The organism is Stenotrophomonas sp. Sm10, assembly GCF_030985515.1.
Lineage (GTDB): Bacteria > Pseudomonadota > Gammaproteobacteria > Xanthomonadales > Xanthomonadaceae > Stenotrophomonas > Stenotrophomonas hibiscicola.
The window spans coordinates 1-41,070 of sequence record NZ_JAPTFO010000039.1; the positions used below are offsets into that span (position 1 = coordinate 1).

Here is a 41,070-nt window from a genome sequence, read left to right on the forward strand (position 1 = left end):
CACCAAGCGTCAGCGCCTGTACTGATCGGACGCATCTTCATTGCGGCGGGCCTGCCCGTTGCGATGGAGCCGAAGCCCGCCCGCGCGCGCGTCGCCGGCGGTTTGCGGTTCCGGGGTCGGGCCTGCGCCCCCCCCCCCCAACCCCTTTACGTCAATGCGCCGCGACCGGGAGGTCTCAGCGGCTTTGCCGTGGCCGAATCTTTTTTTGAAGGAGCTGAACTTGTTTGAGAACCTCCCAGGTGCCGACGAAAACACCGTCAGGCCCGCACCCCAGCAGCCCATCGTGCAAGCCGTGCGCGAGCGCAAGGAGCAGCGAGAGGCCGCGCAGCGCCGGAAGGATCAGACGACCGTATGGGACGGATGGGGCGCTGCCCAGGCAAAGGGCGGCATCGGCTTCATCGACCGCTTCATCACCGAGCTGGGCTACGAGCCGCAGCAGGGCTATCGCATTCCCGCAGACGCGCGCAAGCGCTGGGAGTCGATGGGCCTGCGCCCGGAGCAGTGGGAGCTGTTCGGCCGGGCCACGTCCGACGAGCACCTCTCCTATCTGGAATCCGTGGCCTTTATGAATCAGATGGCGGACGACGACCTGGCGCAGTTTGGCCTGGGCGGACAGATCGCCCTCGGCTTCACCGACCCGGTGGCAACCGGCCTCGATCTCGCCACGGGCGGCCTGGGGTACGCAGCCAAGGCCGGACGCCTCGCCAACGCGGTGCGCTCCGGTCTACAGGCTGCGGGCACCTCCGCGCTGATGTCGGCCGCAACCTCCACCTACCACCCCGAGCAAACGCTCGCAGACGGCGTACAGAGCGCAGCCCTGTCCTTCGCCTTCGCTGGTGCCCTCGGCGCTCGTCGAGGCGCGTTCTACGACGGCGAGGTAAACCCTGACGTGGTGAAGCGGCTGGCCGGTGACGACTCGCTGTCCGCCGCCCGCGTAGCAGGCACCGCCGCCAACGACCCCACGCCCGGCGTCCTCCCGCTGCGCAACGAGAGCGCATTCGAGCAGGAGTTCGCCGACAAGGCGCTGTCAACGCGCACATCACGCCCCACTTCGCCACCGTCCGCCGCGACCTTGCTGCCCGCATGGGTAGCGCCAAGTCGCCGCTGGTGCGCGAGGCGGGCCGTCTGCTGTTCCGCGATGGTGTCGGGTACACCGATCGCTCCGTCGCGGTCCAGGAGTCCACCAGCGAGTTCGCCAAGCGCCACCTGGCCGTCATGGAGACGGAATGGCGGAGCGGAGTGAACGCCGCATGGGACGCCTACAAGCAACGGACGGGCACGCATTGGTGGAACTTCTCCGAGCGCGCCAAGTTCAACGAGGAGGTCGGCCGCGCCGTGCGCGGTGCGCCTGACGTGTCACCGGAAGCCGCCAAAGCTGCCGGAAGCGTCGCCAAGGCGATGCGGGATGCGCTCAAGCTCGCGCAGGACAGCAACCTCGACGGCTTCACCAACGTGGCGCAGAACGGCAACTACCTGCCGCGCTACTGGAGCGGCAAGGGCTTCAAGCGCCTGTTCGGCGAAATGCAGCTCCACCAGGACGACGTGATCGACCAGCTCATCAAGCCCGCCATGCGTCGCGCATGGGAGGCCGCCGCCGACGAAGGCGACGAGATCGACGACGAGCTGCTCGGCGCGGTTGCACGCTCCTATCTCAAGCGCGCCCAAGCGAACTTCGAGGGCGACGGGATGGACCTGCTGGTCCGCCCGCTGGACAGCGATTCGGTCGAGGAGATCGGCGACATGCTGACCGAGGCGGGCGTCTCGCCCGTGCGGTCGCAAGAGCTGCTGTCCAAGCTGGAGCGCAAGACCCACGAGTCGGGCAAGCTCGACCGCGCGAAGAAGCGCATCGACCTCGACGAGACCTACTCCACCACCATCCGCAACGAAGCTGGAGAGGACGTGCAGGTCTCGATGGCTGACCTGTTCGACAACGACGTGGACTCGGTGATGACCCGCTACATGCGCGAGATCACCGGCTGGTCGGCACTGTCATCGAAGGCTGGCGTCAAGAACCGAGCACAGCTGGACCGCTTCGTGTCGCAGCTCACCATGGATGCCCGCAAGTCCGGGGACGACGTGAAGGGCATCGAGCGAATCATCGACATCGGCATCAAGTCCACCTTCGGCCGCAGCACGGAGCTTGACCCTACCAGCAGTGGAGCTAGATATGCCAGGTTCCTGCGCAACTACAACTTCGCCCGCGTAATGAACCAGGTGGGATTCTCGCTCTTTGCAGAGCTAGGCCCGGCTGTAGCTCATGGCGGCGTCCGCAACTTTGTCCGGTCTGGGTTTGCCGTGAAGTCCTTCCTAAAGCGCGGCGCTGACGGCAAGCTGTCCTCGCAGGAGGCGCGCGTGATGGAGCGGCTGTTCGCACCTGGCACCGACTGGCTGCGCAACCCACCGTTCCTGCGCCTGGACGAGGACGCGCTCGTGCCGCAGACGTTCAACGTCAAGCACGGCGAGAAGATCGACAACGCGATGAACATGGCGACGCACGTCACCTCGGTCGCATCCGGCATGGCCCCGATCAACACGATGCTCCAACGCATCGCCGGTCGCGCCACGCTGCTGCGGCTGCTGGACATGGCGAACGCCAAGAAGCTGTCGGACGCCGAAGTGGCCCGCCTGCGCACCTGGGGCCTCGACGAGAAGGCCCAGGACGATGTGTTCGGCTACCTCAAAGGCAAGCGGCAGATCGAGCAGATCGACCCGGACAAGTTGCCGTTCCAGACGCGCGAGCGCATGGCGGCATTCCTGTTCCGCGTGACGCGACACCAGGTTCTCGAAGGCGACGCCTCGGACAGCATCGAGCTGATGCACTCCACCACCGGCCGCATCGTCACGCAGTTCCGCAGCTTCATGGTCAACAGCTACACCCGCCACTTCCTGAACTCCGTCCACCACTACGACGACTGGCGCACCTACGCGATGGTCACCCTGTCCGCCGCCGCTGCTGGCATGGGATGGGCAGCGCGGACGTACATCAACACCATAGGCAACGAGAAGCAGAGGAAGAAGCAGCTCACCCCTGAGAACTTTGCCCGGAACGCCGTTGCGCAATCCAGTTGGTCGAACATCGTACCGGCCGTGACGGATATGGTATGGGCCGACACGCTGGGCAACGCCCCCGTGTTCAGCGGTAACCGCTCGACCGGCCTGGAGAACGGCGTCATGGGCATCCCGTCCATCGACCTCCTGAACAAGGTCTACGGGGGCGGTCGGATCGCTGGGGCGCTCCTCGACCCTGACCAACACGTCACCGAACGGCAGGCGCGGGACCTCTGGCGCATCTGGTGGTTCAACAACATGACCGGTGTACGCAACATCGCCGATGCGGCACTCCGGGAGCTACCGGACCGACCGGACGGGACCGATGCAGACGAGAGCGGTCCGTAGGGCTAGACCGCCCCTGGGTCGAGTCGAAACGTTTGCCGCAAATTTTCGAGACGGTATCTAACTACTCGGAACCTCGCTATCACCCCCCGGCGGCCCCTCCGCCTATTAGCGGCACGCTGAGGCCAGCAGCCACCCCCACCCCACGGTGCTTGCAAGCCTGCCCCTCCGTACCGCCAAGGCGCGGGAGAAGCGCGCGCCACCTCCACCATCAACCACCACCACAGCCCGCCAGCGGTCGCCCCGCTGCGCGGGCTTTGTCGTTTGGAGAAGCCATGCACGACCAAAACACCAACGCCGCCACTCCCGTTCGCCTCTTGCCCATTGCCGAGGTCTGCCAGATCGTCGGACTAGGCGAGAGCACCGTATGGGAACGTACCCGCGCAGGCACGTTCCCAAAGCCGGTCAAGCTGTCGGAGCGGACAACCCGCTGGGTGTCCACCGAGGTTGAGCAATGGGTGGCCGAGGTCATCGCCAGGCGCGCCTAGCCGGCATTCGTTGGCGGTAACTTTGGCGGTAACAACCGAAGCCTTCCCTTCAAAGTTCTGCGCAAATCAGCCACTTGCGCCCCATTTTCTGTAGAGCCCACCTCCATCTGTATGGCCTGTCGAGGCCGCAAGAAGCCGGATCTCCCGTCAACCGGGGTTCCGGCTTTTTTGTGCCTGCACGTCGCGGAGGATGTGTGGCGCATAATCGGGATGACACCTCCAACAGCCCCTCACCCCGCGATCGCCAGAAGGATCTGCCATGAAAGCCCCCCTCGCGATGTCCCTGCTCCTCACCGCCCTGGCCGCAGCCCCAGCCACGCACGCCTCCACACCCACCATCGCGCCGCCAGGCACCGCAACGTTGGAAGCCCTGCTGTCCTGCAGACCTGGCTCCAACTTCAGCGAGGCCGAAGCCATCGATGCCCTGCAGGCAGCCGGCCTGGCCAAGAAGCCGGGCGGTACATTCGAACCGGAGGACAGGCCGGTCGCGCTGTTTGGCGGCACGGTCACCAGTGCCGATGTGAACGTGGCCGAAGGCGAGAGGAGCCTCTTCGTGTACTTGAACGGTGTCGATGCCAAGCGCCTGGCCAAGGCCTGGTCGGTGACCGAAGTCAACGAGCACGCCAATACCGAAGAACCGTCGTACGCGAAGCGCATCGACAAGCGCCATACCCTGCACGTGATCGCGGGCGACGATTACGAGGGCTATTCGGCCGCAGTGAAATGCCAGATCAGCCGCTGATGGCGTAGCCAACGCTACAGCCAGCGCGGCACGCGACGACGGTACTGCGCGTACGCCGCGGGAAAGCGCGCCATCAGTGCCCGCTCCTCCGGCAGGATCTGCAACCGCGTGATGTACGCCAGGAACAGCGGGACCACGATCAGCGCGATCAGATGCTGCAGGTACACCATGGCTCCCAGCAGAACCAGCGCCTGGCCCAGATACATCGGATTCCGTGTGCGGCGGTAGACCCCGCTGGTAACCAGCACGCTCGAGGCCGAAGGTCGCAGAGGATTGACGGTGGTGCCTGCCCGCCGGAAGGAGACCTTGGGCAGCAGGTTGAGCACCACACCGAGCGCCATCGTCAGACCCGCCAGTAGCGCCGGCACCGGTGCCCGAAAGGCAGAACCCGGCCACAGCCTGCACGCTGCATAGCCGACAGCTGCACACAGCAGCATCACCACGGGCGGGGGAACACGTGTTTCCAGCCAGGTCATCACGATCACCAAGCACGTTCCACCACAGTGTCACACGGGAATGCCCGGATCGCACGGCGGACGCATCGCCAGGCCCAATCCGGCCAGTGGATTCCACTTTGACAGACCGACCGCTAGAGTGGCGCCTCCGCGCAGGAGGATCGCATGGCTACCACGGGCTTGGGCTTGATCGGCCGCACGACCCTCATCATCACCGCGCTGCTCAGCCTGGGAGGTTGCGCGACGCTGCGGCAGTTCGGGCCTTCGGTGCAGGTCGCCTCGGTCACGCCCGGCCAGTACATCGCGCTCAAGCGCGGTGACATCCTCACCTCCGGCAAGCTCAGTGCGGCGACCACGGAGACGCTGCGCGTGGCCGGCCTTGATGAAGGTGTCTGCGCCAAGCCCGGCCTGCCCTGCATCGAAGCGATGGAAGCCAGCATCGTCGTGCGCGAGGAGGACAAGCGCTCCAGCCTGGCCGAGCTGTGGCTGCAGTATGCGATGACCCTGCCGGCGCCGAAGCGCGAGTACTCCGCCTCGGGTCGCGCCAAGACCGCAATCAACGAGTTGGATGCCGACTTCCAGCCGCGCCTGGACGCATGGATGCAGGTCGCGCGCCAGGCCTACGCCTACCTGTTCTTCACCGAGCGCACCGCCAACCAGCGCGGCTTCGAAGACCGCCAGACCCAGGTGCGCGACTATTACAACCTGGCCGTGCAGGAGGCGTCGGTGCAGCTGTACGACGCCTACGCCACCGGGCGCGTGCACAACGATGCCAACCATCTCCAGCTGGGCCGCTGGACGTTCGTGCTGGCCCCTCCAGGGGAAGCATCGGCGTTGGACGAGCGTACACCGACCGAACTGGTACCCGCCGCCTCGCTGTCGTTCACCGGCACGCTGCGCAGCGTGCACCGCCGCGATGGCTTCGGTGCCGAACTGGTGGCCGTGATGGATGACCCGGCCGCAACCACGCCCAGCACTACGCCGGCAGCGGTGCAGGCAAGCCCTTCCGCCACGCAGAGCTGGAGCGAGATGCCTTCGCCATCGATGACGGTGCTGCTGCGCTTCTCGGGAAAGAACCTGTGGGAAGTGCTGCACGATGACGAGCCGGAGCTGGAGATTCACGATCCCTACCAGGTTTCGGAAGTAACCCTGCACGGCCAGCACGTGCCATTGGCGGCCAACTTCACCGCCGGCTATGCGTTGTGGCTGGCCCGTTCCAATTTCAGCCGGCAGTCGCTGCGCTCGCTGTTCGGGGGCAAGGGCGGCATCGACACGCCGCATCTGTACATGATGCAGCCCTACGATCCCAACCGTCGCGTACTGCTGATGATCCATGGCCTGGCCAGCAGTCCGGAAGCCTGGGTCAACGTGGCCAACGAACTGCTGCGCGACGACGAGATCCGCCAGGACTTCCAGGTCTGGCAGTTCTACTACCCCACCAACATGCCCATCGCGATGAGCCACGATGCGATGCGCCACACGCTGGATGAGGTGTTCAAGCATTTCGACCCCAGCGGCAAGGCGCAGGCTTCGCATGACATGGTCCTGGTCGGGCACAGCATGGGTGGGGTGATCGCGCGGTTGATGGTTTCCTCTTCCGGCGATCATCTGGTCGATACCCTGCTGGCAACCGCGCAGATGACGCCGGCACAGCGTGAACTGCTGCGCACCAAGGGCGCACCGGTGCTGACCTTCCTGCCGGAACCGGCAGTGTCGCGGGTGGTGTTCATCGCCACGCCACACCGCGGCACCGATGTGGCGGGCACCCGCCTGGGCCGCTGGATCGGTCGCCTGGTGCGGTTGCCGCTGACCGTGCTGGAAGACGTTGCCACCATCGCCAACGACGGCCAGATCGACCGCTCCGACGGCAAGCACGGCTACCAGATGAACAGCATCCAGAATCTGGACAAGGACGATCCCTTCGTCCGCGCCGTGGCAGACCTGCCGATGTCGCCGAAGGTGCACTACCACTCGATCATCGCGCGGGCAAAGGCCGATGGTCCGCTGGGAAAGACCAGCGACGGGCTGGTGCCCTACTGGAGCTCGCACCTGCCGCATGCGGACTCGGAGAAGGTGATCGTCTCCGGGCACAGCGTGCAGGAAGCCACGCCGGCCATCGTCGAACTGCGGCGGATCCTGCATGAGGACATGCAGCAACACGGAAACCAGGCCAATTAGCCGTGGGCAGCTGAGGGAAATCCCTCATCGCGCGTGCGCACCCACCCTCCTATGCTGGCCTCACATTTCCCGCAGGAGATCTGCATGAACACGCAAGAGCCCAGCCGCCAGCCCAGTCCCGACCCGGCCGAGCGCGATGCCTTCTTCCCGTCGCCCTACTCGCTGTCACAGTTCACATCGCCCAAGAGCAACCTTTCCGGTGCCGACTACCCGGATGCGCGCCGCGATGGCCGCTGGAAGGTGCTGATGATCGCTGCCGACGAACGCTATCTGCCAACTGCCAATGGCCACCTGTTCTCCACCGGCAACCATCCGGTGGAGACCCTGCTGCCGATGTACCACCTCGACAAGGCCGGCTTCGGCATCGATGTAGCCACGCTGTCGGGCAACCCCGCCAAGTTCGAATGGTGGGCATTTCCGAACGAGGACAAGGAAATCGGCGGGCTGTACGAGCGTTACGCCTCGTGCTTCCGCCAGCCGCTGCCACTGGACGAGGTGGTTGCCGGGCTCGATGCGGATTCGGACTATGCTGCAGTGTTCATCCCCGGTGGCCATGGCGCCCTGATCGGACTGCCGCAGAGCCGCGCGGTGAAGTCCGTCCTGCATTGGGCGATGGCCCAGCAACGCCACATCATCACCCTTTGCCACGGTCCGGCCGCACTGCTGGCTGCGGGCGTGGACGAGGCCGATGGCGGTTCGCTGTTCCGCGGCTACCGCATCTGCGCCTTCCCCGATGCGATGGACCGGCAGACGCCGGAGATCGGCTACATGCCTGGACAGTTGCCGTGGTTCTTCGGTGAGCGCCTGGCACAGCGGGGCGTGCAGATCGTCAATGACGGCATCGATGGCAGCGTGCTGCAGGACCGCCTGCTGCTGACCGGCGACAGCCCGTTGGCTGGCAATGCGCTGGGCAAACTGGCTGCACGCGCCCTGCTCGACGCCTTGGCCGGGCGCTGAGCCGGATGACCGAGCTGGTGCAGGCGCTGCTGGAGCTGGAACGCGCCAGTTCGCTGAGCGCGGTGGGTGCAGTCCTGCGAGGCATCGCGGCACCGCTCGGCTTCGACCGCGTGCTGGTGTTTGCCACCGGCACCGGGCTGGAGCGGGGTAGGCAACGCGTGTACTGGATCGAGGGCGACTGGTTCGGCGATGGCAGCGATACCGACCTTGCGCGCTACCTCCACGCCTGCCCCGTCAATCGCCACGTGCTGGACAGCAACGCGCCGTTCTTCTGGAGCAAGCGCCTGGGCGTTCGCGGCGAGCGCTACCAGGTGGTGAAGCAGCCTCGCGGCGAAGGCCTGCATGGGCTGCAGGTGCCGGTGTTCGGCATCACCGGCCTGGAAGGCGCGGTCAGCGTTGCCGGTACGTCAATCGACGCGTCGGCCAACGCGCGCCTGCGGCTGGAAGCTGCTGCAACCGCAGCATTCCGGGCCGCGCGCCGTCTGGCCGAATCACCTGCCGAGCGTTCGGGAAGCGCACTGAGCAACCGCGAGCGCGAAGTGCTGCGCTGGGTCGCCGCCGGGCGCCGGCAAGCTGAGATCGCGGCCACGCTTGGGCTTTCCACGCGCACGGTGGAGAACCACCTGCGCCACGCGCGGAAACGGCTGGGTGTGGCGACCACCGCGCAGGCAGTGCGTGCCGCCAGTCGTCGCGGCGAGATCGAAGACTGATCGCGGCGAGGCACTTCCGGAGCTCTGGTTCGCGTGTTACACACGCCATGCGCATGTGCGCGATTGCAGAAAGCAAGGATGATGCTTATGAAACTGCAACTGGCCGCGATGGCCGCATTGATGTTGGCATTGGGTAGTGGGATACCGGCGACTGGCCACGCGGCCGGGTCCCCCGGATCGACGACCGATTGCGTGCCCGTAAGACTTGGGCCCAACCTCGTGCATCAGCGCTGCACCGTCACCCGCACTCTGGCAGACGGCACCGTTTTCACGTCGGTGTACTGGATAGACGAGAACGGTCAGTGGTACCTCCCGGCAGACTGATCTGCATCGGACACCGACTACGGCTACAAGGAGTGTGATCAATGACGCTGCACAATCGAATGACCGCTTTTTCTTTCGCTGCAGTAGTTGCACTTGCGGCCCTGGTGCCCTCGCCGCCGGCGAATGCAGCCGAAGAGGTCGGCCTGCAGGAGGAGTGCGTGCCCTTCCGCATCAGCGGCAACGTGTTCCACCAGCGTTGCACGCTGTACGTGGTCCATGACGACGGCACCCGCGTGGCCAGCGACCACTACAACCGCGACGAGAACGGGATGATCTACGACCCCTGATCGGGCAAGGGGCATCTGCCGGGCGGAGCGTCCAGCGCCCGCCCGGCGTCTCCAAGTCGCCCGTCCCGGCATACCACTGCCCCCGCCTTCCATGGCATGCTCCATGAAACCGTTTTCATGGAATGGAGGGATTCCACGATGTTGTCGCGTTTCCGTCGCCCGGCGCTGAGTGCGCTGCTGGCGCTTGCTCTGCCTGCCGTTGCCTGGGCCGTCACGCCGGCGCCGTTGAAGGTGATGTCATTCAACGTCCGTACCCCGGCTGACACCGAGCCGGGCAAGCGCTGGCCCGACCGCCGTGATGCGATGGTCAAGGTGATCCTCGACACGCACCCGGCAGTGATCGGCACCCAGGAACTGGTGAAGGAACAGGCCGACTACCTGTCAGGGCACCTGCCCGGCTACCGCTGGTTCGGTGAAGGCCGCCGCGGTGGCAGCGGCGATGAGCACATGGGCGTGTTCTACGACAGCAAGGTGCTGGCCATCGAGGAATCCGGCAACTTCTGGCTTTCGGATACGCCGGACGTCCCTGGCAGCATCAGCTGGGGCAACCTGTACCCGCGTATGGTCACCTGGGCCCTGTTCCGCCGCCTGGACGATGGCCGTCGCTTCTACTTCCTCAATACCCACCTGCCCTACCGCGACGAGGACGAACCGCGCCGGGTGAAGGGTGCCGAGCTCATCGGCAAGCGCCTGCAGGCCATGCCGGACGACCTGCCGGTGGTGTTGACCGGTGACTTCAACAGCGAGCCCGGCGGTGACACCTACAGGGCGTTCACCCGCCTGCTGCAGGACACCCGTACCCAGGTGAAAACACCGCAGGGTCCGCGCCCGACCTTCCACGACTTCACCGGCAAGGCCACCGTGCAGCTGGACTGGGTGCTGGTGCGTGGCTTCCGTGCGCGCAGCTTCCTTACCGATGATCGTCGCATCGACGGCGTGCTGCCGTCGGATCATTTCCCGCTGGTGGTCGAGCTGGACTGGCCGAAGCCCTGAATTCCCGCGGCAGCCGTGGCTACGGCGGCGGCTGCCGCGACAACAGCCGGTACAACGCCTGGTGCTGGTTGCGCGCCTGGCAGATGCGGGCGCCGACGGCAAGGAACACGGCGACACCGATCAGCCCGAGCCCCAGCATCGGATCGGGCAGTCGCAGGAAACCGATCGCAGCGGCCATCGTCGCCAGCACCAGCAGCACAACGACCGCCACCGAAAGGCCCGCACCGGGTGGCCCCGGGTCGCCAAACAGCATGCGCTGGGTATCCCGCCTGTCATCGCTCATCGTGTGTACTCCCTGGAATCTGCCCCACTAGTTACACGGCGGACACGGCTTCCGGCAGAGTCAGAAACGTCACGACTGTGACAACGTCCACAGCAGACGCCGCGCTACCCTGCCCCTGTTCCCGAACTGTGGAGAAAGGCATGGCACACCAGAGTCGCCTGGCCGGTTTCATCATCGATTGCGAGGGCATTCCCGCCGACGAAGGCGCCCGCTTCTGGGCCGCCGCGCTTGGCCTGAAGGCGCAGCCCGCCCGTGCCGAAGACGCCGCCGAGTACGCCGACCTGCTCGGTGCTCCGGCGGGCCTGGACGTTGAAGTCCAGCGCGTCGATCACCCGTCACGGGTGCATCTGGACATCGAGAGCGACGACATCGATGCCGAAGCCGACCGCCTGGAGAAGCTCGGCGCGCGACGGATAGGCTTCGTCAAGCGCTGGTGGGTGATGGAAGCACCAACCGGCCATCGCTTCTGCATCGTGCGCATGCGCGAGCGTGAGGTACCGGCCAACCACTGGCCCTGAAAGAACAAGGGGACGGAAGTCCCTGCTTCCGTCCCCTGCGGTTACTGCGCCTGCGCCACGCTTGGCGGCTGCGGTGATTGACCCCAACCACCCAGCGCCTTGTACACGCCCACCACGCTGACGTTGACGTCGGCCTCGGCCGCCGCCAGCGCATCATCGGCTGCCAGCTGGGTCCGCTGCGCGTCCAGCAGGGTCAGGAAGTCCTCCGATCCCTCGCGATAGCGGATCTGCGCCAGCGATTCGGCACGCCGAGCCGCCTGCGCCTGCTCCACCACGATTGCCAACCGTGCCTGCTGCTTGGAATAGCGGGTCAGCGCGTTCTCGGTGTCCTCCAGGGCGAGCAGTACCGCCTGTTCGTACTGCGCGGCCACGCCTTCGGCTTCAGCCTTGCTGGCACGCAGGCGCGCACGCACGGTGCCGAAGTCGAACGCGGCCCAGCTCAGCGAGGGCGTCAGCGACCAGGCCTTGTTGCTGCCATTGACCAGGCCACTGGCATCGCCGCCGAGGAAGCCGACGAAGCCTGATAGCGACAACCGCGGGAACAGGTCCGCTGTGGCCACGCCCACGCGTGCGGTCGCGGCAGCCAGGCGACGCTCGGCCATACGCACGTCTGCACGCTGGCGCAGCAGTTCGCGGGTATCACCCAGCGGCAAGGCCTTGGCGAACGCCGGGACTTCCTGCGGCGCCAGCATCGCCGTCAGCACTTCCGGGCGCTGGCCCAGCAGCACGGCCAGCCGGTTGCGCGACTGCGTCTCGGCTACTTCCAGCAGCGGGATATCGGCCTCGATCGCCTTCAGGCGGGCGCGGCTGCTCTGCACGTCCAGTTCGCTGCCGGCCCCAAGTTCCCAGCGTGCTTCGGTCAGCTTCTGCGTATCGCGCAGGTTCTCCAACGTGTGCTGGGCCACTGCGATGCGCTTCTGGGTGCCACGCAGTTCGAAGTAGTTGCGCGCCACTTCAGCGGCAACCAGCACCTGCGCGTCGGCCAGGTTGGCCTGCTCGGCGTCCAGGTCGGCGCGCGCGGCTTCTGCAGCACGGCGCTTGCGGCCGAACAGATCCAGCTCCCAGCCGGCGTCGAAGCCGAGCTGGTAGCTTTCACTGAACACCCGCTGCCCACCCAGCTGCGGATCGGGTTGCTTGCGGCGGTCGTAGCTGCCGCCTGCGGTGATGTGCGGGGCCTGGTCGAAACGGCTTTCGACGAACACAGCACGGGCCTGGCTGACGCGGGCCACGGCCACGCGCAGGTCCAGGTTGTCCGACAGTGCGCCGTGCACCAGCTCTTCCAGCACCGGATCGTCGAACTGCGCCCACCAGCTGGCCACCGGCGAGACGGAACTGAAGACCGGCTGCTGCGCGCTCTTCAGCACCACCGGCTCCTGTACCGGGGCCTTGTAGTTCGGGCCGACGCTGACACAGCCTGCCAGCACCAGGCTGGAGACGGCCATCGCCAACGTGCGGATCACCATGGCAGCACCTCGCCCAGGTAGGTGAAGCTGCCGCTGGCACCGGACTCACCGATCAGCGCCATTTCCACGCTGGAACGCGCGCCTTCGCTGATTTCGATCTCGCCATTGCCGCCGTTCATGTCGGTCTTTACGTAACCCGGATGCACGGTATTGACCTTGATCGGCGTGTTGCGCAGCTCATAGGCCAGGCTCAGGGTCCAGCTGTTCACTGCGGCCTTGGACGCGTTATAGGCCGGGATCTTGAAATCGTAGATGCCCGAGGTCGGGTCGGCATGCAGGGTCTGCGAACCGAGCATGCTGGACACATTGACGATGCGCCCGGACTTGGCCTGCCTGATCAGCGGCAGGAAGGCCTGGGTGACTGCCACCAGCGCATAGACGTTGGTGTCGAAGGTGCGCTTCCAGGTCTCGAGCGATTGCTCCGACGGCGCCTGCGCGGGATTCTCGATCATGATGCCGGCATTGTTGACCAGGATGTCGAGGCGGCCATGGCGCTGGCGCACCTGCTCGACTGCCTCGGCGATGCTGGCCGCGTCGGTCACGTCCAGCTGCAGGGCTTCCACCGGCAGGCCCTCGGCCTGCAGCTTCAGGGCCAGCTCCACCGCCGTTTCGCGCTTGCGACCGGCCAGCAGCGTGTGCACGCCCGCCTGGGCCAGCTGGCCGCCACCGTTGCGGGTAACCAGCTTGCGCAGTGCCACGTAGAACACCGGGGTGAGGAACAGGCCGAACAGGGTCACGCCCAGCATGCCGGCGAACACGGTGATACCGGTCACCGAGCGCACCTCGGCGCCTGCGCCGTGCGACAGCACCAGCGGCACGGTGCCGGCGATGAACGCGATGGAGGTCATCACGATCGGGCGCAGACGCAGGCGGCAGGCTTCCAGCGCGGCTTCAACGATGCCCTTGCCGCCCATCTCCAGCTCTCTGGCGAATTCGACGATCAGGATTGCGTTCTTGCACGCCAGGCCCATCAGCACCACCAGGCCGACCTGCACGAACACGTTGTTGTCACCACCGGTCAGCCACACGCCGAACAGCGCCGACAGCAGGGTCATGGGCACGATCAGGATCACCGCCAGCGGCAGCGACCAGCTCTCGTACAGCGCGGCCAGCACCAGGAAGGCCAGCATGATCGCCACCGGGAACACGATGAAGGCGGCCTTGCCCTGGGTTGCCTGCTGGTAGCTCAGGTCGGTCCATTCGGTGGTCATGCCGACCGGCAGTACCTTGCCGGCGATCTCGGTCAGCTTGGTCATCGCCTCGGCCGAGGACAGCAGGCGCGGGTCGGCCTCGCCGGCCAGGTCCGCTGCCGGGTAGCCATTGAAGCGCAGCACCGGATCCGGGCCGAAGGTCTGCTTGATGGTGACCATCGAACCGATCGGCACCATCTCGCCACGATCGTTGCGGGTGCGCAGCTTGCCGATGTCCTCGACCGTCTCGCGGAACGGACCGTCGGCCTGGGCGATCACCTGCCAGGTACGGCCGAACTGGTTGAAGTCGTTGACGTAGGCCGAACCCAGGTAGGTCTGCAACGTGTCGAACAACTCAGTGAGCTGCACGCCCTGTGCCTTGGCCTTGACGCGGTCCACCTCGGCATCCAGCTGCGGCACATTGGCCTGGTAGCTGGAAATCGGGAAGGCCATGCCCGGGGTCTGCGCAACGGTGCCCTGCATCGCCTGCACGGCATTCTGCAGTGCGCCGTAGCCCAGGTTGCCGCGGTCCTCGATGAACATCTGGTAGCCGTTGCCGTTACCCAGGCCGAGGATCGGCGGCGGCATCATCGCGAACGCGAAGCCCTCCTGCAGGCCAGCGATCTTCTGGTTGATCTCGGCGTTGATCTGCGCGGCAGTGCGGCCATGGCGCTCGGCGAACGGCTTGAGCGGAATGAACGCCACACCGGTGTTGGGCGTGTTGGTGAACTGCAGTGCATTCAAACCCGGGAACGAGATGGTGTGGGCCACGCCATCGGTTTCCTGGGCGATCTTGGCCACCTTGCGCAGCATTTCATCGGTGCGTGCGATCGACGAACCTTCCGGCAGTTTCACGCCGGCAATCAGGTACAGCTTGTCCTGGGTCGGGATGAAGCCCGGCGGCACCAGCTTGAAGATCACGCCGGTACCGACCAGCAGGATCGCGTAGACCACGAACACCGCACCACGACGGCCGAGGATGCGGGCCACGCCACGTTCGTACTTCTCCGAGCTGGACTTGAAGAAGCGGTTGAACGGACGGAACACCCAGCCGAACAGGCGGTCGATCAGGCGGCTCGGGCCGTCCTTCGGCGCACCATGGGCCTTCAGCAGGCGCGCGGCCAGGGCCGGCGACAGGGTCAGCGAGTTGATCGCCGAGATCACCGTGGAGATGGCGATGGTGACGGCGAACTGCTTGTAGAACTGGCCGGTGACCCCCGACAGGAACGCCATCGGCACGAACACGGCACACAGCACCAGCGCGATCGCCACGATCGGGCCGGACACTTCGCGCATGGCCTGGTGTGCCGCCGCAGTGGGCGACAGGCCTTCCTCGATGTTGCGCTCGACGTTCTCCACCACCACGATCGCATCGTCGACCACGATGCCGATCGCCAGCACCAGGCCGAACAGGCTCAGCGTGTTGATCGAGAAACCCAGCAGGTACAGCGCGGCAAAGGTACCCACCACCGACACCGGCACCGCGATCAACGGAATGATCGACGCACGCCAGGTCTGCAGGAACAGGATCACCACCAGCACCACCAGGGCGATCGCTTCCAGCAGCGTGGAGACCACGGCCTTGATCGAGTCGCGCACGAAGATGGTGGTGTCATACACCGCTTCGTACTTCACATCGGCCGGCATGGTCTTCTGCATCTCGTCCATTGTCGAGATGACCTGGTCGCGGATTTCCAGCGCGTTGGCACCCGGCGACTGGAAGATGCCGATACCCACCGCGTTCTTGCCGTCCAGCTGCGAGCGCAGGGTGTAGTCGCCCGCGCCCAGTTCCAGGCGGGCCACGTCGGACAGGCGCACGATCTCGCCATCCGTGCCGCTCTTGAGCACGATGTCGCCGAATTCCTTTTCGGTCTTCAGCCGGCCCTGGGCATTGATGAGGGTCAGGAACTTGCTGTCCGGCAGCGGTTCGGCGCCGAGCTGGCCGGCCGACACCTGCACGTTCTGCTCGCGCATGGCGCGCACCACGTCGCTGGCGGTCAGGCCGCGCGAAGCCACCTTGTCCGGGTCCAGCCAGGCACGCATGGCGTAGTCGCCGCCACCGAAGATCTGCGCGTCACCCACGCCCGGAATACGCGCCAGCGCATCCTTGACGTGCAGGCGCGCGTAGTTGCGCAGGTACAGAGTGTCGTACTTGCCTTGCGGCGAGGTCAGGTGCACCACCATCAGGAAGGTGGGCGACTGCTTCTGCGTGGTCACGCCCTGCCGGCGCACGTCCTCGGGCAGGCGTGCCTGTGCCTGCGCCACGCGGTTCTGCACCTTCACCGCCGCCGCGTCCGGGTCGGTGCCCGGGCGGAAGGTGACGGTCATCTGCAGCACGCCGTCCGAGCCGGCAACCGACTTCAGGTACATCATGCCTTCGACGCCGTTGATCGCCTCTTCGAGCGGGGTAGCAACGGTCTCGGCAATGACCTTGGGGTTGGCGCCCGGATAGACCGTGCGCACGACCACCGACGGCGGCACCACTTCGGGGTACTCGCTGATCGGCAGGATTGGAATCGTGATCAGGCCTGCGGCGAAGATCACGATCGACAGCACCGCCGCGAAGATCGGCCTGTCGATGAAGAAGCGGGAAAAGTCCATGGAGGAATTCCTGGGAAAGGCATTCGGCGGGCAACAGCCGCCCCGCCCCTCGCCAATATGACGAAGGCAGGGAAGGCTGCCGCTGGCGCCGGCAGCTAAGCGGGGACGCGGATCAGGAGCGGGCGGATCAGTGGTTCAGCGCAGCGGTGGCATCGCGGCCCGGTGCGGGCTTTGCGGCCGGTGGCTGCATGGCCACCGCCTTGGCCTGCACCGGCATGCCCGGCATGAAGACCTTCTGCACACCGTCGATGATGACCTTGTCACCTGCGGCCAGGCCATGCTCGACAATGCGCAGGCCGTCGGCGGTACGGCCGAGCTGGATGTCGCGGCGCTGGGCCTTGCCATCCTTGTCGACCACATAGACGTACTTGCGGTCCTGGTCGGTCAGCACGGCCTTGTCGTCGATCAGCAGGGCCTGGAACTGGCCGCTGCCAAGCAGCTGCACGCGGGCGAACAGGCCCGGTGTGAACTGGCGGTCGGCGTTGTCCAGCAGCGCACGGACGCGGATGGTGCCGGTGCTGCGCGCCACCTGGTTGTCGAGGAAATCGACCTTGCCCGAGTGCGGATAGCCCTCTTCCCCCGACAGGCCGACCTTCACCGGCAGCTCGCTGTCCCGCTCGCTCGGGCGCTCGCCCTTGCGCGCCATCTGGGCGTAGCGCAGGAAAGTGCTCTCGTCGGCATCGAAGTAGACGAACACCGTGTCCAGCGAGACCAGCGTGGTCAGCACGCTGGCGCTGTCGCCAGCAGTGACCAGGTTGCCGGCGGTGACCATCGCGCGGCCGGCACGGCCGTCAATCGGCGCGCGCACCTTGGTGAATTCCAGGTTGAGCCGGGCTGCATCCAGGGCCGCCTGCGCGGCCTGCACGGCAGCCCCCGCCTGGTCGGCAGCCGCGCGACGCTGCTCGGCGGTCTCGGTGGAGATCGCCTGCTGCTCGGACAGCCGCTTGGCACGCTCTGACTCGCTGCGGGCCAGGCTGGCCTGGGTGCGGGCACGGGCCAGCTCGGCGGCTGCGCGGTCGTACTCGGCCTGGTAGCTGCGGGCGTCGATGGTGAAGAGCACATCGCCCTTCTTCACTTCCTGGCCTTCGACGTAGTTGACCTTGTCGATGTAGCCGGACACGCGCGGGCGCAGTTCAACGCTCTGTACCGCTTCGACGCGGCCGCTGAACTCGTCCCACTGGCTGACCTGCTTGACCAGCACCGGCGCGGCGCTGACCTGCGGCGGCGGCGGTGCACCGGCCTCTTCGGCATGGCCGCCGCTGCAGGCCGCCAGCACGGCCGCGGCGAGGATCGACACGCCAACCATCGCAATGCGATGGCCGAAACGATGTGGGGTGGTATTGGGGGAAGTCATGGCATGCATCCGTACGGAGGGGTGGTACAGCAATATGGGAACGTGTTGCAAAAAACGGCGGCGCATACTGCGACCTCAACCTTGGTCGAGGTCAAGCGACGCCTGCGGTATCGCGCCACAAAGGGGGAACTTCCAGGTGCAGCAGGCCGCGTGGCAGTTCGGCATCGCTGCTGTCGCAGCGGACGATGGCGCGGTTGTCCCGGCAACCATCGAGCAGCGAGACCACGCGGCGGCCGACCAGCAGCGAGCTGGGCCACTCGATGCAGGCGTTGGCCGCGTTGGCCGGGGTACACACCGGGCTGCAGACTTCCAGCATCTGCGCGCGCACGCCCAGCGCCTGCGCTTCCTGATGCACCACCTGCGCGTACATGCGCAGCGCGGCGGTAGTGATCGAGGTCTCGCCGTAGCCCGCCCAAGGCTTGGCGCTGGCCGGGCTGCCGATCATCACATAGCGCCGCGCATGCACGTTGTCCTGCAACAACGGCAGCAGGTGGCGCACCGCATGCACATGCGGCATCAGGTCGGCCTGCATGGCCCCGAGCAGCTCCTCGCCGTTGCGGTCGATCACCCGGCCGCGACGGTAGGGCCCGCCCATGGCCGCGATCACCGCGGCCAATGGACGCGGTCGCTGCCCGATGCGTTCGGCCAGGGCGCGTGCCGAGCCGTCATCGCTGAGTGAACCCAGCAGCGTCTCCAGGCCCGGCTCATCGGCGAACTGCTCATGCAGCGCAGCCAGCCGGCCCGGATCGCGACCAACCACCAGCACCGGACTGCCGGCTTCCAGCAAGGCGCCGACCACGCCCTGGCCCACGGCACCGGTACCACCAAGGACCAGAACTTCGGGCGTCAGTATCCCATTCACAGGACATTTCCTCCCAAATCCGGGATAGTCCCGATCCGGCGCAGCCGGTCACCCTTGTGGGGGGCCAAGCGGATGGCGCCGCCACGCTGCTGACGCATGGGCGCGGTAAACTCACGAAAGTCCTTGTGTACCAAGGAACTCGGACGGGCTTCGACGGTCATCGCCAGGTCCAGGGTGCTCTGGCCGGCGTTCCGGAGTCGGGCAAGAATGTTGCGCAGGCTCATGGCGGACGGGCTCCAATTAACGAATGGCGCCACGATAGACCTCAAACCTTTACTTGATTAGTCCTGATTAAGGGGAATAATCATCCCGCTCCCGGTCCAATCGTTCTGTCACGATTGTCCCATCCCCGACGTCCAGGATCCCGACCATGTCCCACGATCTCAACGAGACGCTGATCTTCGTCAAAGTGGTCGAGCAAGGCAGCTTCATTGCCGCTGCCAAATCGCTCGGCCTGCCCAAGACCACGGTCAGCCGCAAAGTGCAGGAGCTGGAAACGCGCCTGGGCGCGCGCCTGCTGCACCGGACCACGCGCCGCCTCGGCCTGACCGAAGCTGGTTCGATCTACCACGAACATTGCCAGCGCATCGCACGCGAGCTTGAAGAGGCCGAAAGCGCGGTGAGCCAGCTGCAGTCCGGCCCGCGCGGCTGGCTGCGCTTCACCGTGCCCTATTCGATCGGCATCACCTGGATCGCCCCGCTGCTGGGCCAGTTCCATGCGCAGTACCCGGAGATCCGCCTGGACATGCACATGGGCAACGAAAAGCTGGACCTGATCGCCGGTGAAGCGGACCTGGCGCTGCGCGTGGGTGCCCTGCCCGATTCCAATCTGGTCGCGCGCAAGCTGGGCAGCCTGCGGACGCAGGTGTTCGCCAGCCCGGCCTACATCGAGCGCTACGGCGAGCCGCTGCATCCGGAAGAACTGCAGTTCCATCGCATCCTTGCGATGCGCAAGCCGTACCACACCGGCAACTCGCCGCGCTTCACCTGGCAGCTGGGCGAGAACGGTGGGGAACTGCGCGACTTCCCGGTTACCCCGCTGATGACCGCCAACGACATGTCTGCGTTGAATGGTGCATTGGTCTGTGGCGAAGGCCTGCTGCTGACCGGCGACGTGATGGCCAAGCCGTTCGTTGAATCGGGCATGGTGCGCCGCGTGCTGGCCGGCTGGACCGGCCCGGAAGTAGACTTCAACGCCGTGTTCGCCGGCGGCCGCCTGGTCTCGCCAAAGGTGCGTGCGTTTGTCGACTTCCTGGTCGAGAAGCTCAACTTCGACGCCAATTACATGCTGGCGCAGTGCCCGGGTGCGAAGCTGGCGCAGCAGCAGAAGGAAAAGGAAGACGCCGCTCTGGAAAGCAGCGGCAAGCGGATCCTGGAGAAGGTGGCCGCTTCGGCGGCGTAGCCGGGGGTATCCACGCATGGCGTGGCTCTACCCGGGCGCGCGATGCCGGTTTCTGTAGAGTCGAGCCACGCTCGACTGCCTCTGGTGAGTCGAGCACGGCTAGACTCCGCATACGCCATCGGCGTGCCGAGCAACGCTCGGCACCCACAAAAATGCCGCCTGCAAGGGCGGCATTTTCGCTCCGGCCGATGGCCGGACCGGCTCAAGCAATAACGCTACGCGTTACTGCTTGAGCGGAATCACCCGAATCTCGACGCGGCGGTTCTTGGCACGGCCGGCGTCGGTGCTGTTGTCGGCAATCGGATACGCCTTGCCGGCGCCCAGCGTTTCGATACGTACGCTCTGCACGCCCTGGCCGATCAGGTACTGGGCGACCGAGTCGGCGCGTTCCTTCGACAGTCGGTTGTTCACAGCGTCGCTGCCGATGCTGTCGGTGTGGCCGACCACTTCGATCATGGTCTGGTTGTACTCACGCAGCGTACCGGCGACGCCGTTGAGCGAGCCGTAGAACTGCGGCTTCAGGGTGGCCTTGCCGAAGTCGAAGGTGATGCCGTCCGGCAGGTTCAGCATGATGTTGTCGCCCTGGCGCTGCACATCGATGCCGGTGTTGGCGGTGCGCTCGCGCAGCGCGCGTTCCTGGCGATCCTGGTACTGGCCGACCGCGGCGCCGCTGAGCGCACCGATACCGGCACCGATCAATGCGTGCTGACGGCGCTCGGTGGCGCTGTCGCCGGTCAACAGGCCGGCAGCCACGCCGATGGCGGTACCGATCAGCGCGTTACGACCAGTGCGGTTCTGCTGCTCGGTCGGATTGCCGTACTGGTCACTCTGCACGTAGGAGCCGCCGGTGGCGCAGGCCGACAGGACGGCCGCACTCATCAGGGCCAGTGCGACGTTGCGGGTGGTGTTGCGGATCATGAGGTTCTCCTTGGTTTCCGGACGGGCCGGCGGCTTGCGGGCGCAGAGAGAATAAACAGCCCGATGCGACGTCGGGATGATGATCCGGTGCGCCGACAGGGCCGCGTTCAGCTAACTGACCGGATCGCTCGGGTCACCCTTTACCCCGCCCCCGACTGGCGGTATGCCGCCAATGCGGCGTCGCGGCCCGCGGCCAGGTCCACCAGCGGCGCACGCGGATAGCCCGGGGCATGCGCCGCCAGCAGCAGCGGATGCTGCCACGGCGCAAACCGGGCCTTCACCGGCAGCGCGGCCAGTTCGGGCACCCAGCGGCTGATGTACCGTGCCTGCGGATCGAATTTCTCGGCCTGAGTCACGGGGTTGAACACCCGGAAGTACGGAGCGGCATCGGCGCCAGTCCCGGCCACCCATTGCCAGCCCATGGTGTTATTGGCCAGGTCGGCGTCGACCAGGGTGTCCCAGAACCAGCGCGCGCCATGCAGCCAGTGCGCGCGCAGGTGCTTGCACAGGTAGCTGGCCACGATCATCCGCACCCGGTTGTGCATGTAGCCGGTGTGCCACAGCTCGCGCAGGCCGGCATCGACGATCGGCACGCCGGTATTGCCGCGCTGCCAGTCGTGCAGCTGCGTGGCACTCGGAGTGGCCCACGGGAAACGGTCGAAGCGCGGGTTGAGGTTGTCGGTCGGCGTCTTCGGGAAGTGATGCAGCAGGTGGTAGGCGAAGTCACGCCAGCCCAGCTGGCGCAGGAAGCCGTCGATGTCGGCATCGGTGGCCGCACTGCGCAGCCCTTCCAGGGCTTGCGCGATGCGCCACGGCGCGATCTCGCCGAAGTGCAGATGGGGCGACAACCGCGAGGTCCCGACACGGTCCGGCAGGTCACGCTGCTCGCGATACCCGCGAAGGGCACCGTCTTCAAAGACGGACAGTGCTTCCAGCGCACCGGCTTCACCCGGCTGCCAGTGCTCCCAGAAGCCGGTATCCCAGTCCAGCGTCGGTGCCAGCTGGAGATCATCCAATGCCAGGCTGTCGACCGCGTGCGGCGCCAGTGCTTCCGGTGCAGCCTGCAGTGCCGGCAGGCGCCAATGACTGAGTACATTGCGCCAGTACGGCGTAAATACCTTGTACGGCTGGCCCTGCTGGGTGGCAATGTCCCAGGGTTCGAACAACAGGCTGCCATTGCAGCTCTGCGCGTCGATGCCCTGCTCGCGCAGCGTGCGCTTGATGGCCGCGTCGCGGGGCTGGGTGGCCGGTTCGTACTTGCGGTTCCAGTACACCGCCTCGGCGCCCGCCTGCTCGATCAGCAACTGCAGGGCCGGCAGGCTATCGCCGCTGCGCAGCACCAGCGAGGAACCCCGCGCGCGCAGGTCCGCATCCAGCGCGGCCAGTGAACGGTGGCGCCAGGCATCGGAGGCCGCACCGGGCACCCATTCGCCTTCCTCGTGCGGCGCGTGGATGTAGACCGGCACCACATCGTGACCTGCATCCAGCGCGGCCTGCAGGGCCGGATTGTCCTGCAGCCGCAGATCACGGCGGAACCATACCAACGCTACCGACACAGGCACTGCCTTCGTTGTGGAAGGCGCACATGATAGCCAGCGGTGGTGAAGGCGATGCGCGCAGACGCTGTCTGCTAGGCTGCACGGCCGCTACCCGTTGGACTCTGACATGGAAGATCTGCACGCCTCATTCGCCCGCTTCGGGCTGCTGCATGCCCAGCACGAGCGTGACTGGCAGGGCCCGTTCCCGCTGCCCCCCGTACTGGCACGTTTTTACGCGCAGGTGGGGCCGCTGGGCGAACAGATCAATGCCAGGGTTGGCCGCGCCGGCATCACCGTTCCCGGCCTTGATGTCTGGATACCGCCACTGCAACGCCTGTGGAGCCAGCAGGCCGGCTATCGATGGCACGGCGTCAGCGGCGAACGGATCAACGACTGGCCATCGAACTGGCTGGTGATTGCCGATCGCAGCGCCGATCCGTTCATCCTCGACCTGGACGATGGCCGTGTACTGTTCAGCCATCACGGTGCCGGCCTGCTGGATGCCGGCGAGATCACCGCCGATGTGCCGACCCTGATGGCGGCTCTGGCTGCAGCGGGCACCGTATACCTCGATGCCGGCGATGACCTCTACAACGACGATGATGATGGCGGCATCCGCCCTGAACACCAGGAGGCAGCAGTACAGGCGGTGGCCCGGGTACTGGGCGACCGCCTGCAGGCCGAATCGTTCATCGAGACGTTGCTGGACTGAATCCACGCATGGCGTGGATCTACTTTTCGAAGCGCTTCATCGCTTCGCTGATCAGTGTCCTCGCCTCGGCGGCGTTGCCCCAACCGTTGAGCTGCACCGGGTTGCGCCCGGCCGGCAGGTCCTTGTAGACCCGGAAGAAGGCCTCGATGCGCTGGCGCTCGACCTCCGGCAGATCCTTCAGATCGCGGATCGTGGCGTAGGTCGGGTCGACCTTGTCGGTCGGTACGCCGATGATCTTCTCGTCGTGCTCGCCGCCATCGATCATCTTCAGGTAACCGATCGGCCGGAAGCGCACGATCACGCCCGGATGCAGGGGTTCACGGGTCAGCACCAGCGCGTCCAGCGGATCGTTGTCGCCAGCCAGCGTGCGCGGCATCGAACCGTAGTTGGCCGGATAGGCGACCGGCATCGACTGGAAGCGATCCACATGCACCAGGCCGTCTTCCTTGATCTCGTACTTGGTGAAGCTGCCGGCAGGAATCTCCACCGCCAGGTGAACTTCATCCGGGGCCTGCTTCGGCTGGTCGGCCAGGAACGGGTGCAGCACGGTATCGGCAGCGGTCACTGCACTGGCCAGCAACAGCAGTGCCGCACCGATGGCAGCGAGAGGAACGATACGGCGGTGCGTGGTCATCGGCATCTCCTCATTCCCAGCAGCGGTCGGTACGACCCTTGGCGGTCTGTGCGCGCGGGCAGTCGCGTGGCGTAATGCGGCCTTCGGTCAGCTCCGTGCGCTGCTTGCCCCCCTTGGCATCGCGGCGCAACTCGAAGGCATCGTAGAGACGACCGGTCACGGTACGCGCCTCATAGCGCAGGCGCTGCGGATCGATGTTCAACACCTGGAACAGCTGGGTGTCCTCGGCCACCGGATCCATCGTCTTTCGTGCCTCGTCGGAGAGACGGTACTGCTTGGGCCCGGCCACGGTCACCACGTACTGCGGGGTTGCGGCCTGCCCTTCGCCACGGCGGCCGTAGGTGTGATCGTGGCCCTGCAACACCAGGTCAACATTGTGGCGGCGCACCACCGGCAGCAGCACGTCACGCAATGCGGCGTTCTCGCGGCCTTCGCGCGGCGAATAGAACGGCTGGTGCAGCAGCACGATGGTCCACGGCTGGGGATTTCCGGTCAGCACCTTGTCCAGCCATTGTGCCTGTGCCGTGGCGGTGCCCAGGTCGAGTGCTGACGTGCCATCGACCACGGCCACGCGCACGCCCTGCGCGTCGAACCAATAGCTGGTCTGCTGTGCAGCGGTGGCACCATTTCCCGGCAGTGCGAACGTCAGCGGCCAGTGCCTGCCCAGCACGCGGCGTTCCTGCGGAGTGTCCTCGAACTCCTCGAAATACTCGTGGTTGCCGATCGCCGGCGCCACCAGGGTCTCCTGCGCCAGCCAACCGGTGGCGGCAAACCATTCGCCCCACTCGCTGTCATCGGCACCGTCACCTCCACTGACCAGATCGCCAGCGAACAGGCTCATGCGCGCCTCGGGTGCGGCCTTCTGCGCGGCGCGCACCACCCGGCTGACATGGCTGACGTTCTTGTTCTGGGTGTCGCCAAAGTACAGCAGGGTCAGCGGCTGGTCGGCGGCGGCCATCGTACGCAGCTGGTTCCAGGCGCTCCAGCTGCCGTTGCCCTGCACCCGGTAGACGTACTGGGTATCCGGCCGCAGGCCGCTGATGTCGGCGCGATGATGATGCGACAGACCGTTCTCGGTCTGTAGCGAACGGGTCGTTGCGCGCACCTGGCGGATGCCCTCGATGGCGGGCGAATCCGCGGCGGGGGCAATCTCCAGCAGCGGTGCCTGCACGCTGCCGTCGGTACGCCAGGCCACGGCGAACCCATGGCTGGGATCGGCCGACGGGGAGGCGACGATGCGGTCCGGTACCGTCGTCGCCGCGTAGTGGCGGCTGCCCGCCGGCACCTGGGTATTGGCTTCGGCTGCTGCGAACGACAGCGACGGGAGGGCCAGCAGCAGGCCCAGTGCCAACGTAGGCATCACGCAGTGCCGGCTCATGCACCACACTCCAGCGGTAGCGCCAGCTGCTTGGCGATGCTCTCCCAGTCGAAGGCCACCACGCCCTGGTCGTCGTGCACGGCGTACAGCGCACCATGCGGGAAGCGCGCGCTGGTCTGCTGCATCATCCAGATGCCATCGGTGTTGGCCACGGTATTGCCCTGGAACGCGCCGACCGGTTTCAGCGTGTGCCGGTCGAACAGGTGGAACACGCTGCGCTGCTTGCCCTGTTCGGTGGTGATCCACCAGCCGTCCTTGCCACAGGTGCGCAGGGTCACGCCTTCGGCCTGTGCCTTGAAAACGTCGCGGCCGAAGGTGGTGCCGGTGAAGCGGCCCGCCAGGGTGTAGACCTTGAACTCGCTGGCGTAGCTCTCGTCCTCTTCGGCGATCAGCAGGCGGTCGTTCTCGGGATCGCCCCAGATCGACTCGACCACGCGCAGCGCACCGGCCTCGGTGGTGTCACCGATGCTGGCGACAAGCTTCGCGTCGACCTTCGCGCCATTGCGGGACACGTGGTACTGGCGCACGCGCTTGTCCAGCTCGGCCAGCGGCGGCAGGATGTCACGCCCCTGCGCATCCTCGCCGTTGTCCCAGGAGTCGGTGACGTAGACGCTGTAGCCATCGGCACGGCGGTCGACCCACAGCCCGTACGGCTTGCGCAGGTCGTCGGCAGCGAACGTCGCCAGCGGCGTGAAGTCCGGCAGGCTCAGCACCTGCACACGGTGATTGTCGCGCTCCACGATCCACAGCAGGTCGTCGATCACCGCGATACCGTTTGGGCGGTCGAACTGCCCCGGTGCGGTGCCGCTGCTGCCGACGTCACGCAGGTGCTGCCCGGTGCTGCCGTCGTAGACCACCAGCTTGTCGGTGGCCTTGGCGGTGGCGATCAGCCACAGTACGCCGTCCGGCGCGCGCCAGGCCGCCGGCGAGTCGATGTTGTCGGCCGGGGTCATCGGTGACAGGAACGCTTCGGCGATGGTGGCAACCTTGCGCTCGCCCCCGGCGGCCGGCGCGGCTACTCCCGCAACCGGATCGGTGCCGGTGGCCGGCGTGCAGCCGGCGACCAGCGCGGCTGCCAGCGCGGCGGCCAGGACGGTGAAGCCACGCCCCCTCACAGCGCCACCTTCAGGCCCAGCGCATAGGTGCGGCCGTACTCTTCCATCTGCAGGGTGCGCGAACGGGTGCCCTGGTAAAGCTCCAATGGCTTGTCCAGCAGGTTCTGCGCTTCGAAGTACACGCTCACGCGCGGGGTGAATTTGTAGTCAAGCGAGAAATCGAGCTGGGTGTTGGGTGCCACGTAGATGTCGAACGCGCGGCCCTTGCCGATGCTGTCCAGATACTCGCTGCGGTACACGGCCGCCAGGCGCGTGCTTACACCATACTTTTCATAGCCGATGTGTGCGCTGTAGACATGCTTGGAAGCGCGCGGCAGCGTGAAGTCCTCGCCCGCACGGTCCTTGATGCCGGCATCGAACTCGGTATCCAGCCAGGTGCCACTGGCGCCGACCAGCAGGCCATCCAGGCCCTCCGGCAGGAAGGCCAGCTGCTGCTGCCAATTGAATTCGGCACCACGCACGGTGGCCCTGCGGCCATTGATCGGTTGGGTCACGTCGTATCCGCCGTAGGCCGGATCATTGGTGCGCACGGTCTCCACGATGTAACCGTCGATCGATTTATGGAACAGGCCCAGCGAAACGATGCCACTGCTGCCGATGTACTTCTCCACCGAGAGGTCGATGTTCTTCGACTCGTACGGGTCCAGGTCCGGGTTGCCCAGGCGCACTTCCTCGTCACCCCGACTGTAACCCACGCGCGGCGAAACGTCGCCGAACGACGGGCGCGAAACGGTCTTGTTGGCCGAGGCGCGCAGCACCCAGTCATCGGCCGCGTCATAGCGCAGGTGCAGGCCCGGCAGCACGTTGGTGTAGCTGCTGTTGGCCACGCGCGGGGCAACGGTGAAGCTGCGGCCGTTGGCGGCCACGTCCACCTGGTTGCCGATCGCCTTGAAGCGGGTGTTCTCCACGCGAACACCGCCGATGATGCGCAGTGCGCCCACGTCCCAGGTACCCATGGCATAGCTGGCGAAGATGTCCTCGCTTGCCACGTAATCCTCTTCCAGCGACGTCATCGCATTGCCACCGGCGTCCTGCGGGCGGGCGCTGTACTGGCCGCCGTTGGCCGCCCAATAGGCACGCATCGCGGGCGAATCCATGCCGTCACCGATATCGCCGTGGCGGTGTTCCGGCGAGGTGGTGGTCCAGCTCGACAGCGCCACCTTCGGGCCGACACGCAGTTCGCGCTCGTCCACATTCACGTCGCGGTCGCGCCAGCGGCCCAGCAGGCCGAACTTGATGCTGCTGCTGTCGCCGTCGAAGCGCACGTTGACCTGCGCGCTGTGCTCCTTGTCGTTCACCTGCTTGGGCGATAGCACGAAGCGGTCGAACGCGTAATTGCTGTTGTCCAGCCACTGCGGGTTGTCGAAGCTGTAGCTGGGCAGGCGGCTGCGCTGGTCCAGCGTGCCGTTGAAGGCCTTTCCGTTGAGCTTGAAGCGCGCCTCCATCTCGTCATTTACCCGCTCTTCGGTACGGGTGTAGCCGATCCGGTAATCGACCACGGCATTGGTCAACTTGTTCTCGCCGCCCAGGCTGGCCGCGAAGGTGTTTTCCTTCTTGGTGCGATAGCGCATGCGCTTGTCGATGGAATCCTTCGGCATGCCGTCCAGGCGGTACTGGTCGGTGCCGGTCTTGACCATCTTCGCGTCATCGAAGTTGAAGATCACGCGCTGACGGGTCTCCGCATCATCGAACTGACTGTACAGCGTGCGCAGGTAGTACTTGCTGTTTTCGTTCGGTCGCCAGTCGAGGTTGAGGTTGGCGCCGATGCGCTTGCGCTCGATCTCGTACTTGCGGTGCTGCAGGTTGATCGCGGTGACGTCGCCAGGTGCGGCGTCATCCTCGCCGTCGTACTCCACTTCGGTGTTGTCCGACTCGAACTTCCGCTTCTGGTAGTTCACGCCCAGGGCCACGCCGAAGGTGTCGTTGAACACTTCGCTGTAGTTGAAGGCGGCCTTGGGGCTGGTCTCGCCGGACAACTGCTGGTGGCTGCCTTCGATCTTGCCACGCAGGCTGCGACCGTCGCGGTCGAAGGCCGAGGCTGATTCCACCAGTACGGCGCCGCCGATGGCATCACCGGGCATGTCCGGGGTCGGCGACTTGACCACGCGCAGGCGTTCGGTGGAGTCGGACGGGATAACGTCCAGCGGCGCGGCGCGGCTGGAATCTTCCGGCGTGCCGACGGCGATGCCATCCACGCTGACGCTGTTGAGATTGGCATCCAGGCCGCGGATGACCACGAAGCGGCCCTCGCCCTGGTCGCGGGTCACGCTGATGCCCGGCAGGCGCTGCAGCGACTCGGCCACGTTCTTGTCCGGGTACTGGCCCAGTGCGTCGGAGGACACTGCATCCTCGATGGCGTCGCTGCTGCGCTTGAGATCGACTGCGCGGATCTGCGACTCGAGCTGGGCGCGTACTTCGATGCGGTCCAGGTCGACCGCGTCGGCGGCCACGGCGCCGGTGGCGGCTACCGCCTGCTGCCCGGCCGCCTGCAGCGGTGCTGCGGCCCCCATTGCCAGGGTCAGGGTGATGGCAACGGCCAACGGAGTCTTGATATGCACTGGGAATCCCCATTCCTGTTAAGAATGGGTCTGCACGATATGTCCGCAAGGTTGCATGGCCATGACATGCACCTGCACATTTCCGGTCACGCCGCTCCGGGGCCGGTTTGGGATTCGACACGCCAATCCGGCAAAATGGCCTCCTCTCTCTCCTTTCCCCCTTCCCGACCATGAAGATCGTCGAAGTGCGCCACCCGCTGGTGCAGCACAAGATCGGCCTGATGCGCAATGCCGCGCTCAGCACCAAGGATTTCCGCGAACTGGCCAACGAGCTGGGTACCCTGCTGGCCTACGAGGCCACCGCCGACCTGGACACCGAGCCGCACACCCTGCCCGGCTGGGCCGGCTCGGTGACGGTTCAGCGCATTGCCGGCGCCAAGATCACCGTGGTGCCGATCCTGCGTGCCGGCCTGGGCATGCTCAGCGGCGTGCTGTCGCTGATCCCGGCCGCCCGTGTCAGCGTGGTGGGCCTGCAGCGCGATGAGGAAACCCTGCAGCCGGTGCCCTACTTCGAGCGCCTGACCGGCCGCCTGGAAGAGCGCGACGCACTGATCCTCGACCCGATGCTGGCCACCGGCGGCACGCTGATCGCCACCATCGACATGCTCAAGCGCGCCGGCGCCCGTCGCATCAAGGGCATCTTCCTGGTGGCCGCGCCCGAAGGCATCGAAGCAGTCAAGGCCGTGCATCCGGACGTGGAGATCTACACCGCGGCCATTGATGCCCAGCTCAACGACAAGGGCTACATCCTGCCGGGCCTGGGCGACGCCGGCGACCGCATCTTCGGAACCCGCGTCGGGTAATCCCGGTGAACGGGTCGGGTCCCTCTCCGCAGGAGAGGGCTCTGATCCGCCAACCACTCGCGGGCGCGCTTCGCCGCGGCACGTGAACGCCCGTGGACGCGGGCGTGGCCGACGCGTGATCCTTCACGTGGCCTTACCGGTCGGAAGCGAATGCTCCGCGCACCCGCCACCGCTTGGAGCATTCCGATGAAAGCCGCTTTCCTGCTGGCCGCCGTCCTGCTGGTTGGCCGGCCCCTGGCTGCCAACGCCACCACCCCGCAGCAGCAGCGCATGGCCGAATGTTCGGCCAAGAACAAGGGGCTGAAGGGTGATGCCTACAAGACCGCGCAGAGTTCCTGCCTCAGCGGCCACGCCGCCGAAACCAAGGCGGTCAATCCACAGCAGGAACGCATGCGCAAGTGCAATGCCGACGCGGGTGCGAAGAAGCTGGCAGGCGATGCGCGCAAGACCTTCATGAGCAGCTGCCTGAAGGCGTCGTAACGAGAGTGATGTAGAGCCGAGCCCACGCTCGGCTCTGCCGTTAACCCAGGGCGCGCGCCTTCAGCTCGCCCTGTTCGTGCAGGGTCACGAAACGTCCCTTGTCATCACGGCCCAGCTGCGCCAGCGCCACCTGCGGGTCGTGGGTGAAGAACAGCCGCACGTTGCGCGCCAGCTTGTCTTCAAGGAACTGCCGCTTCTCGTCGATCAGCAGCTCGGCGTTGCGGTCGTAGCCCATGGTGATCGGCACGTGTACCCATGAGCGCCCCGGGATCAGGTCGGCACAGAACACCACGCCACCGTGCGCATCTTCACCGGCATGCGCATGACCAACGATCTCGGCCAGCATCAGCCCCGGCGTATGCCCGTCGCTGTAGCTGAAGCGCACGCTGCGGCCAAGTGCCTTCGAGTACTCCCCCTCCACCACTTCCAGGCGGCCACTGGCCTGCAGCAGGCCGGGCAGCTCAGGAATGAAACTGGCCCGATCGCGCGGGTGTGGCTGCACGGCGCGCTGCCAGTGCTGCGCACCGACCACGTAGGTTGCGTTGGGGAACAGCAGCTCGGGCTCGCGCCCTTCGCTCCATGCGGCAAGCAGACCACCGGCATGATCGAAATGCAGGTGGCTGAGCACCACCACGTCGATGTCCTCGTGCTCGAAACCTGCTTCGCGCAGTGAATCGATCAGCACGTGCTGGCTTTCCTGCACGCCGTAGCGCTCGCGCATGCGCGGATCGAAGAACGCTCCGATACCGGTTTCAAACAGCACGGTCTTGCCTTCCAGCGGACTGGCAAGCAGCGCGCGGCAGGCCAGCTCGATGCGATTGAGCTCGTCCGGTGCCGCCCATTTTTCCCACAACGCGCGCGGCGCGTTGCCGAACATCGCGCCGCCATCAAGGCGTTGCGAGTTTCCACGAATAGACCAGAGTTTCATGTGTCGATTATCGGCGCCGGACCGTTAAATAATCGCTAGAAAGCAAACGGAAAACCCCGCCGGCGAAGACGGGGTTTCGATATCCGCCGAGGTGCCGGCCAGTGGCCGGCACTCCCACGTCAATGGGCCGGCACGACCTGGGCACTGCCCACCGGATTGCGCGGGTCGCTGCCGCCGAACAGTCGGTTCGCCTTGCGGTCCCATTCCACGGTCTGCAGGTTGCCCCACACGTGGCTGGAACCGCGGCCGCCTGCGGCGACATTGCCCGGCAGGTCGATCTTGTGGCCCATCGCCTGCAGCTGCTTCACCGTCGCCGCGTCGAATGCATCGTCCTCAGCTTCGATCAGGTCCGGCAGCCACTGGTGGTGATAGCGCGGCAGCGCAGCAACCTGCTGCGCGTCCAGGCCGGCGTCGTAGCCGAGGATGCCCAGCAGCACCATGGTGATGATGCGGCTGCCACCCGGGGTGCCCAGCACGATCACCTTGTCGCTGTTTTCCATGAAGGTCGGCGTCATCGAGCTGAGCATGCGCTTGCCCGGCTTCGGCGCATTGGCCTCGTAGCCCATCACGCCGAATGCATTGGGCGTGCCTGGTTTCAGCGCGAAGTCGTCCATCTCGTTGTTCAGCAGCACGCCGGTGCCCTTCGGAATCAGGCCCGAGCCGTACAGCAGATTGACGGTCTGGGTGGCGCCGACGCGGTTGCCGTCACGGTCGATGATCGAGAAGTGCGTGGTCTCGTCATCTTCCAGTGGCGTCGGGTTGCCCGACAGCAGGTCGCTGGGCGTGGCCTTCTCCGGATGGATGGTCGCGCGCAGGCCCTGCGCGTAGTCCTTGCTGGTCAGCACCTTCTGCGGGATCTGCACGAAGTCCGGATCGCCGAGGAAGAAGGTACGGTCGCGGTAGGCACGGCGCATCGATTCCACCACCAGGTGGGTGCGGTGCGCCGGGTCCATCTTCCTGATGTCCCAGCCTTCCAGGATCTGCAGCATGCTGGCCAGCGCGATGCCTCCGGATGACGGCGGCGGCGCGGTGGTGATCTTCCAGCCGTTGTAGTTGAACACGATCGGTTCGCGCTGCTTCACGCGATAACCGGCCAGCTCTTCAGCGGTCCAGTTGCCGCCAGCCTGCTTCACGCCGGCCAGCAACAGCTTTCCGGTCTGGCCCTTGTAGAAGCCATCGAAGCCACCCGCAGCCAGCCGCTCCAGCGTCTGCGCCAGTTCCGGCTGCTTGAACAGGTCTCCGGTAGCGATCGGCGTGCCGTTGCGCAGGTAGACCTCGCGCGTGCCGGGATAGCGCTCCATCACTTCACGGCGCGAGGCATAGCCCTTGGCCATGCGCTCGTACACCGGGAAGCCTTCGCGCGCGATGCGGATGGCCGGCTGCAGCGAGGCCGACAACGGCAGCCTGCCGTGCTTGGCCGACAGTTCGACCAGCGCTGCAGGCAGGCCCGGGATGCCGGCCGACCAGGCGCCGTTGACCGAGCGGTCACGGTCCAGGTTGCCCTGCTTGTCGAGGAAGGCCTGCGGGGTAGCGGCGGCCGGCGCGGTCTCGCGCGCGTCCAGCATCACGTCCTTTCCGGTGGCCGCATCGTGCAGCAGGAAGAAGCCGCCACCGCCCAGACCGGAACTGATCGGCTCGACCACCGCCAGCGTGGACGACACCGCCACTGCTGCGTCGAAGGCGTTGCCGCCCTGGGCCAGGATGTCGATACCGGCCTGGGTGGCCAGCGCATGGCCGCTGGCAATGGCGGCGCCATCAGGGCGCTCGGCACGGACCGGGCTGCCGGCCCAGGCAGTCGGGCTCAGCAGCAGGCCGAGCAGCAACAGGGGGCGGACGATCAGCGTCTTCATTCGGATGGGGGCTCCGCGTAGAGTTCGGGGTGATCGTGCTGCAGCTGGCGCAGCTTGGCCAGCAGCTGGTCTTCCGTTTCCACGATCTCCGGGTCCGGGTCGATGCACTCGACCGGGCAGACGACCACGCACTGTGGCTCGTCAAAATGACCGACGCATTCGGTACAGCGCGCAGGGTCGATCACGTAGATGGTTTCACCCATCGAAATGGCCTGGTTCGGGCAGGCCGGCTCGCAGACGTCGCAGTTGACGCAGAGCTCGTTGATTTTCAGCGACATGGCGATACTCCTCGCCCGCGCCTTGGGACAAAGGACCGGCCAGCGCGGGCGCGCGGGCCGGTCAGGTCATCAGCGGCACCCTTGCGGGGTGCCGCCCGGGCCATGCCGGAGCATGGCCGCCATGGCTCGGTATTACTTGGCTTCGACGAAAATGTACTCGGCGCCGGTCGGCTGGACCGCCGCCTGCACGCGGGCGTTGTCGGCCGACTGGCCGATGAAGACGACGCGCACGCCCTTCATCGAATCCGGCGCCACGTCCTTGAACACAGCCTGGATCATGTCAGCCATCTTGCCCGAGGCCGACGAACCGAAGGCCAGCATGTTGCCCGGCTGCACGCCACGGGCCACCGCCTGGGTCGCGCTCTCGGTCTGGCGCTCGTACTTGGCCTGGAAGTCCGGGTCCGATTCCGGCGAGAGGTAGTACAGGAACGGGCTGTTGCTGATGTTGCCCATGTTCTGGATGGCCACTTCCTGCAGGTACTTCTTCCAGCCGGCATCGTCATCCTTGGACGGCGCGACCAGGGCCTGCTTGGCCTCGTCGACAGGAGCGGCCTCTTCCTTCTTGCAGGCGGTGAAGGCCAGGGCCAACGAAGCGATCAGCATCGCGCGCATGGTGGTGTTCATGGGTTTCCTCCCGGAATGGTGCGTGGTGGTGTACGTAATGGGGTGCGGGTACAGCGGGGCTTACGACTGTGCCGCCTTCGCTTCGCGGACCTTGCGCAGGGCTTCGAGCACCGCGGCCGGCACGAAGCCGGACACGTCGCCACCCAGGCGGGCGATCTCGCGGACCAGCGAGGACGAAATGAAGCTGTGCTGCTCGGCCGGGGTCAGGAACAGGGTCTCGACCTCGGGGATCAGGTGGCGGTTCATGCTGGCCATCTGGAATTCGTATTCGAAGTCGGACACCGCGCGCAGGCCGCGCAGCAGCACCCCGCCCTGCACCGAACGTACGAAATGCGCCAGCAGGGTATCGAAGCCGATGACCTCGACATTGCCGTGATGGGCCAGGGCGCCGCGTGCCAGCTGCACGCGCTGCTCCAGCGGCAGCGCCGGGCCCTTGGACGGGCTCTGCGCCACGCCGACCACGACTTTTTCGAACAGCGGCGCGGCCCGGCTGACCAGGTCGATATGACCGTTGGTGATCGGATCGAATGTGCCGGGATACACGGCAATGCGGCGGTTGGCCACGGTCATGGGCGGGTGCAGATGTTCAGATGAGGTCAAAGTGTAGCAGTGGCGCGGCGGTACAGGGCAAAGCGCACCTCGCGGGTGCCGCCCTCGCGGTGCAGCAGCCAGTCCGGCGGCAGCACCGGCACGTGGCCGGCCGGCGATTCCAGGTACAGCCAGGCATCGGCGGCCAGGTGCCGCGGCAGCTGGGCCAGCACGTCCTGCCACAGGCCATCGGCGAACGGCGGGTCGATGAAGACCAGATCGGCCTGCTGCGCCTGCGCCCCTTGCAGCCAGCGCAGGGCATCGGCCTGCACGACGGTGACCTGGCCGGAGGCCTGCAGCTTGGCCACGGCCGCGGTCAGATTGCGTCCCAGCTGCGCGTCGCGCTCGACCAGAGTGGCGTGGGCGGCGCCGCGCGAGACCGCCTCCAGGCCCAACGCGCCACTGCCGGCGAACAGGTCCAGCACCCGCGCGCCGCCCAGTCTGGGCATCAACCAGTTGAAAAGGGTCTCGCGCACGCGGTCGCTGCTGGGCCGAAGCCCTGGCAGGGTCGGCACCGGCAGGCGGGTATTGCGCCAGCGCCCGCCGATGATGCGGACCTGACCGTCATTGCCCCCACGGCCGCTCACCGGCGCCCCCGGCGGGAGGTATTCGAGAATTTCAGCATGAGCGGGATTGTAGTTCGGCCGGGCGGCGCCCGGGGACGCGCCAACGCATGCGCGCTGTCGCTCCCACGCTTCGCTGCGCGAAACGCGGGCCCCACTTACCAGCTTCCATACCCCCGCCGCTTCGCGGCCGCCCCCTGACTCAGGGGGCTCCACCCCAGACGCGATCCGATGCTCGACATACAGGCCAGTTTTATTTCGATATCTGACAGATGTGTCGACCAAGGTCGACACCTACCAACAGCCGAGTGAACCCGTCAGAGGCGAGGCGGTGTGGGTTGGCAGGACCGTTGGCGCCATGGATGGCGCCATCGAGCCCCCAGGGACGGGTTCACGGCGTGTCCTGCCAACCCACACCGCCCCGCCATCCCACGGAACGCCCGCTGTTGCTGTTGCTTCGGCCTCTGCAGGTGCAGGGCTGCAAGCCCTGCCCGACCAACCCCTTGATTTCGGGACAATCAGCCATACCCCTTGGCGAGGCCGCACGCGCTGGCGCGGCATTGCACATGGAGCCCTATCGATGACCGACACCATCCAGACCGAAACCCTTGGCTTCCAGACCGAAGTCAAGCAGCTGCTGCAGCTGATGATCCACTCGCTGTACTCCAACAAGGAAATCTTCCTCCGCGAGCTGGTCTCCAACGCCGCCGACGCCGCCGACAAGCTGCGCTTCGAGGCCCTGACCCAGCCGGCGCTGCTGGAAGGCGACAGCGAACTGCGCGTGCGCGTCAGCTTCGATCCCTCCGCCCACACCATCACCATCGACGACAACGGCATTGGCATGAGCCGCGCCGAAGCCATCGCCCACCTGGGCACGATTGCCAAGTCCGGCACCGGCGACTTCCTGCGCCAGCTGTCCGGCGACCAGAAGAAGGATTCGCAGCTGATCGGCCAGTTCGGCGTCGGCTTCTACAGCGCCTTCATCGTTGCCGACGAAGTGGAAGTGACCTCGCGCCGCGCCGGCCTGGCCGCAGGCGAAGGCGTGCGCTGGACCTCGCGCGGCGAAGGCGATTTCCAAGTGGCCACCGTCGACAAGGCCGAGCGCGGTACCCGCATCGTGCTGCACCTCAAGGACGGCGAGCACGGCTTCGCCGATGGCTGGCGCCTGCGCAGCATCCTCAAGAAGTACTCGGACCATATCGGCCTGCCGATCCAGATGCCGAAGGAAGGTGGCGAAGAAGGCGCCGCGGCCGAATGGGAAACCGTCAACCGTGCCAGCGCGCTGTGGACCCGTCCGCGCACCGAGATCAGCGACGCCGAGTACACCGAGTTCTACAAGCACGTTGCACACGATCACAGCGATCCGCTGGCGTGGAGCCACAACAAGGTCGAAGGCAAGCTGGAGTACACCTCGCTGCTGTACGTGCCTGGCCGCGCGCCGTTCGACCTGTATCACCGTGATGCGCCCAAGGGCCTGAAGCTGTATGTGCAGCGCGTGTTCGTGATGGACCAGGCCGAGCAGTTCCTGCCGCTGTACCTGCGCTTCATCAAGGGCGTGGTCGATTCCAACGACCTTTCGCTGAACGTCTCGCGCGAGATCCTGCAGTCCGGCCCGGTCATCGATTCGATGAAGGCCGCGCTGACCAAGCGTTCGCTGGACATGCTGGAAAAGCTGGCCACCGACAAGCCGGAGCAGTACGCCACGTTCTGGAAGGAATTCGGCCAGGTGCTGAAGGAAGGCCCGGCCGAGGACTACAACAATCGTGAGAAGGTGGCCGGGCTGCTGCGCTTCGCCTCCACTCGTGGCGACGGCGATGCACAGACTGTGTCGCTGGCCGATTACCTCGGCCGCATGAGCGAAGGCCAGGACAAGATCTACTACCTCACCGGCGAGAGCTACAGCCAGGTACGCAACAGCCCGCACCTGGAAGTGTTCCGCAAGAAGGGCGTGGAAGTGCTGCTGCTGACCGACCGCGTCGACGAGTGGCTGATGGGCTACCTGACCGATTTCGACGGCAAGGGCTTCGTCGACATCGCCCGCGGCGACCTCGACCTGGGCGCGCTGGAAACCGAAGCGGACAAGCAGGAACAGGAAGCGGCGGCCAAGGACAAGCAGGGCCTGGTCGAGCGCCTGAAGACGGTACTGGGCGATGACGTGGCCGACGTGCGCGTCTCGCACCGCCTGACCGATTCGCCGGCGGTGCTGGCCATCGGCGAGCAGGACCTGGGCCTGCAGATGCGCCAGATCCTCGAAGCCAGCGGGCAGAAGGTGCCGGACAGCAAGCCGGTGCTGGAGATCAATCCGGGCCATCCGCTGATCGCCAAGCTGGATGCAGAAGCCGACGGCGCACGCTTCGATGATCTCGGCCGGGTACTGTTCGACCAGGCCGCACTGGCCGCCGGTGACAGCCTGAAGGACCCCGGCGCCTATGTGGCGCGCCTGAACAAGCTGCTGCTGGAGTTGTCGGCCTGATCGAGGCGGTGGTCGCCGGGCATGGCCCGGCGATGCTCTGGTTGGTGCCAACCTTGGTTGGCACTTCAGCAGAGGCCAACCTTGGTTGGCGCCCCAAAAGCGTGCCAACCAAGGTTGGCACCTACTCAGGGGGGCGAGCGTGTCAACCCAGGTTGAAACCCACCAAAGCCGGGCGGCTCAGACCTCCCGATCCAGCAGCGAACCCAGCATCTGGTCCTGGCGCCGTATCACCGTGGCATTGGCGGCGAAGGCCACCACCTCGGCTTTCGCCGCCAGCAGGTCCCCCAATGGCGCGCCAGCATCGGCGTCGGCAGGGGTCATCGCGGCCTGCACCCCGCCCTGCTCCGCCTCACTGCGCAGCAGTTGCAGGCGTCGGGCATCAGGAGTCGCCAGGTTGGCCACGTTGTGCGCGGCCACCTGCACGCCCTGGTGGGCCGCGCGCATCCCGCCGAGAGCGATTCCCATCACGTCGTTCATGGCGGTCTCCGGGCCGCGCTGCGCGGCCCTTCGGACCGGTTAACGGCCGGCGGGCCGCGACCTTGAGTCCACATCAGCCCGACAGGCCCGAGTGGTAGCATATCCCCCTGATTTCAGCGCCTTTTGCCAATGCTCAGTTTTTTCCGCCGCAAGAAGCCCCAGGATGCCCCCGCCACGGAGGCACCCAAGACCCAGCACTACTCGGCTGAAGAGCTGGCGGCGGCGTTCCCGTCAGCCGCCCCGGCCGAAGACGCCGCCACGATCCCGGTAGTCGAAGCCGCAGCACCGGCACCTGTACCGGAACCGGCGCCCGTCGCCGAATGGCCTGCCGTACCGGCTGCGCAGCCGGTCACCGCGCCGGAGGACGTCCAGGCCGAAGTGCTGGCTGCGGCCGCCGTGCTGGCCCCTCTGGCTCCGGTCATTCCGGTCGAGGAACCAACCGCCCCGGCCGCCGACCTGCCAGCTCTGGTGGATGCCCCGCCAGCCCCGGCCGGCAAGCCCGGCTGGCGCGAGCGCCTGCGCAACAGCGTCATCGCGCGCAGCTTCGGTGGCCTGTTCTCGCGCAATCCCAAGCTCGACGACGACCTGCTGGACGAACTGGAAACCGCACTGATCACTGCCGACGTCGGCGTGGGTGCCACTACCGATCTGGTCGAGGGCCTGCGCAAGCGCATGAAGTCGCGCGAGTTCGCTGATGCCAATGCGCTGCTGGCCGCGCTGCGCGCCGAGCTGATCGCGATCCTGCAACCGGTCGCCAAGCCGCTGGTGATCGACCGCAACGCCAAGCCCTTCGTGGTGCTCACCGTCGGCGTCAATGGTGTCGGCAAGACCACCACCATCGGCAAGCTGGCCAAGCGCTTCAAGGATGATGGCCACAGCCTGATGCTGGCCGCCGGCGATACCTTCCGTGCCGCTGCCGTGGCCCAGCTGCAGGCCTGGGGCGAGCGCAATGGCGTGGCCGTGGTCGCGCAGGGGCAGAACGCCGATGCCGCGTCGGTGGCGTTCGACGCGCTGCAGGCCGGCAAGGCACGCGGCACCTCGGTGCTGATCGCCGACACCGCCGGCCGCCTGCACACCCAGTCCGGCCTGATGAACGAGCTGGGCAAGATCCGCCGCGTGCTCGGCAAGATCGATCCCACCGCCCCGCACGAAGTGCTGATGGTGATCGATGGCACCACCGGCCAGAACGCGCTGTCGCAGCTGCGCCAGTTCAATGCTGCGGTGAACGTGACCGGCCTGGTGGTGACCAAGCTGGACGGCACTGCCAAGGGCGGCGTGGTGTTCGCACTGGCCCGCGAGTTCGGCATTCCGATCCGCTTTGCCGGCATCGGCGAGCGCCCGGAAGACCTGCGCGTGTTCGACCCGGAAGCCTTCGTCGACGCCCTGCTGCCCGAAGCGCTGGGCGCCTGATACACCGTGCAGCCACGCATGGCGTGGCTCTACTGCACCGCAACCGCAATCCAGTAGAGCCACCCTACGGGTGGCTGCCTTCCCCGGAACACCCATGCCCCGCCAGCCGCACGCCAGCGCCGACAACCCCCAGCAAGACGACTTCATCGCTCGCCTGCTGCACTGGTTCGACGACCACGGCCGCCACGACCTGCCCTGGCAGCACCCGCGCAGCCCTTACAGAGTCTGGTTGTCGGAGATCATGCTGCAGCAGACCCAGGTGACCACGGTCATCCCGTACTTCCTGCGGTTCCTGCAGCACTTCCCGACCCTGCCCGACCTCGCCGCCGCCAGCAATGACGCGGTGATGGCGCAGTGGGCAGGGCTTGGCTACTACGCCCGTGCGCGTAACCTGCATGCCGCTGCAAAGCGCTGCGTGGAACTGCACGGCGGCGACCTGCCGCGCGATTTCGATGCATTGCATGCCCTGCCCGGCATTGGCCGCAGCACCGCTGGCGCGATCCTCAGCCAGGCCTGGAACGACCCGTTCGCGATCCTTGACGGCAACGTCAAGCGCGTGCTCAGCCGCTATCACGGCATCGACGGCTTCCCCGGCCTGCCAGTCATCGAAAAGCAGCTATGGGCGATCGCCGAGGCACACGTGGCGAAGGTGCCGGCCGGTCGCATGGCCGATTACACCCAGGCACAAATGGACCTGGGCGCGTCCGTATGCAGCCGGGCCAAGCCCGCCTGCGTCATCTGCCCGCTGCAGGACACGTGCGTGGCACGCCGCGAAGGCCGCACCGCTGAACTGCCCACGCCCAAGCCCAGCAAGACCCTGCCCGAGCGCGAAGCCGTGGCTCTGCTGCTGCGTGACGCCCAGCAGCGCGTGCTGCTGCAGAAGCGGCCGGACACCGGCATCTGGGCGCAGCTGTGGACGCTGCCGCAGGCGGAGGCCGGCAGCGACCTGCAGGACTGGTTCGACGCACATGTCGACGGCTCGCTGGAAGATGCAGAGGAACTGCCGGTGCTGCAGCACACCTTCAGCCACTACAGGCTGCACCTGCAGATATTGTCACGGAAGGTGCGCGGCCTGCGCGTGGAAGAACCCACGCTGCGCTGGGTCGCCAACGACGAGCTACCCGCATTGGGCCTGCCAGCGCCGATCCGCAAACTGCTCGACGGCGCCACGATCAGGACGCCAAAACGAACTTCCAAGAAATCCCGCAACCACGAGTGAGTGCCATGCCCCGAACCGTCTTCTGCCAGTACGAACAACGCGATGCCGAGGGCCTGGACTTCGTGCCCTACCCCGGCGAGCTGGGCCAGCGCATCTTCAACAACATCGGCAAGCAGGCCTGGGCCGCATGGCTGGCGCACCAGACCATGCTGATCAACGAGAACCGGCTGTCGCCGCGCACCCCGGAGCATCGTGCGTTTCTTGAAGGCGAACTGGTCAAGTTCCTGTTCGAGAATGACGCAGAGAAGCCGGCTGGCTTCGTTCCGGAAGCCTGACCTGCCGGTAGCGCCGGGCCATGCCCGGCGTCCAGGCATCCGCCGGGCA

The 41,070-nt window shown here is 66.3% G+C and carries 38 protein-coding genes and 1 pseudogene; 18 read left to right on the top strand and 21 right to left on the bottom strand.

Going from position 1 to position 41,070, the window contains the following annotated elements:
• Positions 1–1,083: 1,083 nt before the first annotated feature.
• The 3 genes from O0J15_RS12275 (at position 1,084) to O0J15_RS12285 (ending at position 4,623) form a co-directional block, all read left to right on the top strand.
• Complete coding sequence (locus O0J15_RS12275) at positions 1,084–3,396, top strand: hypothetical protein (protein ID WP_308305727.1); 2,313 nt, start codon at positions 1,084–1,086, stop codon at positions 3,394–3,396.
• A 272-nt stretch (positions 3,397–3,668) separates the two neighbouring features.
• Positions 3,669–3,881 (top strand): AlpA family transcriptional regulator, encoded by a 213-nt coding sequence (locus tag O0J15_RS12280; protein WP_021203963.1) that lies wholly within the window; start codon positions 3,669–3,671, stop codon positions 3,879–3,881.
• A 259-nt stretch (positions 3,882–4,140) separates the two neighbouring features.
• Entirely contained in the window at positions 4,141–4,623 is a 483-nt protein-coding gene (locus O0J15_RS12285; protein WP_227854410.1) for a hypothetical protein, read from the top strand.
• Between the two features lie 14 nt (positions 4,624–4,637).
• On the opposite strand, the gene O0J15_RS12290 is transcribed toward O0J15_RS12285, so the two are convergent.
• On the bottom strand, positions 4,638–5,099 hold the full coding sequence (locus tag O0J15_RS12290) for an isoprenylcysteine carboxylmethyltransferase family protein (protein ID WP_308305738.1): 462 nt from the start codon (positions 5,097–5,099) through the stop codon (positions 4,638–4,640).
• A gap of 144 nt (positions 5,100–5,243) precedes the next feature.
• Between O0J15_RS12290 and O0J15_RS12295 the strand changes: the two genes are divergently transcribed.
• From O0J15_RS12295 to O0J15_RS12320, 6 genes are all read left to right on the top strand, one after another.
• Entirely contained in the window at positions 5,244–7,256 is a 2,013-nt protein-coding gene (locus tag O0J15_RS12295; protein WP_134730629.1) for a triacylglycerol lipase, read from the top strand.
• Between the two features lie 84 nt (positions 7,257–7,340).
• Positions 7,341–8,213 (top strand): glyoxalase III HchA, encoded by an 873-nt coding sequence (gene hchA / locus O0J15_RS12300; RefSeq protein WP_049483081.1) that lies wholly within the window; start codon positions 7,341–7,343, stop codon positions 8,211–8,213.
• Between the two features lie 5 nt (positions 8,214–8,218).
• The gene (locus O0J15_RS12305) at positions 8,219–8,923 is read left to right on the top strand and encodes a PA1136 family autoinducer-binding transcriptional regulator (protein ID WP_308305728.1); all 705 of its coding nucleotides are present in this window, start codon (positions 8,219–8,221) and stop codon (positions 8,921–8,923) included.
• Between the two features lie 87 nt (positions 8,924–9,010).
• The gene (locus O0J15_RS12310) at positions 9,011–9,247 is read left to right on the top strand and encodes a hypothetical protein (protein WP_021203968.1); all 237 of its coding nucleotides are present in this window, start codon (positions 9,011–9,013) and stop codon (positions 9,245–9,247) included.
• Positions 9,248–9,306: 59 nt separating this feature from the next.
• Positions 9,307–9,534: a hypothetical protein gene (locus O0J15_RS12315; protein WP_227200225.1), complete on the top strand. Its 228-nt coding sequence runs from the start codon at positions 9,307–9,309 to the stop codon at positions 9,532–9,534.
• A gap of 138 nt (positions 9,535–9,672) precedes the next feature.
• A complete protein-coding gene (locus O0J15_RS12320; RefSeq protein ID WP_308305729.1) occupies positions 9,673–10,527 on the top strand; it encodes an endonuclease/exonuclease/phosphatase family protein in 855 nt (284 codons plus the stop codon).
• Between the two features lie 19 nt (positions 10,528–10,546).
• On the opposite strand, the gene O0J15_RS12325 is transcribed toward O0J15_RS12320, so the two are convergent.
• Positions 10,547–10,810 (bottom strand): hypothetical protein, encoded by a 264-nt coding sequence (locus O0J15_RS12325; protein ID WP_021203970.1) that lies wholly within the window; start codon positions 10,808–10,810, stop codon positions 10,547–10,549.
• A 140-nt stretch (positions 10,811–10,950) separates the two neighbouring features.
• On the opposite strand from O0J15_RS12325, the gene O0J15_RS12330 reads away from it, so the two are divergent.
• The gene (locus O0J15_RS12330) at positions 10,951–11,328 is read left to right on the top strand and encodes a VOC family protein (RefSeq protein ID WP_111099300.1); all 378 of its coding nucleotides are present in this window, start codon (positions 10,951–10,953) and stop codon (positions 11,326–11,328) included.
• Positions 11,329–11,369: 41 nt separating this feature from the next.
• Here the strand turns inward: O0J15_RS12330 and O0J15_RS12335 are convergent, their stop codons facing one another.
• The 6 genes and pseudogenes from O0J15_RS12335 to O0J15_RS12360 form a co-directional block, all read right to left on the bottom strand.
• The gene (locus tag O0J15_RS12335) at positions 11,370–12,791 is read right to left on the bottom strand and encodes an efflux transporter outer membrane subunit (RefSeq protein ID WP_019661226.1); all 1,422 of its coding nucleotides are present in this window, start codon (positions 12,789–12,791) and stop codon (positions 11,370–11,372) included.
• Positions 12,785–13,489 carry an SDR family oxidoreductase gene (locus tag O0J15_RS12340; protein ID WP_308305739.1) on the bottom strand — a complete coding sequence of 235 codons (705 nt, stop codon included), beginning with the start codon at positions 13,487–13,489 and terminating at the stop codon, positions 12,785–12,787. The genes O0J15_RS12335 and O0J15_RS12340 overlap by 7 nt, the downstream gene beginning before the upstream one ends.
• Positions 13,463–16,582: pseudogene (locus O0J15_RS12345) on the bottom strand (efflux RND transporter permease subunit); the annotation flags it as partial. The gene O0J15_RS12340 and the pseudogene O0J15_RS12345, both read right to left, overlap by 27 nt.
• 127 nt (positions 16,583–16,709) lie before the next feature.
• On the bottom strand, positions 16,710–17,936 hold the full coding sequence (locus O0J15_RS12350; RefSeq protein ID WP_019661223.1) for an efflux RND transporter periplasmic adaptor subunit: 1,227 nt from the start codon (positions 17,934–17,936) through the stop codon (positions 16,710–16,712).
• Between the two features lie 91 nt (positions 17,937–18,027).
• Positions 18,028–18,798, bottom strand: a complete 771-nt coding sequence (locus tag O0J15_RS12355) for an SDR family oxidoreductase (protein WP_019661222.1) — start codon at positions 18,796–18,798, stop codon at positions 18,028–18,030.
• Positions 18,795–19,022 (bottom strand): hypothetical protein, encoded by a 228-nt coding sequence (locus O0J15_RS12360; RefSeq protein ID WP_308305730.1) that lies wholly within the window; start codon positions 19,020–19,022, stop codon positions 18,795–18,797. The genes O0J15_RS12355 and O0J15_RS12360 overlap by 4 nt, the downstream gene beginning before the upstream one ends.
• Positions 19,023–19,168: 146 nt before the next feature.
• Here O0J15_RS12360 and O0J15_RS12365 point away from each other — a divergent pair, with 146 nt between their 5' ends.
• The gene (locus O0J15_RS12365; protein WP_005409107.1) at positions 19,169–20,200 is read left to right on the top strand and encodes a LysR family transcriptional regulator; all 1,032 of its coding nucleotides are present in this window, start codon (positions 19,169–19,171) and stop codon (positions 20,198–20,200) included.
• A gap of 222 nt (positions 20,201–20,422) precedes the next feature.
• On the opposite strand, the gene O0J15_RS12370 is transcribed toward O0J15_RS12365, so the two are convergent.
• Both O0J15_RS12370 and O0J15_RS12375 read right to left on the bottom strand, forming a co-directional pair.
• Positions 20,423–21,118, bottom strand: coding sequence for an OmpA family lipoprotein (locus O0J15_RS12370; RefSeq protein ID WP_005416156.1), 696 nt, complete (start codon positions 21,116–21,118; stop codon positions 20,423–20,425).
• Positions 21,119–21,258: 140 nt separating this feature from the next.
• The gene (locus O0J15_RS12375) at positions 21,259–22,674 is read right to left on the bottom strand and encodes a deoxyribodipyrimidine photo-lyase (protein WP_180877720.1); all 1,416 of its coding nucleotides are present in this window, start codon (positions 22,672–22,674) and stop codon (positions 21,259–21,261) included.
• Between the two features lie 109 nt (positions 22,675–22,783).
• Here O0J15_RS12375 and O0J15_RS12380 point away from each other — a divergent pair, with 109 nt between their 5' ends.
• On the top strand, positions 22,784–23,368 hold the full coding sequence (locus O0J15_RS12380; protein WP_019661219.1) for a hypothetical protein: 585 nt from the start codon (positions 22,784–22,786) through the stop codon (positions 23,366–23,368).
• Positions 23,369–23,387: 19 nt separating this feature from the next.
• On the opposite strand, the gene O0J15_RS12385 is transcribed toward O0J15_RS12380, so the two are convergent.
• The 4 genes from O0J15_RS12385 to O0J15_RS12400 are packed head-to-tail and all read right to left on the bottom strand — an operon-like array spanning position 23,388 to position 29,053.
• On the bottom strand, positions 23,388–24,002 hold the full coding sequence (locus O0J15_RS12385; protein WP_308305731.1) for an inorganic diphosphatase: 615 nt from the start codon (positions 24,000–24,002) through the stop codon (positions 23,388–23,390).
• Between the two features lie 10 nt (positions 24,003–24,012).
• The gene (locus O0J15_RS12390; protein ID WP_308305740.1) at positions 24,013–25,362 is read right to left on the bottom strand and encodes a metallophosphoesterase family protein; all 1,350 of its coding nucleotides are present in this window, start codon (positions 25,360–25,362) and stop codon (positions 24,013–24,015) included.
• A gap of 14 nt (positions 25,363–25,376) precedes the next feature.
• Complete coding sequence (locus O0J15_RS12395; RefSeq protein WP_308305732.1) at positions 25,377–26,495, bottom strand: phytase; 1,119 nt, start codon at positions 26,493–26,495, stop codon at positions 25,377–25,379.
• Entirely contained in the window at positions 26,492–29,053 is a 2,562-nt protein-coding gene (locus O0J15_RS12400; RefSeq protein WP_308305733.1) for a TonB-dependent receptor, read from the bottom strand. Before O0J15_RS12400 ends, O0J15_RS12395 begins: the two co-directional genes overlap by 4 nt.
• 170 nt (positions 29,054–29,223) lie before the next feature.
• Between O0J15_RS12400 and upp the strand changes: the two genes are divergently transcribed.
• Together upp and O0J15_RS12410 are read left to right on the top strand one after the other, a co-directional pair.
• Positions 29,224–29,856 (top strand): uracil phosphoribosyltransferase, encoded by a 633-nt coding sequence (gene upp / locus O0J15_RS12405; protein WP_164145083.1) that lies wholly within the window; start codon positions 29,224–29,226, stop codon positions 29,854–29,856.
• 186 nt (positions 29,857–30,042) lie between these two features.
• Entirely contained in the window at positions 30,043–30,336 is a 294-nt protein-coding gene (locus O0J15_RS12410) for a PsiF family protein (protein WP_308305734.1), read from the top strand.
• Positions 30,337–30,376: 40 nt separating this feature from the next.
• On the opposite strand, the gene O0J15_RS12415 is transcribed toward O0J15_RS12410, so the two are convergent.
• The 6 genes from O0J15_RS12415 to rsmD form a co-directional block, all read right to left on the bottom strand.
• Complete coding sequence (locus tag O0J15_RS12415) at positions 30,377–31,264, bottom strand: MBL fold metallo-hydrolase (RefSeq protein ID WP_019661213.1); 888 nt, start codon at positions 31,262–31,264, stop codon at positions 30,377–30,379.
• Positions 31,265–31,383: 119 nt separating this feature from the next.
• A complete protein-coding gene (gene ggt, locus O0J15_RS12420) occupies positions 31,384–33,114 on the bottom strand; it encodes a gamma-glutamyltransferase (protein WP_308305735.1) in 1,731 nt (576 codons plus the stop codon).
• Complete coding sequence (locus O0J15_RS12425; RefSeq protein ID WP_010484376.1) at positions 33,111–33,392, bottom strand: YfhL family 4Fe-4S dicluster ferredoxin; 282 nt, start codon at positions 33,390–33,392, stop codon at positions 33,111–33,113. The genes ggt and O0J15_RS12425 overlap by 4 nt, the downstream gene beginning before the upstream one ends.
• A 132-nt stretch (positions 33,393–33,524) precedes the next feature.
• Entirely contained in the window at positions 33,525–34,016 is a 492-nt protein-coding gene (locus O0J15_RS12430; protein ID WP_010484374.1) for a hypothetical protein, read from the bottom strand.
• A gap of 60 nt (positions 34,017–34,076) precedes the next feature.
• The gene (gene coaD, locus O0J15_RS12435; RefSeq protein WP_005416145.1) at positions 34,077–34,586 is read right to left on the bottom strand and encodes a pantetheine-phosphate adenylyltransferase; all 510 of its coding nucleotides are present in this window, start codon (positions 34,584–34,586) and stop codon (positions 34,077–34,079) included.
• Positions 34,587–34,612: 26 nt separating this feature from the next.
• Positions 34,613–35,221: a 16S rRNA (guanine(966)-N(2))-methyltransferase RsmD gene (rsmD, locus tag O0J15_RS12440; protein ID WP_308305741.1), complete on the bottom strand. Its 609-nt coding sequence runs from the start codon at positions 35,219–35,221 to the stop codon at positions 34,613–34,615.
• A 526-nt stretch (positions 35,222–35,747) separates the two neighbouring features.
• Between rsmD and htpG the strand changes: the two genes are divergently transcribed.
• The gene (gene htpG / locus O0J15_RS12445) at positions 35,748–37,640 is read left to right on the top strand and encodes a molecular chaperone HtpG (protein ID WP_308305736.1); all 1,893 of its coding nucleotides are present in this window, start codon (positions 35,748–35,750) and stop codon (positions 37,638–37,640) included.
• Between the two features lie 177 nt (positions 37,641–37,817).
• On the opposite strand, the gene O0J15_RS12450 is transcribed toward htpG, so the two are convergent.
• Complete coding sequence (locus O0J15_RS12450) at positions 37,818–38,117, bottom strand: hypothetical protein (protein WP_021203986.1); 300 nt, start codon at positions 38,115–38,117, stop codon at positions 37,818–37,820.
• 129 nt (positions 38,118–38,246) lie between these two features.
• Between O0J15_RS12450 and ftsY the strand changes: the two genes are divergently transcribed.
• The 3 genes from ftsY to O0J15_RS12465 all read left to right on the top strand — a co-directional run bounded on the left by ftsY (position 38,247) and on the right by O0J15_RS12465 (position 41,021).
• Positions 38,247–39,527, top strand: a complete 1,281-nt coding sequence (ftsY, locus tag O0J15_RS12455; protein ID WP_019661208.1) for a signal recognition particle-docking protein FtsY — start codon at positions 38,247–38,249, stop codon at positions 39,525–39,527.
• Between the two features lie 94 nt (positions 39,528–39,621).
• Positions 39,622–40,746, top strand: coding sequence for an A/G-specific adenine glycosylase (mutY, locus tag O0J15_RS12460; protein ID WP_019661207.1), 1,125 nt, complete (start codon positions 39,622–39,624; stop codon positions 40,744–40,746).
• A 5-nt stretch (positions 40,747–40,751) separates the two neighbouring features.
• On the top strand, positions 40,752–41,021 hold the full coding sequence (locus O0J15_RS12465; protein ID WP_308305737.1) for an oxidative damage protection protein: 270 nt from the start codon (positions 40,752–40,754) through the stop codon (positions 41,019–41,021).
• The last annotated feature ends 49 nt before the right edge of the window (positions 41,022–41,070 follow it).

Bases quoted from the DNA above. Each gene is read 5' to 3' on its own strand.
- O0J15_RS12275 (WP_308305727.1), top strand. From the start codon at position 1,084: ATGGGTAGCGCCAAGTCGCCGCTGGTGCGCGAGGCGGGCCGTCTGCTG.
- O0J15_RS12280 (WP_021203963.1), top strand. From the start codon at position 3,669: ATGCACGACCAAAACACCAACGCCGCCACTCCCGTTCGCCTCTTGCCC.
- O0J15_RS12285 (WP_227854410.1), top strand. From the start codon at position 4,141: ATGAAAGCCCCCCTCGCGATGTCCCTGCTCCTCACCGCCCTGGCCGCA.
- O0J15_RS12290 (WP_308305738.1), bottom strand. From the start codon at position 5,099: ATGACCTGGCTGGAAACACGTGTTCCCCCGCCCGTGGTGATGCTGCTG.
- O0J15_RS12295 (WP_134730629.1), top strand. From the start codon at position 5,244: ATGGCTACCACGGGCTTGGGCTTGATCGGCCGCACGACCCTCATCATC.
- hchA (WP_049483081.1), top strand. From the start codon at position 7,341: ATGAACACGCAAGAGCCCAGCCGCCAGCCCAGTCCCGACCCGGCCGAG.
- O0J15_RS12305 (WP_308305728.1), top strand. From the start codon at position 8,219: ATGACCGAGCTGGTGCAGGCGCTGCTGGAGCTGGAACGCGCCAGTTCG.
- O0J15_RS12310 (WP_021203968.1), top strand. From the start codon at position 9,011: ATGAAACTGCAACTGGCCGCGATGGCCGCATTGATGTTGGCATTGGGT.
- O0J15_RS12315 (WP_227200225.1), top strand. From the start codon at position 9,307: ATGACCGCTTTTTCTTTCGCTGCAGTAGTTGCACTTGCGGCCCTGGTG.
- O0J15_RS12320 (WP_308305729.1), top strand. From the start codon at position 9,673: ATGTTGTCGCGTTTCCGTCGCCCGGCGCTGAGTGCGCTGCTGGCGCTT.
- O0J15_RS12325 (WP_021203970.1), bottom strand. From the start codon at position 10,810: ATGAGCGATGACAGGCGGGATACCCAGCGCATGCTGTTTGGCGACCCG.
- O0J15_RS12330 (WP_111099300.1), top strand. From the start codon at position 10,951: ATGGCACACCAGAGTCGCCTGGCCGGTTTCATCATCGATTGCGAGGGC.
- O0J15_RS12335 (WP_019661226.1), bottom strand. From the start codon at position 12,791: ATGGTGATCCGCACGTTGGCGATGGCCGTCTCCAGCCTGGTGCTGGCA.
- O0J15_RS12350 (WP_019661223.1), bottom strand. From the start codon at position 17,936: ATGACTTCCCCCAATACCACCCCACATCGTTTCGGCCATCGCATTGCG.
- O0J15_RS12360 (WP_308305730.1), bottom strand. From the start codon at position 19,022: ATGAGCCTGCGCAACATTCTTGCCCGACTCCGGAACGCCGGCCAGAGC.
- O0J15_RS12365 (WP_005409107.1), top strand. From the start codon at position 19,169: ATGTCCCACGATCTCAACGAGACGCTGATCTTCGTCAAAGTGGTCGAG.
- O0J15_RS12370 (WP_005416156.1), bottom strand. From the start codon at position 21,118: ATGATCCGCAACACCACCCGCAACGTCGCACTGGCCCTGATGAGTGCG.
- O0J15_RS12380 (WP_019661219.1), top strand. From the start codon at position 22,784: ATGGAAGATCTGCACGCCTCATTCGCCCGCTTCGGGCTGCTGCATGCC.
- O0J15_RS12385 (WP_308305731.1), bottom strand. From the start codon at position 24,002: ATGACCACGCACCGCCGTATCGTTCCTCTCGCTGCCATCGGTGCGGCA.
- O0J15_RS12390 (WP_308305740.1), bottom strand. From the start codon at position 25,362: ATGCCTACGTTGGCACTGGGCCTGCTGCTGGCCCTCCCGTCGCTGTCG.
- upp (WP_164145083.1), top strand. From the start codon at position 29,224: ATGAAGATCGTCGAAGTGCGCCACCCGCTGGTGCAGCACAAGATCGGC.
- O0J15_RS12410 (WP_308305734.1), top strand. From the start codon at position 30,043: ATGAAAGCCGCTTTCCTGCTGGCCGCCGTCCTGCTGGTTGGCCGGCCC.
- O0J15_RS12415 (WP_019661213.1), bottom strand. From the start codon at position 31,264: ATGAAACTCTGGTCTATTCGTGGAAACTCGCAACGCCTTGATGGCGGC.
- ggt (WP_308305735.1), bottom strand. From the start codon at position 33,114: ATGAAGACGCTGATCGTCCGCCCCCTGTTGCTGCTCGGCCTGCTGCTG.
- O0J15_RS12425 (WP_010484376.1), bottom strand. From the start codon at position 33,392: ATGTCGCTGAAAATCAACGAGCTCTGCGTCAACTGCGACGTCTGCGAG.
- O0J15_RS12430 (WP_010484374.1), bottom strand. From the start codon at position 34,016: ATGAACACCACCATGCGCGCGATGCTGATCGCTTCGTTGGCCCTGGCC.
- coaD (WP_005416145.1), bottom strand. From the start codon at position 34,586: ATGACCGTGGCCAACCGCCGCATTGCCGTGTATCCCGGCACATTCGAT.
- htpG (WP_308305736.1), top strand. From the start codon at position 35,748: ATGACCGACACCATCCAGACCGAAACCCTTGGCTTCCAGACCGAAGTC.
- O0J15_RS12450 (WP_021203986.1), bottom strand. From the start codon at position 38,117: ATGAACGACGTGATGGGAATCGCTCTCGGCGGGATGCGCGCGGCCCAC.
- ftsY (WP_019661208.1), top strand. From the start codon at position 38,247: ATGCTCAGTTTTTTCCGCCGCAAGAAGCCCCAGGATGCCCCCGCCACG.
- mutY (WP_019661207.1), top strand. From the start codon at position 39,622: ATGCCCCGCCAGCCGCACGCCAGCGCCGACAACCCCCAGCAAGACGAC.
- O0J15_RS12465 (WP_308305737.1), top strand. From the start codon at position 40,752: ATGCCCCGAACCGTCTTCTGCCAGTACGAACAACGCGATGCCGAGGGC.